Origin of the sequence: Drancourtella sp. An12, from assembly GCF_002160935.1 — a bacterium.
Classification (GTDB): domain Bacteria; phylum Bacillota; class Clostridia; order Lachnospirales; family Lachnospiraceae; genus Sellimonas; species Sellimonas catena.
The window spans coordinates 57,672-114,630 of record NZ_NFLO01000001.1; the positions used below are offsets into that span (position 1 = coordinate 57,672).

General features: G+C 45.6%; 59 protein-coding genes and 1 pseudogene (1 of these 60 running past the window's edge). 49 read left to right on the top strand and 11 right to left on the bottom strand.

Annotated elements, in window-relative coordinates; all coding sequences use genetic code 11:
- The first annotated feature begins 125 nt into the window (after positions 1-125).
- From ileS to B5E64_RS00305, 4 genes are all read left to right on the top strand, one after another.
- Positions 126-3,281, top strand: coding sequence for an isoleucine--tRNA ligase (gene ileS / locus B5E64_RS00290; protein WP_087166536.1), 3,156 nt, complete (start codon positions 126-128; stop codon positions 3,279-3,281).
- Positions 3,282-3,319: 38 nt separating this feature from the next.
- Positions 3,320-5,782 (top strand): glycogen/starch/alpha-glucan phosphorylase, encoded by a 2,463-nt coding sequence (locus B5E64_RS00295; protein WP_087166537.1) that lies wholly within the window; start codon positions 3,320-3,322, stop codon positions 5,780-5,782.
- A 66-nt stretch (positions 5,783-5,848) separates the two neighbouring features.
- Positions 5,849-6,745: a SpoIID/LytB domain-containing protein gene (locus B5E64_RS00300; RefSeq protein ID WP_087166538.1), complete on the top strand. Its 897-nt coding sequence runs from the start codon at positions 5,849-5,851 to the stop codon at positions 6,743-6,745.
- 42 nt (positions 6,746-6,787) lie between these two features.
- A complete protein-coding gene (locus B5E64_RS00305; RefSeq protein ID WP_087166539.1) occupies positions 6,788-7,648 on the top strand; it encodes a M23 family metallopeptidase in 861 nt (286 codons plus the stop codon).
- A 56-nt stretch (positions 7,649-7,704) separates the two neighbouring features.
- On the opposite strand, the gene B5E64_RS00310 is transcribed toward B5E64_RS00305, so the two are convergent.
- Positions 7,705-7,947 (bottom strand): type II toxin-antitoxin system Phd/YefM family antitoxin, encoded by a 243-nt coding sequence (locus B5E64_RS00310; protein ID WP_087166540.1) that lies wholly within the window; start codon positions 7,945-7,947, stop codon positions 7,705-7,707.
- Between the two features lie 207 nt (positions 7,948-8,154).
- Between B5E64_RS00310 and B5E64_RS00315 the strand changes: the two genes are divergently transcribed.
- From B5E64_RS00315 to B5E64_RS00325, 3 genes are all read left to right on the top strand, one after another.
- Entirely contained in the window at positions 8,155-8,934 is a 780-nt protein-coding gene (locus B5E64_RS00315; protein ID WP_087166541.1) for a class I SAM-dependent methyltransferase, read from the top strand.
- 197 nt (positions 8,935-9,131) lie between these two features.
- Positions 9,132-10,481, top strand: a complete 1,350-nt coding sequence (locus B5E64_RS00320) for an MATE family efflux transporter (RefSeq protein WP_087166542.1) — start codon at positions 9,132-9,134, stop codon at positions 10,479-10,481.
- An 8-nt stretch (positions 10,482-10,489) separates the two neighbouring features.
- Complete coding sequence (locus B5E64_RS00325; RefSeq protein WP_087166543.1) at positions 10,490-10,774, top strand: GIY-YIG nuclease family protein; 285 nt, start codon at positions 10,490-10,492, stop codon at positions 10,772-10,774.
- An 80-nt stretch (positions 10,775-10,854) separates the two neighbouring features.
- Here B5E64_RS00325 and B5E64_RS00330 read toward each other — a convergent pair whose 3' ends face one another.
- Complete coding sequence (locus tag B5E64_RS00330; RefSeq protein WP_087166544.1) at positions 10,855-11,514, bottom strand: hemolysin III family protein; 660 nt, start codon at positions 11,512-11,514, stop codon at positions 10,855-10,857.
- Between the two features lie 249 nt (positions 11,515-11,763).
- Here B5E64_RS00330 and B5E64_RS00335 point away from each other — a divergent pair, with 249 nt between their 5' ends.
- Positions 11,764-12,375 carry an ECF transporter S component gene (locus B5E64_RS00335; RefSeq protein WP_087166545.1) on the top strand — a complete coding sequence of 204 codons (612 nt, stop codon included), beginning with the start codon at positions 11,764-11,766 and terminating at the stop codon, positions 12,373-12,375.
- A gap of 3 nt (positions 12,376-12,378) precedes the next feature.
- Complete coding sequence (locus B5E64_RS00340) at positions 12,379-12,936, top strand: ECF transporter S component (RefSeq protein ID WP_087166546.1); 558 nt, start codon at positions 12,379-12,381, stop codon at positions 12,934-12,936.
- 74 nt (positions 12,937-13,010) lie between these two features.
- On the opposite strand, the gene rbr is transcribed toward B5E64_RS00340, so the two are convergent.
- The 3 genes from rbr to B5E64_RS00355 all read right to left on the bottom strand — a co-directional run bounded on the left by rbr (position 13,011) and on the right by B5E64_RS00355 (position 14,781).
- Positions 13,011-13,547 (bottom strand): rubrerythrin, encoded by a 537-nt coding sequence (gene rbr, locus B5E64_RS00345; RefSeq protein WP_087166547.1) that lies wholly within the window; start codon positions 13,545-13,547, stop codon positions 13,011-13,013.
- A gap of 157 nt (positions 13,548-13,704) precedes the next feature.
- Positions 13,705-14,247, bottom strand: a complete 543-nt coding sequence (locus B5E64_RS00350; RefSeq protein ID WP_087166548.1) for an NADH peroxidase — start codon at positions 14,245-14,247, stop codon at positions 13,705-13,707.
- Between the two features lie 126 nt (positions 14,248-14,373).
- Positions 14,374-14,781 carry a transcriptional repressor gene (locus tag B5E64_RS00355; RefSeq protein WP_087166549.1) on the bottom strand — a complete coding sequence of 136 codons (408 nt, stop codon included), beginning with the start codon at positions 14,779-14,781 and terminating at the stop codon, positions 14,374-14,376.
- A 223-nt stretch (positions 14,782-15,004) separates the two neighbouring features.
- Between B5E64_RS00355 and B5E64_RS00360 the strand changes: the two genes are divergently transcribed.
- Complete coding sequence (locus tag B5E64_RS00360) at positions 15,005-15,931, top strand: NlpC/P60 family protein (RefSeq protein ID WP_087166550.1); 927 nt, start codon at positions 15,005-15,007, stop codon at positions 15,929-15,931.
- 424 nt (positions 15,932-16,355) lie between these two features.
- The gene (locus B5E64_RS00365) at positions 16,356-16,565 is read left to right on the top strand and encodes a DUF1858 domain-containing protein (protein WP_087166551.1); all 210 of its coding nucleotides are present in this window, start codon (positions 16,356-16,358) and stop codon (positions 16,563-16,565) included.
- Positions 16,566-16,640: 75 nt separating this feature from the next.
- On the opposite strand, the gene B5E64_RS00370 is transcribed toward B5E64_RS00365, so the two are convergent.
- A complete protein-coding gene (locus tag B5E64_RS00370) occupies positions 16,641-17,366 on the bottom strand; it encodes an adaptor protein MecA (protein ID WP_087166552.1) in 726 nt (241 codons plus the stop codon).
- A 535-nt stretch (positions 17,367-17,901) separates the two neighbouring features.
- Here B5E64_RS00370 and B5E64_RS00375 point away from each other — a divergent pair.
- From B5E64_RS00375 to B5E64_RS00400, 6 genes are all read left to right on the top strand, one after another.
- Positions 17,902-18,132: a hypothetical protein gene (locus B5E64_RS00375; protein WP_087166553.1), complete on the top strand. Its 231-nt coding sequence runs from the start codon at positions 17,902-17,904 to the stop codon at positions 18,130-18,132.
- A gap of 119 nt (positions 18,133-18,251) precedes the next feature.
- A complete protein-coding gene (locus tag B5E64_RS00380) occupies positions 18,252-20,072 on the top strand; it encodes a glycosyl hydrolase family 18 protein (protein WP_242960048.1) in 1,821 nt (606 codons plus the stop codon).
- 301 nt (positions 20,073-20,373) lie between these two features.
- Entirely contained in the window at positions 20,374-21,051 is a 678-nt protein-coding gene (locus B5E64_RS00385; protein WP_087166555.1) for an N-acetylmuramoyl-L-alanine amidase, read from the top strand.
- A gap of 40 nt (positions 21,052-21,091) precedes the next feature.
- Positions 21,092-22,651 (top strand): L-threonylcarbamoyladenylate synthase, encoded by a 1,560-nt coding sequence (locus B5E64_RS00390; protein WP_087166910.1) that lies wholly within the window; start codon positions 21,092-21,094, stop codon positions 22,649-22,651.
- On the top strand, positions 22,633-23,262 hold the full coding sequence (upp, locus tag B5E64_RS00395; RefSeq protein WP_087166556.1) for a uracil phosphoribosyltransferase: 630 nt from the start codon (positions 22,633-22,635) through the stop codon (positions 23,260-23,262). The genes B5E64_RS00390 and upp overlap by 19 nt, the downstream gene beginning before the upstream one ends.
- 15 nt (positions 23,263-23,277) lie before the next feature.
- Positions 23,278-23,766, top strand: coding sequence for a dCMP deaminase family protein (locus B5E64_RS00400; RefSeq protein WP_087166557.1), 489 nt, complete (start codon positions 23,278-23,280; stop codon positions 23,764-23,766).
- Between the two features lie 112 nt (positions 23,767-23,878).
- Here B5E64_RS00400 and B5E64_RS00405 read toward each other — a convergent pair whose 3' ends face one another.
- Positions 23,879-24,778: a LysR family transcriptional regulator gene (locus B5E64_RS00405; protein ID WP_087166558.1), complete on the bottom strand. Its 900-nt coding sequence runs from the start codon at positions 24,776-24,778 to the stop codon at positions 23,879-23,881.
- 166 nt (positions 24,779-24,944) lie between these two features.
- On the opposite strand from B5E64_RS00405, the pseudogene B5E64_RS00410 reads away from it, so the two are divergent.
- Positions 24,945-25,622 (top strand): annotated as a pseudogene (locus tag B5E64_RS00410) (DUF6198 family protein).
- Positions 25,623-25,689: 67 nt separating this feature from the next.
- Here B5E64_RS00410 and B5E64_RS00415 read toward each other — a convergent pair.
- The gene (locus B5E64_RS00415) at positions 25,690-25,923 is read right to left on the bottom strand and encodes a YaaL family protein (protein ID WP_087166559.1); all 234 of its coding nucleotides are present in this window, start codon (positions 25,921-25,923) and stop codon (positions 25,690-25,692) included.
- 104 nt (positions 25,924-26,027) lie between these two features.
- On the opposite strand from B5E64_RS00415, the gene B5E64_RS00420 reads away from it, so the two are divergent.
- From B5E64_RS00420 to B5E64_RS00465, 11 genes are all read left to right on the top strand, one after another.
- Positions 26,028-26,237 (top strand): pro-sigmaK processing inhibitor BofA family protein, encoded by a 210-nt coding sequence (locus tag B5E64_RS00420; RefSeq protein WP_087166560.1) that lies wholly within the window; start codon positions 26,028-26,030, stop codon positions 26,235-26,237.
- A gap of 176 nt (positions 26,238-26,413) precedes the next feature.
- On the top strand, positions 26,414-27,520 hold the full coding sequence (locus tag B5E64_RS18260; RefSeq protein WP_242958839.1) for a hypothetical protein: 1,107 nt from the start codon (positions 26,414-26,416) through the stop codon (positions 27,518-27,520).
- Entirely contained in the window at positions 27,423-28,565 is a 1,143-nt protein-coding gene (locus B5E64_RS00425) for a CpaF family protein (RefSeq protein WP_242960062.1), read from the top strand. Before B5E64_RS18260 ends, B5E64_RS00425 begins: the two co-directional genes overlap by 98 nt.
- Positions 28,510-29,280, top strand: coding sequence for a type II secretion system F family protein (locus tag B5E64_RS00430; protein ID WP_087166562.1), 771 nt, complete (start codon positions 28,510-28,512; stop codon positions 29,278-29,280). The genes B5E64_RS00425 and B5E64_RS00430 overlap by 56 nt, the downstream gene beginning before the upstream one ends.
- A 4-nt stretch (positions 29,281-29,284) precedes the next feature.
- Positions 29,285-30,610, top strand: coding sequence for a hypothetical protein (locus tag B5E64_RS00435; protein WP_087166563.1), 1,326 nt, complete (start codon positions 29,285-29,287; stop codon positions 30,608-30,610).
- 36 nt (positions 30,611-30,646) lie between these two features.
- Positions 30,647-30,847, top strand: coding sequence for a Flp1 family type IVb pilin (locus B5E64_RS00440; protein ID WP_330616860.1), 201 nt, complete (start codon positions 30,647-30,649; stop codon positions 30,845-30,847).
- 4 nt (positions 30,848-30,851) lie between these two features.
- A complete protein-coding gene (locus B5E64_RS00445; RefSeq protein ID WP_087166564.1) occupies positions 30,852-32,252 on the top strand; it encodes a DUF5702 domain-containing protein in 1,401 nt (466 codons plus the stop codon).
- Positions 32,253-32,510: 258 nt separating this feature from the next.
- A complete protein-coding gene (locus tag B5E64_RS00450; RefSeq protein ID WP_087166565.1) occupies positions 32,511-33,236 on the top strand; it encodes a hypothetical protein in 726 nt (241 codons plus the stop codon).
- The gene (locus B5E64_RS00455) at positions 33,224-33,652 is read left to right on the top strand and encodes an A24 family peptidase (protein WP_162610109.1); all 429 of its coding nucleotides are present in this window, start codon (positions 33,224-33,226) and stop codon (positions 33,650-33,652) included. Before B5E64_RS00450 ends, B5E64_RS00455 begins: the two co-directional genes overlap by 13 nt.
- Positions 33,646-34,062, top strand: coding sequence for a TadE family protein (locus tag B5E64_RS00460; protein ID WP_087166567.1), 417 nt, complete (start codon positions 33,646-33,648; stop codon positions 34,060-34,062). Before B5E64_RS00455 ends, B5E64_RS00460 begins: the two co-directional genes overlap by 7 nt.
- A 20-nt stretch (positions 34,063-34,082) precedes the next feature.
- Complete coding sequence (locus B5E64_RS00465) at positions 34,083-34,853, top strand: DUF6382 domain-containing protein (RefSeq protein WP_243272961.1); 771 nt, start codon at positions 34,083-34,085, stop codon at positions 34,851-34,853.
- Between the two features lie 127 nt (positions 34,854-34,980).
- On the opposite strand, the gene B5E64_RS00470 is transcribed toward B5E64_RS00465, so the two are convergent.
- The gene (locus tag B5E64_RS00470; RefSeq protein WP_087166569.1) at positions 34,981-35,733 is read right to left on the bottom strand and encodes a HAMP domain-containing sensor histidine kinase; all 753 of its coding nucleotides are present in this window, start codon (positions 35,731-35,733) and stop codon (positions 34,981-34,983) included.
- A 92-nt stretch (positions 35,734-35,825) separates the two neighbouring features.
- Here B5E64_RS00470 and B5E64_RS00475 point away from each other — a divergent pair, with 92 nt between their 5' ends.
- Complete coding sequence (locus tag B5E64_RS00475) at positions 35,826-36,239, top strand: HIT family protein (RefSeq protein ID WP_087166570.1); 414 nt, start codon at positions 35,826-35,828, stop codon at positions 36,237-36,239.
- Between the two features lie 39 nt (positions 36,240-36,278).
- Positions 36,279-36,815 carry a sigma-70 family RNA polymerase sigma factor gene (locus tag B5E64_RS00480; protein WP_087166571.1) on the top strand — a complete coding sequence of 179 codons (537 nt, stop codon included), beginning with the start codon at positions 36,279-36,281 and terminating at the stop codon, positions 36,813-36,815.
- A 59-nt stretch (positions 36,816-36,874) separates the two neighbouring features.
- On the opposite strand, the gene B5E64_RS00485 is transcribed toward B5E64_RS00480, so the two are convergent.
- Positions 36,875-37,942, bottom strand: coding sequence for an undecaprenyldiphospho-muramoylpentapeptide beta-N-acetylglucosaminyltransferase (locus tag B5E64_RS00485; protein ID WP_087166572.1), 1,068 nt, complete (start codon positions 37,940-37,942; stop codon positions 36,875-36,877).
- 98 nt (positions 37,943-38,040) lie between these two features.
- Here B5E64_RS00485 and B5E64_RS17795 point away from each other — a divergent pair, with 98 nt between their 5' ends.
- Both B5E64_RS17795 and B5E64_RS00495 read left to right on the top strand, forming a co-directional pair.
- Complete coding sequence (locus B5E64_RS17795) at positions 38,041-39,015, top strand: DUF4367 domain-containing protein (protein WP_140398800.1); 975 nt, start codon at positions 38,041-38,043, stop codon at positions 39,013-39,015.
- A 55-nt stretch (positions 39,016-39,070) separates the two neighbouring features.
- Positions 39,071-39,511 (top strand): DUF6147 family protein, encoded by a 441-nt coding sequence (locus B5E64_RS00495; protein WP_087166573.1) that lies wholly within the window; start codon positions 39,071-39,073, stop codon positions 39,509-39,511.
- 399 nt (positions 39,512-39,910) lie between these two features.
- Here the strand turns inward: B5E64_RS00495 and B5E64_RS00500 are convergent, their stop codons facing one another.
- On the bottom strand, positions 39,911-40,159 hold the full coding sequence (locus B5E64_RS00500; RefSeq protein WP_087166574.1) for a TIGR03905 family TSCPD domain-containing protein: 249 nt from the start codon (positions 40,157-40,159) through the stop codon (positions 39,911-39,913).
- 116 nt (positions 40,160-40,275) lie between these two features.
- Here B5E64_RS00500 and B5E64_RS00505 point away from each other — a divergent pair, with 116 nt between their 5' ends.
- From B5E64_RS00505 to B5E64_RS00580, 16 genes are all read left to right on the top strand, one after another.
- Positions 40,276-40,974: a 5'-methylthioadenosine/adenosylhomocysteine nucleosidase gene (locus B5E64_RS00505; protein WP_087166575.1), complete on the top strand. Its 699-nt coding sequence runs from the start codon at positions 40,276-40,278 to the stop codon at positions 40,972-40,974.
- Between the two features lie 133 nt (positions 40,975-41,107).
- The gene (locus B5E64_RS00510) at positions 41,108-41,947 is read left to right on the top strand and encodes a hypothetical protein (RefSeq protein WP_087166576.1); all 840 of its coding nucleotides are present in this window, start codon (positions 41,108-41,110) and stop codon (positions 41,945-41,947) included.
- A gap of 64 nt (positions 41,948-42,011) precedes the next feature.
- Entirely contained in the window at positions 42,012-43,370 is a 1,359-nt protein-coding gene (locus tag B5E64_RS00515; RefSeq protein ID WP_087166577.1) for a glucose-6-phosphate isomerase, read from the top strand.
- Positions 43,371-43,810: 440 nt separating this feature from the next.
- Positions 43,811-44,473: a F0F1 ATP synthase subunit A gene (locus B5E64_RS00520; protein WP_087166578.1), complete on the top strand. Its 663-nt coding sequence runs from the start codon at positions 43,811-43,813 to the stop codon at positions 44,471-44,473.
- A 44-nt stretch (positions 44,474-44,517) separates the two neighbouring features.
- Positions 44,518-44,742 carry an ATP synthase F0 subunit C gene (gene atpE, locus B5E64_RS00525; protein WP_087166579.1) on the top strand — a complete coding sequence of 75 codons (225 nt, stop codon included), beginning with the start codon at positions 44,518-44,520 and terminating at the stop codon, positions 44,740-44,742.
- Positions 44,743-44,763: 21 nt separating this feature from the next.
- Entirely contained in the window at positions 44,764-45,264 is a 501-nt protein-coding gene (atpF, locus tag B5E64_RS00530; protein WP_087166580.1) for a F0F1 ATP synthase subunit B, read from the top strand.
- Positions 45,248-45,748 carry an ATP synthase F1 subunit delta gene (gene atpH / locus B5E64_RS00535; protein WP_087166581.1) on the top strand — a complete coding sequence of 167 codons (501 nt, stop codon included), beginning with the start codon at positions 45,248-45,250 and terminating at the stop codon, positions 45,746-45,748. The genes atpF and atpH overlap by 17 nt, the downstream gene beginning before the upstream one ends.
- 17 nt (positions 45,749-45,765) lie before the next feature.
- On the top strand, positions 45,766-47,277 hold the full coding sequence (atpA, locus tag B5E64_RS00540; RefSeq protein ID WP_087166582.1) for a F0F1 ATP synthase subunit alpha: 1,512 nt from the start codon (positions 45,766-45,768) through the stop codon (positions 47,275-47,277).
- A 1-nt stretch (position 47,278) separates the two neighbouring features.
- The gene (gene atpG, locus B5E64_RS00545; protein ID WP_087166583.1) at positions 47,279-48,163 is read left to right on the top strand and encodes an ATP synthase F1 subunit gamma; all 885 of its coding nucleotides are present in this window, start codon (positions 47,279-47,281) and stop codon (positions 48,161-48,163) included.
- Positions 48,164-48,168: 5 nt separating this feature from the next.
- Positions 48,169-49,569, top strand: a complete 1,401-nt coding sequence (atpD, locus tag B5E64_RS00550) for a F0F1 ATP synthase subunit beta (protein ID WP_087166584.1) — start codon at positions 48,169-48,171, stop codon at positions 49,567-49,569.
- A gap of 12 nt (positions 49,570-49,581) precedes the next feature.
- Positions 49,582-50,001: an ATP synthase F1 subunit epsilon gene (atpC, locus tag B5E64_RS00555; protein ID WP_087166585.1), complete on the top strand. Its 420-nt coding sequence runs from the start codon at positions 49,582-49,584 to the stop codon at positions 49,999-50,001.
- A gap of 133 nt (positions 50,002-50,134) precedes the next feature.
- A complete protein-coding gene (locus B5E64_RS00560; RefSeq protein WP_087166586.1) occupies positions 50,135-51,484 on the top strand; it encodes an MATE family efflux transporter in 1,350 nt (449 codons plus the stop codon).
- A 221-nt stretch (positions 51,485-51,705) separates the two neighbouring features.
- Positions 51,706-54,963: a M14 family metallopeptidase gene (locus B5E64_RS00565; protein WP_242960049.1), complete on the top strand. Its 3,258-nt coding sequence runs from the start codon at positions 51,706-51,708 to the stop codon at positions 54,961-54,963.
- Positions 54,964-54,993: 30 nt separating this feature from the next.
- The gene (locus tag B5E64_RS00570; RefSeq protein WP_087166587.1) at positions 54,994-55,695 is read left to right on the top strand and encodes a DUF969 domain-containing protein; all 702 of its coding nucleotides are present in this window, start codon (positions 54,994-54,996) and stop codon (positions 55,693-55,695) included.
- Positions 55,696-55,710: 15 nt separating this feature from the next.
- Positions 55,711-56,658 carry a DUF979 domain-containing protein gene (locus tag B5E64_RS00575; protein ID WP_087166588.1) on the top strand — a complete coding sequence of 316 codons (948 nt, stop codon included), beginning with the start codon at positions 55,711-55,713 and terminating at the stop codon, positions 56,656-56,658.
- A gap of 24 nt (positions 56,659-56,682) precedes the next feature.
- Positions 56,683-56,959, top strand: the 5' end (the start) of a protein-coding gene (locus tag B5E64_RS00580; protein WP_087166589.1) for a peptidase. It continues 710 nt past the right edge of the window; the window shows 277 of its 987 coding nt (coding positions 1-277); the start codon lies at positions 56,683-56,685; its stop codon lies off the right edge, out of view.

Below are 56,959 nucleotides of genomic sequence, written 5' to 3' on the forward strand. Positions count from 1 at the left end.
TCTGCCGTTACCAAGAGCGCATATGAACGTATGCAGTAACAGGTGGTACAGCGAAAGATTATACTCTCGTCCTATTACGGACGGGAGTTTTTTTTCTTAGAAAAATTCTAAAAGGAGAGAAGAGCATGTATCAGAAAGTTTCAACCGATTTGAAATTTGTTGACAGAGAAAAAGAAGTAGAAAAATTCTGGGAAGAAAACCATATTTTTGAGAAGAGCATGGAAAACAGAAAAGAAGGCGAGACATACACGTTCTATGACGGACCTCCGACGGCCAACGGAAAACCGCACATCGGACATGTCCTCACCCGTGTTATCAAAGATATGATTCCGAGATATCAGACGATGAAAGGAAAGATGGTTCCGAGAAAAGCAGGATGGGATACCCACGGACTGCCGGTAGAACTTGAAGTGGAGAAACTGCTTGGACTGGATGGAAAAGATCAGATCGAAGAATATGGTCTTGAGCCCTTCATCGGTAAATGTAAAGAGAGTGTATGGAAATATAAAGGTATGTGGGAGGACTTTTCTGCTACAGTTGGTTTCTGGGCGGACATGGAGCATCCGTATGTTACCTATGACAATGATTTTATCGAGTCCGAGTGGTGGGCATTAAAGCAGATCTGGGAGAAAGGACTTCTTTATAAAGGATTTAAGATCGTTCCTTACTGCCCGCGCTGCGGAACACCGCTTTCCGCGCAGGAAGTAGCGCAGGGATACAAGGACGTAAAAGAGCGTTCCGCAATCGTGCGTTTCAAGGTAAAAGATGAAGACGCTTATATTCTTGCATGGACAACAACGCCTTGGACACTGCCGTCCAACGTGGCTCTCTGTGTAAATCCGGACGAGTCCTATGTGAAAGTAAATGCAGCTGACGGACGTGTATATTATATGGCAGAGGCACTTCTTGATCAGGTGCTCGGCGGACTTGCAAAAGAAAAAGGCGAAAAGGCCTATGAAATTGTAGAGCGCTATACAGGAAAAGAGCTGGAAGGCAAAGAATACATTCCACTCTATGAAGGAGCTGCAAAGGCAGCAGAAAAGCAGAATAAGAAAGCATTTTACGTGTTGTGCGACACCTATGTTACACTGACAGACGGAACCGGAGTCGTTCACATTGCACCGGCATTCGGTGAAGACGATGCCAAGGTGGGACGCCGCTATGATATGCCGTTTGTACAGTTTGTAAACGGAAAGGGAGAACTGACAGAGGAGACACCGTTTGCAGGTATCTTCTGTAAAAAAGCAGACCCGATGGTTCTTGAGGATCTGGACAAGAGAGGACTTCTCTTCTCAGCTCCGAAATTTGAGCACAGCTACCCGCACTGCTGGAGATGCGACACTCCGCTGATCTACTACGCAAGAGAATCCTGGTTTATCCGCATGACAGAAGTCAAAGATGACCTGATCCGCAACAATAATACGATCAACTGGATTCCGGAAAGCATCGGTAAAGGACGTTTCGGCGACTGGCTGGAAAACGTTCAGGACTGGGGCATCAGCCGGAACCGTTACTGGGGAACTCCGCTGAATATCTGGGAATGTGAATGTGGACATCAGCATTCCATTGGAAGTATCGAAGAGCTGAAATCAATGTCCGACAACTGTCCGGACGATATCGAGCTTCACCGTCCATATATCGATGACGTGACGATTAAATGTCCAAAATGTGGAAAAGAAATGCACCGTGTGCCGGAAGTAATCGACTGCTGGTTTGACAGCGGATCCATGCCGTTTGCGCAGCATCACTATCCGTTTGAGAATAAAGAACTGTTTGAGCAGCAGTTCCCGGCAGATTTCATCTCCGAAGCGGTAGACCAGACAAGAGGATGGTTTTACTCTCTGCTTGCGATTTCCACACTGCTCTTCAACAAGGCGCCGTATAAGAACGTCATTGTTCTTGGACATGTACAGGATGAAAACGGCCAGAAGATGAGTAAATCCAAAGGAAACGCGGTTGATCCGTTCGAGGCTCTTGAAACTTACGGAGCTGACGCGATCCGCTGGTACTTCTATGTCAACAGCGCACCGTGGCTTCCGAACCGGTTCCATGGAAAGGCAGTTCAGGAAGGACAGCGTAAATTCATGGGAACACTGTGGAATACGTACGCATTTTTCGTACTGTATGCGAATATTGATGAGTTTGACGCTACAAAATATAAACTGGAATATGAAAAACTGTCCGTCATGGACAAATGGCTTCTTTCCAAACTCAATACGCTTGTAAAGACGGTAGATGACAATCTTGCCAATTACCGGATTCCGGAGACTGCAAGAGCACTGCAGGAATTCGTAGATGATATGAGTAACTGGTATGTCAGAAGATGCCGCGAGCGTTTCTGGGCAAAAGGAATGGAACAGGATAAAATCAATGCGTATATGACACTGTATACAGCGCTTGTGACAGTATCAAAAGCGGCGGCTCCGATGATTCCGTTCATGACAGAAGAGATCTATCAGAATCTCGTAAGAAGTCTTGATCAGAGTGCGCCGGAAAGCATTCATCTGTGCGACTTCCCGGAGGTAAATGAGGCGTACATCGACGAGGAACTGGAGCGCTACATGGACGAAGTTCTGAAGATCGTTGTAATGGGCCGTGCATGCAGAAATGCGGCTAATATCAAGAACCGTCAGCCTATCGGCAAGATGTTTGTCAAAGGTGTGGAGGAACTTCCGGAATATTACAGAGAGATTATTACAGAAGAGCTCAATGTAAAAGAAATGGAGCAGACAGAGGATGTCCGGGCATTTACAACCTACACATTCAAACCACAGTTAAAGACAGTCGGACCAAAATACGGAAAGCTGCTTGGCGGTATTAAGAAAGAGCTCGAGACTCTGGACGGCAATCAGGCAATGGATGATCTTGAGAGCAATTCCGAACTGAAATTCACAGTTGATGGAAATGAAGTAGTTCTTACAAAAGAGGATCTGCTCATTGACATGACACAGACAGAAGGATATGTATCTGAAAGCGATTATGGAATTACAGTTGTTCTGGATACCAATCTGACACCGGAACTTCTGGAAGAAGGATTTGTGCGTGAAATCATCAGTAAGATCCAGACGATGAGAAAAGAAGCCGGTTTCGAAGTGACAGACAAGATCCATGTAACATATACTGGAAGTGAGAAAGCAGAAACTGTTTTCGCAGAGAACCGACAGGAAATTTCAGAAGATGTTCTTGCTGTATCCATGGAAAAAACAGAGCCGGCAGGCTATGTAAAAGAGTGGAAAATTAACGGCGAGGCTGTTACGATTGGAGTGGCAAAAGAAAACTAATCATCAGACATTCAAAATGTTCAGGAAGGAAAAGGAAGATGTACAGTAAAAGATTTGAGAAAGAAGCTTTTAAAGAGGAAGTAAAGAATAATATTAAAAACCTTTATAGAAAAACAATCGAAGAAGCAACCGGACGGCAGATTTTTCAGGCAGTTTCCCTTGCCGTAAAAGAGACGATCATTGATTACTGGCTTGCGACGCAGGCAGAAATGGAAAAAGAAGATCCAAAGACAGTATATTACATGTCCATGGAGTTCCTGATGGGAAGGGCTCTGGGCAACAACCTGATCAATATGACTGCTTATAAAGAAGTCAAAGAAGCGCTGGATGAGATGGGAATCGATCTGAATGCGGTAGAGGATGAGGAACCGGATCCGGCTCTTGGAAATGGTGGTCTCGGAAGACTTGCAGCCTGCTTTCTTGATTCCCTTGCGACACTGGGGTATCCGGCCTACGGCTGCGGAATCCGTTACCGTTACGGCATGTTCAAGCAGAAAATCGAGAACGGATATCAGGTGGAAGTACCGGACAACTGGCTCAAGGACGGCAACCCGTTTGAGATTCGCCGTGATGAGTACGCAAAAGAAGTCCGTTTCGGAGGAGATGTACGAATCGAATACGACCCTGTGACGAAACGGAACAATTTCATTCAGGAAAACTACAGCTCTGTTCTTGCTGTACCGTATGATATGCCGATTATCGGATACGGAAATCATGTAGTCAATACACTGAGAATCTGGGATGCGGAAGCAATTACGGACTTCCATCTGGACGCGTTTAACCGCGGTGATTACAGACATGCGGTGGAACAGGAAAATCTGGCAAAGATGATTGTAGATGTGCTTTATCCTTGTGATGACCACTATGCAGGAAAAGAATTACGTCTGAAACAGCAGTATTTCTTCATCTCTGCCAGCCTTCAGGCGCTGCTGGTACGGTATAAGAAGAAGCATGACGATGTCCGCAAACTTCATGAGAAAGTAACCATTCAGATGAATGATACCCATCCGACACTGGCAGTTGCAGAACTGATGCATCTCCTGATTGACCAGGAAGGACTGGAGTGGGATGAAGCATGGGATGTGACGACAAAGACAGTTGCCTATACGAATCATACAATTATGGCGGAGGCCCTGGAAAAATGGCCGGTTGATCTGTTCTCCAGACTCCTTCCGCGTATTTATCAGATTATTCAGGAAATCGACCGCAGATTTATTGAACAGGTCCGCTCCAGATATCCGGGGGATGAAGGAAGAGTTGCCAGAATGGCTATCATCCGCGACGGTCAGGTGAAGATGGCACATCTTGCCATTGTAGCGGGATATTCTGTAAACGGTGTGGCAAGACTTCACACAGAGATTCTCAAACATGAGGAGCTGAAAGATTTCTACGACATGATGCCGGAGAAATTCAATAATAAAACAAACGGAATTACCCAGAGAAGATTCCTCATGCATGGAAATCCACTCCTTGCAGACTGGGTGACAAAGCGCATCGGAGATGGGTGGATTACCGACTTGTCTCAGATGAGCAGGCTGAAAAAATATGTGGATGATCCAAAAGCGCTTGCGGAATTCCGTGAGATTAAATACCAGAACAAGCTGCGCCTGGCAGAATATATTAAGAAATATAATGGAATTGAAGTGGATCCGAGATCGATTTTTGATGTGCAGGTAAAACGTCTCCATGAATACAAACGTCAGTTTTTGAATATTCTTCATGTGATGTACCTGTACAATCAGATCAAAGATCACCCGGAGATGTACTTCTATCCGAGAACGTTTATCTTCGGCGCAAAGGCAGCGGCAGGATATGTCCGTGCCAAGGAGACAATCAAGCTGATCAATTCTGTTGCGGATGTCATCAACAATGACAAGAGCATCAACGGAAAGATCAAAGTTGTATTTATCGAAGATTATCGTGTATCCAATGCAGAGATCATCTTTGCGGCAGCAGATGTCAGCGAACAGATTTCCACAGCATCCAAAGAGGCATCCGGTACCGGAAACATGAAATTTATGCTTAATGGTGCTCCGACTCTTGGAACCATGGATGGTGCCAATGTAGAGATCGTTGAAGAAGTTGGAATTGAAAATGCATTTATCTTCGGACTTTCATCCGATGAGGTTATCAACTTTGAGAACAACGGCGGATACAATCCGGCAGATATTTACTTTAATGACTGGGACATCAAACGAGTCGTTGATCAGCTGATCGACGGAACGTACTCCAATGGAGACAGGGAGATGTACAGAGATCTCTACGATTCACTTGTCAACACACACGGTCAGGAACGTGCGGACAGATACTTCATTCTGAAAGACTTCCGTTCTTATGCAGACGCACAGAAACGTGTGGAAGAAGCATATAAAGACAGAGAAGGATGGGCTAAGAAAGCGCTCATGAATGTTGCATGCTGCGGCAAATTCTCTTCTGACAGAACGATTCAGGAATACGTAGATGACATCTGGCATCTGGACCACATTAAGGTTGATGCATAATTCGCCTGCAAAAAGGACAGGAATAAGAATAAAAATCCTCTCATACGTTGTATGGGAGGGTTTTTTATGCTTCGGAAATGGAAAAAATATGGCTGTATTTTGTTTCTTCTGATTGCGCTGCCATATGTAATCACGATTTTTATCAACGGGCCGATGCGCCTGGCGCCTCCACGGCAGGAGGAAACAGAAGTAATGGTGCAAAGCGGGGAAGATGACAGGTTTTTGACCATGTCTCTGGACGCGTATGGAATGGGCATGCTGGCAAAAGAGATCTCGATGGAGATGGATATAGAGACGATCAAAGCGCAGGCGGTCATTGTGCGGACCGGGATCTACAAAAAGATGACAGAGCAAAAAGAAGGAGAAGAACTTGTTTTTACCGATCATTTTTATACAGTGGACGAAATGGAAAAAGAGTGGAAGAGCCATATGCAGGAATATTATGAGAAGCTTTCAAAAGCGTGGAATGAGACGAAAGAAAGAATTCTTGTCTATGAGGATCATCCGGCATATACACCGTACTGCCGTCTGACAAATGGAAAGACAAGAGATGCGAAAGAAGCACTCGGAACGGATCAGTATCCGTACCTGAAAAGTGTAGACTGTGCGGAAGACAAGGATGCGGAGGATGCGTTTCAGTCAAAAGAAATCGATGGAACCGGGTATGAAATCACAAAGCAGGACAGCGCCGGATATGTGCTGGAGATCAGGCAGGGAGAAGAGACAATGGATGGAGATACGTTCCGGGACCGGTGGGAGCTTGCTTCGTCCTGCTATACATTGAAAGAAGAAAATAAAAAAACGACCGCCATCACTCAGGGTATCGGCCATGGACTTGGAATGAGCCAGAATATGGCCGAATCCATGGCGAAAGAGGGAAAAGACTACAAAGAGATTCTGAATTATTTTTTTGAAGGAACTGTCTTAAAAGAAGTTGCGGAAATTTTGAAAGACACAGAATAAGCTTCCTGGTTTCTGGCAAAGATAATGCCAGAGGTGATGAAGATGAACAACAATAAGCGCGCTCCTAAAAAACGTCGGGGAGCAAAAATCGGGCTGGCAGTCTGCATGGCGGCAGCAGTAGTTCTGACGGGTGTCTATACATTTCAGCAATACAAAAGCAATGTTAAAAATGAGATGGCAAAGATTGAGGAGGAAAGCCGTCAGGAGCTGGAAGAATACCAGAGCGCAGATGCGGGGGATGTAATCAATGATTCTACAGACGATGTGACAGAAGAAGGAGTCTCTGATTTTTCCGGCAGCGGTATTTCTGAAGCGGCAGAGGATCCTGCATCCTCCGGCACAGATGCGGCAGATAACGGTACTGCGTCCGGCGGCCTGTCGTCTCAGAACAACGGTACAGCAACCGATCAGAGTGCGGATGTCACAGTTCCGGATACTGCTTCTATTGACTCTGCAGAAACGGCAGGGGGCGGAAGTGAGATCAATTTCAGTGAAGAGGACAAGCTGATCTGGCCGGTCAGCGGAGCAGTGCTGATGAACTACAGTATGGATAAGACTGTATACTTCGCAACACTGGAAGAATATAAATACAATCCGGCTTTGATTATTGGAGGCGCAGTCAATGATCAGGTTATTTCCGCAGGAAAAGGAATTGTCAAATCCATCGACAAGACTCCGCAGGAAGGAACGACGGTTACAGTAGACATGGGAAACGGATATGAGGCGATCTACGGACAGCTCCAGAACGTTCAGGTAAAGACCGGAGACAGTGTAGAAGCCAAAACCGTACTTGGTTATCTGGCAGAACCGACCAGATATTACAGCGTAGAAGGCTGTAATCTTTACTTCGAATTCCGTAAAGACGGACAGCCGGTTGATCCGTTACAGTATTTAAGCGAATAACATCCAGGGGCGGCTCTGACGGAGAGAGTGCCCCTGGATTTTTTATAGGAGCTGTATCATTTGGCAAGCACCTCATAAGCCTGACGATTCTTTTCAATCAAGCGCCGGGAAATGGACATGACATCCTCATCAGCAGCAAGCTGCTCCTGTTCAGCTGACGAAAACTCCATAACCAGATAACGGGGAACATTGTTTTTCAGGATGACTACTGCGCCGCTCTCATCTACAAGGCGGGCTACTTTAGAGAAATTCTGGTTTGCCTCTGTAATGGAGACCAGATTGTTTGTATTGATATTCATAGGGAAACCTCCTTTGCTTTCGTTACTTTTATTATATCCAAAAATAGGAGAAATTCAACCTATTCCCTGTGAATTTTTGTAGCTAAGGGGAGGTCAGAATCTCTACAATCTTCTCCCGTGGGAACTCTGAAAACGTATGTGACTAAGAGAAATAAATATGCTAAAATCAACTTATAATGCCAGGGGAAAGGAGTCGGAGAGACGGCAATGAGTAATTGGAATGATGCAGAAGTCGTAAAGCAGCAATATGCAACTGAAACAAATTTGAATATAAGAATCGCTATTCACGAAAAATATTCAACGAATAAAATGGGATTTGGAAACTGGATCTTTTCTAATTATGAAATTTCTGATGGGATGAAAGTGTTAGAATTGGGATGCGGAACAGGAGATATGTGGAAAGACAAAGAAGCAATGATTGCTTCCTGCTCAAAATTGGTACTTTCTGATTTTTCTGCTGGTATGGTCAAGGTTTCCAAAGAAACTGTCGGCATCCATGATAATGTTGAATACCAGGTTATTGATATTCAGGATATACCGTTTGGGGACGAAACATTTGACATCGTAATTGCCAATATGATGCTGTATCATGTGCCGGATTTACATAGAGCGTTGACAGAGGTAAGGCGCGTGTTAAAAAAGGGTGGAAAATTTTATTGTGCTACTTATGGAGAACATGGTATTACAGAATATCTCACGACATTATTTTCTGAATATGGGGTTGAAGACAGCATAAATAAAAATTTCACACTTCAAAATGGGTACGAAATACTAGGAAAAGTTTTCTCAAAAGTTGAGAAATTAGAATATGTGGATTCGCTGCAAGTAAGGGAAGTGGACGATATGGTCGAATATATTTATTCGTTATCCAGCATGATGCCGTTGCGGAATGTGCCTAAGCAGGATGTTAAGAATATGTTACTTCAACATACTTCCAATGGCATATTACATGTGCCGAAAGAATACGGGATGTTTCGAGCGGAGTAGAAATGATTGCAAACAGCGGAATCATTTGATAACTATTGTCAAATTCTGTCGGAGAAAATATGTTTGACAGTTCTGCCCTGGTGTGATAACATAAATTGGTCAAAATTGAAAAGCAAAGCAAAGATCATATGGTTTTCCTGTTTCAGAATTAAACAGGCATATGGTCTTTTTTATTCTGTGGAAGAAGGAGAGAGAAAATGGAAAAGACGAATGAGTTTATGAAGACCGGAAAGGTATTTCCGCTTCTGATGTCCATGTCGGTCCCTATGATGCTTTCCATGTTGATTCAGTCGCTGTATAATATTGTCGACAGTATTTATGTATCAAGGCTTGGAACGGACGCTTTGACGGCGGTTTCTCTTGCGTATCCGCTGCAGAACGTGGTGACATCGGTAGCGGTTGGAATCGGAGTCGGAATCAGTTCGGCCATTGCGATCCATCTTGGGGCCGGAAGGCAGGAGAAAGCGAATAGGGCTGCGACTATTGGAATTGCGCTGACGGTGATTCACTGTATTTTATTTGTGATTCTTGGACTGCTTGTCACAAAACCGTTTCTTGCGATGTTCACAAAAAATAAAGTGATTGTGGATCTGGCGTGCGATTATACTTATATTGTACTATGTCTGTCCTTTGGGTGCCTTTTGCAGATTGCCTTTGAGAAGATTTTTCAGGGAATCGGTGAGATGAAGATTACGATGATTCTTCTTGCGACCGGGGCGGTCATCAATATCATTCTGGATCCGATTATGATTTTCGGACTTCTCGGCTGTCCGGCCATGGGAGTAAAAGGCGCGGCATACGCTACGGTTATCGGCCAGATTACGGCGTTTCTGCTCTATATTGTCGTATATAAGAGATGGCGGTTTGCCGTTCAGATCCATCCGAAGTATCTGAAGCTGGATAAGGCAATGATCCGGCAGATTTACAGTGTAGGAATTCCATCCAGTATTATGCTGACGCTGCCATCGGTTCTGGTCAGTGTGCTTAACCGGATTCTGGGAGGATTTTCGGATGTGTATGTGGCGGTTCTGGGAGTTTACTATAAGCTTCAGACTTTCATTTATATGCCGGCGAATGGAATTGTGCAGGGAATGAGGCCGCTGATCGGCTATAATTATGGAGCGGGAGAAAAAGAGCGGGTGAGAAGCATTATCCGGTACAGCCTGTTATCCGCAGGATGTATTATGCTGATCGGTACGGTGCTGTCGCTTACTGTTCCGGGACAGATTTTCGCGCTGTTTGATGCGGAAGAGTCTCTTCTGCAGGCGGGAATTACGGCGCTTCGGATTATCTGCCTTGGATTTCTGGTTTCCACTATCGGTGTGATTTATTCCGGAGTTTTTGAGTCGATAGGAGAGGGAAAGCATTCTCTTGTAATTTCACTCTTGCGGCAGTTTGTCATCACGATTCCGTGTGCATTTTTGCTGTCCCGCGTTTTCGGACCTGCAGGGGTGTGGATATCTTTTCCGGCCGGAGAAGTCATCGCTGCAGTGGCGGCGGTTATTCTTTTGAAGCGGTTTAAAGAGGGAGCATATTCACCTTTTTAGGAGGAAACATGGAGGAGAAGAAAGAAACGATCCAGAAAAATTATACTTATATTCTGAAGTGCAGTGACGGGACACTTTATACCGGATGGACCAATGATCTGACAAAGCGCCTGAAGGCCCACAACGACGGCAGAGGCGCCAGATATACGAAGACGAGACGTCCGGTTGCGCTTGCCTACTATGAGAGCTTCTGTTCAAAAGAAGAGGCGATGAGGCGGGAATATGAGATCAAACATCTAACACGGAAAGAAAAGGAAAAGCTGATTGAAAATCAAAAAGAAAACCCGGCCTGATGTCAGATCAGAGCCGGGTGAGAAGACTGTGCGTCATGCATGGTCTTTTATTTTGTAATCAGGTTATTACAGTAAGGTTCTTACAGTACGAAAGCGTACATCACGATAAAGTGGCACATGCTTCCGCCCATCACGAAGAGATGGAAAATCTCATGGGAACCGAAATTTTTGTGGCGGTTGTTGAAGATCGGAAGCTTCAGTGCGTAGATGACACCGCCGATTGTATAAATGATACCGCCTGCAAGAAGCCATCCGAATGCTGCCGGAGAAAGGGCATTTAAAATCTGGGTGAAAGCAAGGACGCAGGTCCAGCCCATTCCAATATAGAGAACGGAAGAAACCCATTTCGGACAGAATACCCAGAAGGCTTTCAGGATAATTCCCACAATGGCAATACCCCACACGAGAGCAAGAAGGATGGTTCCTGTCCGCCCTTTTAACGTAATCAGGCAGATCGGGGTGTAGCTTCCGGCAATCAGGACGAATATCATCATGTGGTCAATTTTTTTGAGAATCGTATTTGCCCTCTCAGAGAGATCAAACGTATGGTAGGTGGTGCTCGCCGCATACAATAAGATCAGGCTGAGTGCGTAAATACTCAGGGAAATCAGATAAATATGATCCGGCTCCCTTGCGGCCTTGATCAACAGAGGAACTGCAGCAAAAATAGCCATCAGCATTCCGATAAAATGTGTAATGGCGCTTCCTGGATCTTTTAAATGTCTGCTATGTCTATTCATAAAACTACCTCCTGTCTGAACATGCTGAAAAAACAACATGTAGTTTTCAATACTACGTAATCTATATGCTAATATTATATCCGATATTCCAAAAAATCAATAGTAAAATTGCGAAAGAAAAATAAAGATTTGAACAGAAAATATTTAAAACCCACAACTGGACTGGTTAAAAATAATAAAACTGGATGTTTTAAAGAATCCAGTTTGGTGATAATATGAGGCAAGAAACAGAGGAAAGAGGGCAGAATTATGAATCAGAGACATCAGACAACAACTAAACTTGCGCAGACCGCGATTTTCGCGGCATTGTGTTATGTAGCATTTGCGTTTTTGCAGATAAAAATTCCGGTTCCGGGCGGCGATGCGACGTCGATCCATGCAGGAAATGCATTTTGCGCGCTGGCGGCGCTGATCCTTGGGGGCGGTTACGGAGGGCTGGCCGGAGCAGTCGGCATGACAATCGGAGACCTCCTGGATCCGATTTATATTGTAGGAGCACCGAAGACATTCGTGCTGAAATTCATGATTGGTCTGATTGTCGGGCTTGTTGCGCACAGATTCGCAAAGATCAATGAAAGCACTGATAAAAAGTATGTGATGAAATGGAGTGTTCTGGCATGCGTGGCGGGACTTGGATTTAATGTAATCGCAGATCCTGTTGTGGGATATTTTTATAAGCAGTACATTCTCGGACAGCCGCAGCAGATGGCGGAGACACTGGCCAAGATCAGCGGGGCGGCGACACTGATCAATGCGGTCGTATCGATCGTGCTTGCCGGACTGCTTTACAATGCGGTTCGCCCGGTTCTCTTAAAGAGCGGGTTGATTACGAAAGAGATAAGAAGGACAAAGGCGGTATAAGAAATGAACGACCGGAAAATCAAGACGATAGTAAGTATGGCCTTTTTTACGGCGATTACATTCCTTGGAATTCAGGCGTTCCGGATTCCGGTTCCGGCGGTGGTCGGAACACCGTTTATCCACTTTGGACACGTATTTGTGGTACTGGGGATGCTTCTTCAGGGCGGCAGGAAAGGGGCCGTCACCGGAACAGCAGGGCTTGTCATTTTTGACCTCCTCAATGGATATGTACAGTCCATCCCGCAGGTATTTGTGGAGACGATTGTGAAATGTCTTCTGGTGGGAGCGCTGTTCGCATGGTTCCGAAAAAGAGCAGACGGTGATCAGAAAAAGGAGTACCAGGGCGCTGTGATCTGCAGTATTGTCTACGCAGTTTTAAATATTTTCATTGAGTGGGGAATGGGAATCCTTGGACTGGTTCTCACAGGAAGCGGTATCGGCGCGGCAGTGGCAGCATCCACCGCTTCGATTCCGGCAACTGTATTCAATGCAGTCTTTATGGCTGTGGCGGTCAGCATCCTGTATCTGCCGGTGAAACGGATTTATCAGAGAGTGATGTAAAAAAGAAGAGGGACGCTGCTCTACAGATGTATGGTCTGTGGAGCAGCGTCCTTCCTTTTTCCGATCAGTAAATTTTAGTAGTTTTCTACTTTTCTTTCAAAATAAGCCTTCGGATGAGCACATACCGGGCAGACTTCCGGAGCTTCTTCGCCTTCGTAGATATATCCGCAGTTGTTGCATTTCCATCCAAGAGGAGCGTCTCCTTTGAAAGTATTTCCTGCTTCGAATGTAGCAAGAATCTTATTGTAACGTTTCTCGTGAGCGGCCTCTACCTGTGCAACAAGTTCGAATTTTGCAGCAAGCTCATCGAATCCTTCTGCTCTTGCTTCTTCAGCCATGGTTTTGTACATTTCTGTCCACTCATAGTTTTCGCCGGCAGCAGCGTCTTTTAAGTTTTCCGCTACATCACCGATGCCGTGGAACTCTTTGAACCACATTTTTGCGTGTTCTTTTTCCTGATTTGCTGTCTCCTCAAAGATATTTGCAATCTGAACGTATCCGGCTTTTCTTGCCTGAGAAGAATAAAATGTGTATTTGTTTCTTGCCTGAGACTCACCGGAAAATGCAGCCATCAGGTTCTGTTCTGTTTTGGTTCCTTCGTATTTTGACATCTTTTTTTCCTCCTTTTAATGACAAATTACTTGTTATCCCTACTATAGCACAGTTAATCTGAAAGAACAATCTTTCCGCTGTGAAGCGGGGAAGGCTTTGAAAAAAGGAGACGATTCATAAGAACCGTCTCCTAAATTCCTGAATATTGGGTGTATCTTAGCTGAAGTATCTCTTGAGAAGTCCTTCGAATGCTTTTCCGTGACGAGCTTCGTCTCTTGCCATCTCATGAACTGTGTCATGGATTGCGTCAAGGTTAGCAGCTTTTGCACGTTTAGCAAGGTCAAATTTACCAGCTGTAGCGCCGTTTTCAGCTTCTACTCTCATCTCAAGGTTTTTCTTTGTGCTGTCTGTAACGACTTCACCTAATAATTCTGCGAATTTAGCAGCGTGTTCTGCTTCTTCCCATGCTGCTTTCTCCCAGTATAATCCGATCTCCGGATATCCTTCTCTATGAGCAACTCTTGCCATTGCAAGGTACATACCTACTTCGGAGCATTCTCCCTCGAAGTTTGCTCTTAAATCAGCGATGATGTCTTCGCTGACACCCTGAGCAACACCTACTACGTGCTCAGCAGCCCATGTTCTTTCTCCTGCCATTTCCTGGAATTTATCTGCAGGAACATGGCACTGAGGACATTCTGCCGGCGGATTTTCTCCTTCATAAACATAACCACATACTGTACATACCCATTTTTTCATAACACATATCTCCTTTTCGTTTTTTTTGTTTCCTTAGTTAAAAATCAGTAATAATTACTGATATCAATATAGCACTTTTCCGTGTGCTTGTCAATTCCTATTTTGGAATTCATGAATTATTTACAATTATATGGCAGCAGCTTCTGAATGCTTTTGAAGACACCGGCTGCATTTCCCATAAAATGTAATGGTGTGTGATTCCACGGTGCCGTCAAATGCTTCGTTGGCAAGCTGGTCAATCTGTTTCATGCATGCCATGTTCATATCTTCCATACAACCGCATTCAGTACAGAAAAAGTGATAGTGAGGAACAGTGCGTCCGTCAAACCGGTCTGCTCCGTCCGGAGTCGATATCTTGATGATCTCTCCCATGTCAGAAAGAAGATTCAGATTCCGGTATACCGTTCCAAGACTGATATTAGGAAACTGTTCTTTGACATGGAGGTAAACCATATCCGCAGTCGGGTGCGCATTTGTATGCATCAGGTAGTCCTTAATCGATTCTCGCTGCCTGCTGTATTTCAATGCTGTCAACAAAAACCCTCCCTTCGATTAATAATGATAATAATTATTATATTTATAATAAAAAATTTCACGGATTTTGTCAAGAAAAAATATAACTGAAAGTGAATATAGAAAGGAAAGTGCCTTGACAAAAAAACGAAATATGTTAGAATACAAAACGTAATATTTGTAACAAAAATGTAATAAATACGAAAGAAAATATACATAACTATCATAAAAGGAGGATTATGCCATGCATAGTTATTTCAAAAAGGGACTGATACTGGCTGCCTTTGTCGGTATTTTCGGAGCAGGCTCCGGGATCCATGCAAAGGCCGCTGAACTTCCGGTTCAGACAGGAAATCCTGCAGTCAATGCAGATGGACTGCTCAGAAAGATACAAAAGACAGAGGATCAGGCATCTTCTATTATAATAGAAGAAACAGAAAAAAACGGAGAATTTGTTGTAAGGGAACAGAACGGGAAATACGAAGATACAGGCTTTGTTAATATTTCTTCTGATTATATTTATGTCAGAAGCGCCACATCTGATGACAGTGACTGGACCGGAAAGCTTTATCCGGGAAATGCAGTAACATTGAAGGGACCGGTTGGAGAGTGGACGGCAGTTCAGTCAGGAAATATTACAGGGTTTATCCGGTCGGAATATCTGATGGATGCAGGACAGGCGCAGCAGAAAGTGCGTCAGATGGAAGCGGAGGCGCTGAAGAACGGAACAGAGGTTACATTTTCCTACGGAGAGACAAAAGAAGAGGAGGCGGCAAGGCTTCAGGCAGAAGCAGAGCAGAGGGCAAGAGAAGAAGCCGAAAGAAAACAGGCGCAGAGGCAGGCTGTTGTGGATTATGCCTGCCAGTTTATCGGGAATCCCTATGTGTGGGGAGGGACAAGCCTGACAAACGGAGCGGACTGTTCCGGTTTTGTCCAGTCAGTCTATGCCCATTTTGGCGTTTCCCTTCCGAGGACATCCTCGGCTCAGAGAAGCGCAGGATACGAGGTCTCCTATTCCGAGGCACAGCCGGGAGATATCATCTGTTATAATGGTCACGTCGGAATCTATGTGGGAGACGGGCAGATTGTCAACGCACAGGATCCTGCACATGGGATTGGAATTTCATCCGCAACATACACGAGTATTTTGACAGTGCGCCGGATTTTCTAAGCAGGCGCGGAGAGAAAAAATTGCGAATCAGCAAAATGCACAAATTTGTAATAAATTGTAAAAAAATGGAAAATAGGGCCAAAATCGTTTTCCACACTTAAATTATGAAAAAAGGGTAAAATAGCGTTGTTTTCAAAAGTTATCCCCACTTTCCACAGAAAAAGTTGTGAATTGTGGGGATAACTTTTGGCTTTTAAAAGAACGGATGTTTTGTAAAGAAATAATAAAATTGAGTTTTTGTCGAAAAAACCGGAAAAAAAGGTTGACTTTTTCATAATCAAACTATGATTCTGAAAGGGCAAAAAATTATAGAAAATTCTGACAATTATTTCCGGAGGAAAGGAAAGCTTTTTGGTTGCGTATTAGGAAAAAAGGTATTATAATAAGGAATACGTAAATCCAAGTAAATAAGGAGGAATTCAAAATGGCTTTTCAGGTAGAAAAAACTACGACGATTGGCGAGATTGTAAATACACATCCAGAAGTTGCTCCGATCCTTATGGAAGTAGGAATGCACTGCCTTGGATGACCGGCGTCTCAGATGGAGTCTCTGGAAGAGGCCGCGATGGTTCATGGCATGGATGCAGAGTTATTGACAGAAAAGATCAATGCTTTTTTAAAGGCCAATGAATAAACCGTAAGGTATAGAAAAAAGCACCGTCTGCAGGTGAGTAAATTCTGCAGACGGTGCTTTTTTCGGTGCTTTATTTTACAGACTTGCAAGACGCTGAACAGCTTCGCGGGAAATGAGCATCTCGCAGTGCTCTTCCAGATATGCAAGAGACGCCGGAGTACTCTTTTCAAGAATACCGTATTCGGTCAGCATATTGCAGATTTTACTGAAATCACTTTTTGAATGTCCTGACTGTGTGACGGCCAGAATAAAGAATCCGTCGGACGGATCCTTATAGAGCGTATTGACGCCCTGATACATTGGAGAGAGAAGATGCGCCGCTTCAATCACCCGTTCAAGAGAGCCAAACGAGAACAGCCGGACAGCCGGGCGGATGGACGCTTCGGGCTTTCCATTCTTTCCGGGCATCTCTGCGACCGCCTCTTTGACTTTGTTGAGAAGCTGCAGAAACTCTTCCGCACCCTCAAGCTTGTCTGGGACAGCCTTTTTGGATGTATCTGTATCATCGAACGGAGAAGGAGCAAATTTGGAAAAACGAGTATCCAGCTCTTCCGGATCTTCTACCTTTGTAATGATGAGCACGATGGAATCCGATGATGATGGAATCGCTTCGATCATGAGCGGAATATCGTCAGCCTCAAAACCGAATTCAAAGGCTGCCTGCTGCATCATGTCATGGAAAAGTGATTTCGCTTTTTCGGTACCGTAGGCAAGCTCGCTGATCTTTAAGTGTCTGTCCTCGAGATCGGCACGTGTCAGGGTACAACGGATTTGATTTTCATTGATCTTTTCAATTTTCATATAATCACTTCCTAGCTGTAAATAATCTTATACTTACTCAATAGTAGTATAAACAAAAAATAAAATTCTGTAAATAAAATTTAGAAAAAATACTTGCATTCGCAGAAAACAGGAGTATAATATCTGGACAGAGGTAGTATTCCCGGATGACTGTGTACAGTAATAAAGGAGGGGATATTTACGAATCTATTTTCCGGTCAGCATTTCTGCATATAGTTTATGCAAAGCAGTCCTTGATTTATCTCACTAAAAGCATTTCTGCAATCAGTTCGATAGAATCAAAATAGAGCATATCACAATTATTCTCAGTTTATATTCATTTAATCACAAAAGAACCCACTAAATAAATTCAGACGATTCATGATTTTGAAAAATAACGGGAACGGTGCTACCTTTTTCAGCATACGGGGTATCATAAATAATATATCACGATAAGAAACCTGTGCACTTCACAAGGGGATACTCCGGGCCGCAGTCATAGAAAAAGGTTTTTCAAAATTCTGTTTCAGATTATCAGAAAGAAAAGGGAAACAGTATGGAGAGCGATATTATAGAGGACGAGCAATACAGGAATCTGTTTGTAGAACTCTCGGAGTATGAGCGGATGGGAGTACGGATGAAAATGAACGGACATCCGGCCAGTCCGCTGCAGATTGCGTCCGCACATGCAGTGAAGGAAGAACTTTCCTATATGAGAGACTATGTGGCGGATGAGAACGGTAAAGTTAAAGAAGTCAGATTTGTGAAACTGTCAAACATAAAGTAAAAAGCGATAATCCCCCTTTACGCAGAAACAGGTAGTGAACAGAGCCGAAAATGTCAAAATTATTAATGACGTGCAGAAGAAATCTTGATATAATGTGAGCGTATACAGGAGGTATGGACATGGATGAAAGACGAGGCAAAAGGAGACCGGATGGACGGCCGGCCAGAAAAAGACAAAGGCCGGTACAGCAGCAGGATCCAAGACGCCGGAATCAGGAAAGCAGACGCCAGAAAGAGCTTGAGATGCGCCGCCAGATCCGAAGACGGAAAAAGAGAAGAAAACGCATCCTGATTCTTCTTCTGCTCTTACTTATCGCAGTGATCGCAGCAGGAATAGTATTATGGATCAGATATGGCCCGTCGAGGGAAGAAGCAGATAAAAATGAGTATTTTGGTATTACAGACACCAGCCAGGTGGGACTTGCGATCGACAATCAGATTCCAGATGTAAAGAGCATGAAAGAAGGAAGCGAAGTCTATCTGGATTTCGATTCTGTACACGATTACGTAAATCAGAGATTTTACTGGGACTCTAATGAAAACCGGCTGCTTTATACTTTACCGGACAGGACGCTCAGCATTCCGGCTGGCGCGACAGAATTTGAATCCGAAGATGGAACACAGACGAGAGACTATGAAATTGTAAAAGTGGAAAATGATACCGTTTATCTCGCGCTGGATTTTGTAAAAGAATATACGGACATGTCACTGGATGTCTATGAAAATCCGGACAGAGCAGTGATTGTAACCAACAAGGAAGAAAACCACGCCAGGGTGAGCAAAGATACCGAGGTCCGGATCCTGGGAGGTGTAAAGAGCCCGATCCTGACTGAAATCAGTAAATCAGACGACGTGGTTGTCATCGAAGAAGCCGGATCCTGGATGAAAGTGAGAACCGTGGACGGGTATATCGGTTATGTGAAATCCAATACCCTGGAAAAAGCCGAAAAACAGACACGGAAATCTGAATATGAAGAGCCGGAATATACCAATATTCAGAAAGACTACAAGATCAATCTGGCATGGCATCAGGTTACAAGCCAGGCGGCCAATGAAAATGTGGCCTCCGTCATTGCAGGAACGACAGGACTGACTACAATTTCTCCAACCTGGTTCACAATCCAGGATACAAACGGCAATATTACGTCTCTCGCAAGCAGTGCCTATGTGGATGCCGCACATCAGGCAGGGCTGGAAGTATGGGGGCTGGTTGACAACTTTACCAATCAGGTCGATACACTTGCGGTATTAAGCAACACACAGAGCAGGGCCAATATGATCAGCCAGCTGATTACCGAGGCACAAAACAGCGGACTTGACGGCATCAACGTGGACTTCGAGCAGATCACCGAGGAGATGAGCGACCACTATATTCAGTTTATCCGGGAATTATCTGTTGAGTGCAGGAAGAACCAGATCGTTCTTTCCGTGGATAACTATGTACCTGGATTTACAAGCCATTACAACAGAGAAGAACAGGGCATTGTAGCAGATTACGTGATCATCATGGGATATGACGAACACTTCGCGGGCTCTGAAGAAGCCGGCTCTGTTGCATCGATTGACTTTGTAAGAGAAGGTATCACAGAGACACTCAAAGAAGTACCAAAAGAGAAAGTCATTAACGGACTTCCGTTTTTCACGAGGCTGTGGATCGAATCATCCAGCGGCCTGACAAGCCAGGCGATCGGCATGCAGGAGGCAGAAACGGCCGTAGCCAATGCAGGCGTGACAGCATCCTGGGATGAAGAGACCCAGCAGAACTACGCAGAGTGGACTGCAGACGGAAACACGTACAAAATATGGCTTGAAGACGAACAATCCCTGGAGGCCAAGCTCAAAGTCATGCAGGAATACGATCTTGCAGGAGCAGCCGCATGGAAACTCGGATTCGAAAAATCAGGTATCTGGGAACTGATCTCCAGGTACGTGAACGGATAACAGAATACAAAAAGAAAATAAAAACTGAATAACGAACAAAGAAAGACGGAGCCGCTTGCCTCGAAGCGGCTCCGTTATTTTTGTGGAGGCTGTAGGGGACGTGTTCCGGTGCACAGGTACACGACGTAAACGGCAAAAAAACGCTCGGAACCCGCATAAAATAAGGCAAAACTCGAATTTTCAGATTTTTTTCATCGGGGACAGGTTCCTTTTCATCGGAACACGTCCCCGATGAAAAGTCTATCGTACAGTCTTTATTCATATATTTGTTTTAAAGACGGGAACGTAAAGGGATTATGGTATGGCGGATAAAGTGAAGTGGGTGCTGGCACTTCTGATTCTTGTTTTTGTGTTGTACGGGATACAGAAGGTGGAGAGTATAGTGACGCAGGGAGAAGTACAGGCGCAGAAGGCGGATGTAGTGATTGATGCCGGACACGGAGGGAAGGATCCGGGGAAGGTCGGTGTTAATGACGCGCTTGAAAAGGATATTAATCTTCAAATTGCAGGGAAGCTGAAGGAGGAACTGGAGGCAAGGGGGATTTCGGTTCTGATGACACGGGAAGAGGATCAGGGGCTGTATGATGAAAATGCTGATAATAAGCAGGTGCAGGATTTAAAGCGGCGGGTAGAATTGATTAATGAGACGGCCCCGGCACTTGCGGTCAGTATTCACCAGAACAGTTATCCTTCGCCGGATGTGAGCGGTGTTCAGGTTTTTTATTATGAGCATTCGAAAGAGGGGGAAGAGATGGCCTCGGTCGTGCAGAAGCAGATGGAAAACTTGGAGGGGACAAAAAACCGGCCGGTAAAGGGCAATACGACTTACTATCTTCTGAAACGTACAGAAGTCCCGACATTGATTATTGAATGCGGATTTCTGAGTAATCAAAGCGAAGCTCAGAAACTGACGGAGGAGGATTATCAAAATTCCCTGGCCAGAGTGATTGCCGATGGTATCGAGGAATGTCTGCAGTGAAGGGTTCCGAAAAGAGGATGAGTGTGTTATAATAAAATTTATGGAAACAAGAATAGAAAAAATTGACAGAATGCAGATCGATGAAACGATCATGGAAACAGCGGGAGAAATCATAAAGCAGGGAGGCCTGGTCGCATTTCCAACGGAGACCGTTTACGGCCTGGGGGCGAATGCGCTTGATGAGGAGGCGGCGAGAAAAACATATGCGGCAAAAGGCAGACCTTCTGATAATCCACTGATTGTACATATTGCAGAGAAAGATGCACTGGATGGAATTGTGGAAGAAATTCCGGCAGGAACAAGAACGCTTGTTGATAAGTTCTGGCCGGGCCCGCTTACCTTGATTTTGAAGAAAAACGAAAGAGTACCGTACGGAACGACGGGAGGACTTGACACGGTTGCGGTGCGTATGCCGGACGACGAGATTGCGCTGCAGCTGATCCGGAAAGGCGGAGGTTATGTTTCTGCACCGAGCGCAAATACATCGGGGCGCCCGAGTCCTACGACTGCACAGCATGTTGCGGAGGATCTGGACGGAAAGATCGATATGATTCTGGATGGAGGCAGTGTCAATATTGGAGTGGAATCCACCATTCTGGATATGACCTGTGTGCCGCCGATGATTCTAAGACCGGGTGCAGTCACGAAAGAAATGCTGGAAGAGGTGATTGGTGAGGTCAGGATGGATCAGACCCTGATTTCGGAGAACAGCAGCCAGGCTCCAAAGGCTCCTGGTATGAAATACCGTCATTATGCACCGAAAGCGCAGATGATTCTGATCGAGGGGAAGCCTTCAGATACAGTTCTTGCGATCAAACAGCTCGCATATGATAAGGCGATGTTTGGGAAAAAAGAAAATGGAGAAGGATACCGGATCGGTATTATTGCTACTGCAGAGACGATGAGTCAGTATACATACGGAACCGTGAAAAGTATCGGAAGCAGGGAAAACCGTCGGACAATCACGAAAAATCTGTATGGAATTCTCAGGGAATTTGACGAAGAAGGCGTGGATATTATCTACAGTGAAGGTTTTTTCGGAGAAGCAATCGACACCGCCATTATGAATCGTCTATTAAAAGCGGCAGGCCACAAGCGGATTCCTGCCTCCGAGATTATCAAGCTGCAGGAATACCGGAAGATCATTTTTGTGAGCAAGGATGATAACTGTCGAGGCCCGATGGCAGAGCGCCTTCTGCAGAGGCAGATTCTTCTGCAGGAATATGACATTCAGTCCAGGGGCATGATCGTACTGTTTCCGGAGCCGTTAAATCCGAAAGCAGAGGAAATCATGCGGAGAAATGGTGTGGACACGACAGAGCATGAGGCCCTGCCTTTTGAGGAGAAAGATATTACTCCGGATACCCTGATTCTGACAATGGAGAAAGCGCAGAAGAGAAAAATTATTACAGAGTATGGATTCCACAGCAACATTTTCACTTTGGGTGAATATATCGGAGAAGAAAAGGAAGTGGAGTCCATGTACGGAAAGTCTCTGGAGGAATATGAGGAATCCTATATGGAGTTGGAAAATTATATGAGAAAACTGGCTAGAAAGCTGAATATGGAGGCAAAGGAAAAATGGGAAGAGTACATATAATGGACCATCCGCTGGTTCACCATAAAATTGATTATATCCGCCGCAAAGAGGTTGGAACAAAAGAATTCCGTGAGATCATTGAGGAGATCTCCATGCTGATGTGCTATGAAGCGACAAGAGGGCTGAAACTTGCGGATGTGGAGATTGAAACGCCGATTTGCAAGATGACAGGAAAAGAGCTGGCGGGCAGAAAGCTTGCTGTTGTCCCGATACTTCGTGCCGGCCTTGGAATGGTGGAAGGAATTCTGAAGATGATTCCGGCGGCAAAGATCGGCCACATCGGTCTTTACAGAGATCCGGAGACATTGCAGCCGGTAGAATATTACTGCAAGCTGCCGTCAGACTGCGATAAAAGAGAGGTCTTCGTGGTAGATCCGATGCTTGCTACAGGCGGATCCAGTTCCGAGGCGCTCACCATGCTGAAGGAAAAAGGGGTAAAAAATATGACATTCCTCTGTATCCTTGCAGCACCGGAAGGACTGGAAAAGCTTCGGGAAGATCATCCGGATGTGGACATTTATGTTGGGGCGCTTGATGAAAAGCTGAATGAACATGGATATATTGTACCGGGGCTTGGAGATGCAGGAGACCGTATCTTCGGAACCAAATAGCAGGAAGGTGATAAAATGAACGCCAAGAGAAAAGATTATCTGTCCTGGGACGAATATTTTATGGGAATTGCCATGCTGTCCGGCATGCGTTCCAAAGATCCGAATACCCAGGTAGGATGCTGCATTGTGAGCCAGGATAATAAAATCCTTTCTATGGGTTATAACGGGCTGCCGAATGGTTGCTCCGATGATGAGTACCCGTGGGCCAGGGAGGGGGATGATCCGCTGGAGACCAAATATGTGTATGCGGTCCACAGCGAGTTGAATGCCATTCTGAATTATGGAGGAGGCAGCTTGAAGGGAGCCAAGATTTATGTTTCCCTGTTTCCGTGTAATGAATGTGCAAAAGCCATTATCCAGGCAGGCATTAAAGAAGTAATTTATGACTGTGACAAGTATGAGGACACCGCCTCTGTGATTGCATCAAAACGGATGATGGATTCAGCAGGAGTGAGATACTATCAGTATCACCGGACAGGCCGGGAAGTAAAGATTAAATTATAAATTCTGCTTCCTGATCAGGAAGTATCTATAAAGAGGGACATTCTGAGATTCCAGGGAATCCGGATGCCCCTCTTTATTCATTATGCGAAATACTGATGAAACTATAAAAAAACTAGATGAGTTCCTGCCCGGGGAGGACAGTACTGTCAAGTACAAACTGTCGAAAATGCTGCACGCATGGCGGCAGAAAGATGCGGCTGTCGTGTACCATAAAAAGATTTCGTTCACATGCGGGGGTATTGATCTGCAGAATCTTGAGATCCAGCTTTAAGAGTAAATCCATATAAGGTACGACTGCAATACCAAAGCCTTGTGCAGTCAGCCCGGCAATGACCTGATCCTCTTCTGTCTCGTAGGCGATCTTTGGTTCTGTGTTTATGTCGGAAAACATCTGATCAACCACGGCACGGATACCTGAGCTTTTATCAAAAAAGATCTGTGGGTAGGGAGCTGTCTCGGCCAGGTCAACAGTATGGCGGGAGGCAAGCGGATGTCCTTTTGGGACAATCAGAACAAGATCCTGCTTCTGTACCGGAACCGCTGTGAAGTTCAGTCTGTCCGGCGGCTGAGAACAGAAGACCAGGTCATATTTCCGCTTTGAAAGGCCGTCCAGAAGGCTTTGTGTCACCCCGGTATGAAAGGTAAACTGGAGATCCAGATCGGGGTGTGCTTTTAAAAAGGCAGATGCCAGACGAGGGACAAACTCGACTCCCAGCGTCCGCAGAAGTCCAAGGCGGATCAGCCCTTCGCCCCGTGCACTGCGTCGGATAGATTCCATTCCGGCATCCAGAGTAGATAATGTGTGTTCTGCGCAGTCAAGGAATTCTTCGCCAAAACGGGTGAGTGTTGTATTTCGCCCGCTTTTTTCAAAGAGGGGAACCCCAAGCTCCTGTTCAAGCTGTGCGATTGCATGGCTTAAATTTGGCTGTGAAATACAGAGCTGCGCGGCTGCTTTTGTATAATGCTGTACATGCGCCAGGGTGACAAAGTAACGTAGATAAAATAAGTTCATACAGGCACGTCCTTCCCTTCCATAACGGTATCATCTAAATCATAAAAAATTTTATAACTTTATGTAAATTATTCATTTGCGAACCATTTATCTCCATACTAAACTGAATGGATGGAAAGTGTAAGGATATCTTATGGGGAGGAAAGAAAAAATGAGGGAGAAACAGATGGAAGCTGAGAAACCGGTGTGGAGAGGAGAAGCGGCACTTGTGGCGGCTGTTATTATGAATACGTTTGGAGTAGTACTGATGTTGTATTCCGGATCCGGAATATCTGCCATCTCCAGTGTGCCGTTTGCTTTTTCGGAGGTCTTTCCGCATCTTTCACTTGGGACATGAACCTATCTGTTTCAAGGGCTTCTGATACTGAGCCTTATGATTTTGAGGAAACGCTTTGTCCCGGAATATCTTTTCAGCTTTGTGGTGGGATTCGTGTTCGGAGAATTACTGGACGTTCATGAATTATGGATTCATATTCTGCCGGAGACAACCGGTTGGCGTGTCATCTATTTTGTTGTCAGTTATCTTCTGATCAGTTTCGGAATCGCGTTGTCAAACCGATGCCGTCTTCCGATTGTGCCGACGGACCTTTTCCCGCGGGAGATGGAGCAGATTACAGGAATCACGTATTCAAAAATAAAAATTTCTTTTGATGTTATCTGTCTGGCTGTGACTGCCGGAATGACAGGAATTTTTCTGGGACATCTGGATGGATTGGGAGCCGGAACGATTCTGGCGGCATTTACAATGGGGAAAAGTGTAGGGGTAATGGGCAGCTGGATGGACCGGCATGTGCGATTTACATCATTTTTGTCAGGAGAAAAGCTCTGCCGGTATGCAGGATGATAACCGGATGAATAGAAATAATTATGCGAAAAGGGACGTTGTTTTTGACGTCCCTTTTTCGGTGGACCTATGTTAATGCAGGGGTTCGTTTGGCCTGCTTGATAAGAAAACTGTATCGTTTACGGGCGGCATTCCCCTGAAAAATATAGCTGTCAATCAAATCCGGATCAGAGGCGTTTTGAAAGAGATTGTCGGCAGCTTCGATCTCCTTCCTGACAAGTGCAATCTCCGTTATAAGATCAGAATAAGAACTTCTGAGATAAACATCGGCTTCATAATGGTGATTCGTGTTTGTTGGCATGATATCCCTTCCTTCCTAAAGTTATAGTTATAGTATGTACAAAAACAGGAATAAAATACCAGTTTGGAAGAATAGAATGTACTAAAAGAAGCGGGGAGTATGAGATGAAAGAAAAGGGAATCGAGATCATCATCAACTTTATTGTCCGGGCTGTTCTTGGGGCGGCTGTTATCTTTTTTGTGAATCAGTTTCTGGATTCTCAGAAAATACCGGTTGCCGTAGGATTAAATCCGTTTACTGTTTTGACAGGCGGAATCCTTGGACTTCCTGGGGTTGCGCTCCTTTATGGCATTGTATGCTGGGAAATTTTGTGAGAGTTTCACAAAGATCAGGGAAATGAAAAAAACCGGTGGACAAAACTCTTAAACCGGTCTATAATGCATATCACAAAACAAAATTCTTTTGTTTTATCCGGATCACCCGGAGTCTTATTTGAAAAGCGTCGGGAAAGCGCTTATCTATATCAGAGCCGAATCGGCTGTAATGATTCATGAACAGACAAATGATTATATGCGGAGAAGAGGAGTTGTATGTACTGCGGCTTGCAGATATGATTGCCGACAGGGAAGAGCTGGATCTTCAGGTACAGGTCTGCACCTCTTTTGAGCAGGAAGAAAGACTGGAGGAGTTTCAGGAAGCAGAACTTCTGCTGATCGGGGATGAGATTCCCTACGAGAAGAGGCAGACAAGCAGAGCTGCCAGAAGATTTGTGCTGACAAGTCAGGAAGGAGCAGAGGTGGGGGAAGAGGAGGTCCCGGTCTATAAATACCAGTCCGTCCATAAGATTTTTGCCAGGATCATGGAAGTATGCCTGGATCACGACCGTGCAGGCCTGTTTCAGGTGCCGCGCAGAGATAATCAGCGTCTGATTGTCGTTTATTCTCCTATTCACAGAATCGGGAAAACACGTTTTGCGAGGGCGCTCGGATATGAGCTGTCCAGAGATGAAGAGACACTTTATATTAATATGCAGGAATATCCCGGATGGGGAATGCACAGGGAAGAAAAGAGCGCATCTCTGGCGGATCTTCTCTATTATTCCCGCCAGGAGCAGAATCATCTGGGGCTGCGTCTGACATCTATGGTGCAGGATCAGGAAGGACTGGCTGTTCTGGATCCGATACCGGTGAGCCGGGATTTGAAAGAGGTGGCATGGGAGGACTGGAATTCTCTGATTCTTCAGATCCTGAAGAAAGGTCCGTATCAAAATATGATCCTCGATCTCAGTGAAAGTGTTCAGGGCCTGTTTGAAATTCTGAAGATGTGTGATGAGTGGTACCTTCCCTATATCGAAGACGAGGACGAAGAGCGGAAACTGGAGCAGTTTTTTGACACACTGGAACTGATGGGATGCAGGAAGCTGCGGCAGAAGGCGCGGATGACAGAGATGAAGGGGGAGCCGGAAATATGTGTAAAGAAGGCATTACAGTATGATAAGAACACTGCATATGGAAAAGCTGCAGGAGCAGGTCATGGCGAAGCTGGATCTGTCGAGAGAAATCGAAGATGGCGAACTGGTCGAATTGATTTATCAGGTGCTGGAAGAGTATACCAAAGACAAGTACATTCCGCTCCGGATGAAGATGGAATTTGGTAGAGATCTGTTTAATGCATTCAGAAAGCTGGATATTCTCCAGGAACTTCTGGAGGACGAGTCGATCACTGAGATCATGATTAATGGACTGGAAAATATTTTTGTGGAAAAGGGAGGAGAGATTTATCAGTATGAAAAAAGATTTGTATCCCGGAAAAAGCTGGAAGATATCGCGCAGCAGATTGCCTCCGGCTGCAACCGGACAGTCAATGAGGCGGAACCGATCGTGGACGCAAGGCTTCCGGACGGCTCCAGGGTCAACCTGGTGCTTCCACCGGTGGCGCTCAACGGTCCGATTATTACAATCCGGAAGTTCCCGAAAGAAGGAATTACGATGAAACGGCTGATTGCCTGGGGAAGTATCTCCAAAGAAGCTGCGGAATTTCTGGAAAAGCTTGTAAAGGCAAAGTACAACATGTTTATCAGCGGCGGCACCGGTTCCGGAAAGACGACATTTCTCAATGCCCTTTCCCAGTTTATACCGGAGGACGAGAGGATTATTACTATCGAGGACAACGCGGAACTGAAATTACAGTCTCTACCCAATCTCGTAAGGCTGGAAGCCCGGAATGCCAACATGGAAGGAGAAGGAGAAATTGATATCCGTGAGTTGATCCGGACGGCACTTCGGATGCGTCCGGACCGCGTGATTGTAGGTGAGGTGCGAAGCGCAGAGACGATCGATATGCTGCAGGCTATGAATACGGGGCATGACGGTTCCTTAAGTACCGGTCATGGAAACAGTCCGAAGGATATGATAGGAAGGCTGGAAACCATGGTGCTCATGGGGATGGAGATTCCGATCGAAGCGGTACAAAGACAGATAGCATCCGGGATTGATATTATCATCCATCTTGGAAGGATGCGGGACAAGACCCGGAAGGTCCTTGAGATTCTTGAAATTACTGGATATGAGGAAGGCAGAATACAGATGCATACACTGTATGAGTTTCAGGAGAAAGGAAGCAGCCACGGGAAAGTGAGGGGAAGTCTTGTTAAAAAAGAGGAATTACAGAAAAAAGAAAAACTGCTGGCGGCAGGATATTAGAAAGGGAGAATATCTGACAGGATGCCTTGGAGCCGTGGGAGCGGCCGGGCTGACAGCGCTTTTATTCTACCGGTCCACAGTGGCGGCACTGGTACTTCTGCTCCCGGTGGGAGGAACATTTCTGTATGTCTGGGAAAAGGAAAAATTAAGAAGAAAAGAAAGAGAATTTACAAGACAGTTTCTGGATGCGCTTCAGTCGGTATCCGCCGCCTTAAATGTGGGATATTCTCTGGAAAATTCTCTGCTGGAAGCGGGAAAGGAAATGCGGATCATGTACCGGGAGCAGGACCGGATCTTAAAGGAATGGAATTATATGATCCGGCAGATGAAGATGAATATTGGAGTAGAGCGGATCCTGGAGGAGTTTTCCGAACGGATAGATCAGGAGGATGTCAGAAATTTTGTTACGGTCACTGCGACTGTAAAAAAGAGCGGGGGAAATATGGCAAGAGTGATCCGGCAGACAATTTCTCAGATTCAGGAGAAGGAGGAGCTGAATCAGGAAATCGAAACTGTAATCTCCGCCAAAAAGATGGAGTTTCTTGTCATGGCAGTAATTCCATTTGGAATGATCGCCTATATGATGCTCAGCTTTCCGGAATTTATGGAAGTTCTTTATCAGGGAGTCCCGGGCAGGGCGGTCATGACAGGATGTCTCGTTTTATATCTGGCAGCGTTTGGAACCGGGTTTCGTATGATACAGATTGAGGTGTGAGAGGATGGACATAAAAGCAATAGCAGTGACCGGAGCAGCATATTTAATTTTGCTGGTCCTGCTTTGGAAAACAGGAAAAGGGAAGATAAGAAACAGGGAAAAAAGAAAGCGGATCAGAAAGGGAATCTGGTTTTTCTTTCTTGTCAACACAATCAGCGTGGCCGTTTTTATATGGACGGGACAGGACAGGCCGGTGAAAGACGGGAAGATTGGAAGAAATCAGAAAGGCGGCGGAAGCCGGAATGAAACGGTGTTTGCGACGGTCGAGGGAGTGGATGAAGATATCCCGATTCAGATCCGGGTGGATGAGCAGGGATATACGAAAGAGGAGGCAGAAAAAATCCTTACGGACGAGGCAGAGAAGCTGGAAAAGAGAATTCTGGGAGAGAATCAGGATCTGGGGCATGTTACGTCAGATTTGAATCTGTTGACTTCTCTTCCGGATTATCCGGTATCCGTTCAATGGACGCTGGACGATTATCAGTACATAAGTATAGACGGAAGTCTTAAGGAGGAAATCCCGAAAGAAGGAATCGGGGTTCAGCTGACAGCTGTTTTAAGCTTTGATCAGGGAGCGGATGAAGCAGTAGAGCGGACGAGGGATATAACAGTGACGCTGTATCCGCCGAAGCTTCGGAATCCGGATGAGATCATAGAAGCTCTGGAGCAGTTGGTGGATTCAGAGAACGAAATCAGCAGGGAGGACGAAGCGCTGTATCTTCCGGATGAAATTGCGGGAAGAAAGGTTTCCTGGGGATACCGGTCAACCGTCAACGGGTATCAGGTGATGGGAATGGGAGTGCTGGTCTTTGTGGCGGCCGCTGCATGGAGAAGGCAGAAGGTAAATGATGCGGCAAGAGCCAGAAAAGAGCAGCTTCTCAGAGATTATCCGGAGATTCTGGAACAGTTTTCCCTGCTGATCGGTGCAGGGATGACTGTGAAAGGAGCATGGTACAAGATTGTGGAAAACTATCAGGAAAGACGGGAGACCGGGGGAAAACGGCCGGCTTATGAGGAGATGATGCGGACATGTTTTGAAATGCAGGGAGGTGTACCGGAAGGAGAAGGATATGAGAATTTCGGAAAACGGTGTCAGATACAGGAATATATGCGACTTGGACTTCTTCTTTCCCAGAATCTGAGAAAAGGAACGAGAGGCATTACAGAACTGCTCGGTCTGGAAGCAGTTCATGCCTTTGAGGACCGGAAAGCGCGGGCAAAGAGAAAGGGCGAGGAGACAGGAACGAAACTTCTCGTGCCGATGATCATGATGCTGGCAGTGGTACTGGTCATTGTTATTGTACCGGCCTTCTGGAGCATGGGAATTTGAAGGAATCCAAAGACAGGAAACAAAGGAGGTTGCAAAATGTTGTGGTTACAGATGAATGCAAGACGAATTTGGAACAGGATAGAAGAATGTCTGAAAGATGAAAGTGGAATTGGAGTGGTGGAAATCATATTGATTCTCGTTGTACTGATCGGACTTGTCATTATCTTCAAGACCCAGCTGACAGAGCTCGTTCAGACGATTTTCAATAAAATTACAAGTGAAAGCGGAAAGATTTAGAAACATGATTCCGGCCGGAAAAAAGAAAGAAGATGCACAGCTGACAGTGATGATGAGCCTTTTGATCCTGATTCTGCTGACGTTTACAGCCGGGATTTTAGAGAGTGCGTCCATTCAGACATCAAAGAATATCAGGCGGGCGGACACGGAGCGGGCGGTGGAATCATTGTTTGCGGAGTATCAGAAGGAACTTCTGGAAGAGTATGATCTTTTCGGACTGGACGGTACGTACGAGACAGGAAATTATTCGGAAGAAAGAGTATTGAACCGTATAACCGTATATGGAGCGGTTGCAGGAGAGAGTCAGGTGGAAGCCGTCCGCTTTTTGAGTGACGGAGAAGGCCGGGAGTTCGCGGATCAGGTCTGCAGATATATGGAGAACAGGTTCGGAATCGATATTATCAAGGATCTGACCGGGAAAGAAGATGAGGCGAAAAAACAGGAAGAAGAGGCCGAAAAGTATCAGCAGCAGGAAGAGGAGACAGAAAAGAAGATGGATGAGATTCTGGCATCTCACGGGACATCGGAAGGCTCTTCCGAAGGAAGCGGGGAGGAGACGGAAAATCCACTGGGGATTTTGCAGAAGCTGAAAAGGAAAGTACTGACGGAGATTGTTCTGCCGAAAGACCGGACCATTTCACAGAAAAGTGTGGAAGGAACTCCGGGAATTTCCGGGCGGGAGAGACGGGAAGGCAAGGGAGATGTACCTGCCACAGAGGAAACGGGAAACGAAAAGTTGTATTTTATTGCCTATATTCCAGAGCATTTTGGAAGCTATATCAGTCCGGGAGAAAATCGTCCGCTGGAATACGAACAGGAATACCTGATCGGCGGAAATACAGATGACATGGAAAATCTGCAGGAAGTACTGGATAAAATCCGAAATCTCCGAATGGCACCGAATTATTTCTATCTTCAGACAGACGAGACGAAGAAGGCGGAAGCAAAAGTGCTGGCCGGTGTAGTAAGTACCCTGATGGGAAATCCGGAATTGACGGATGTAGTATGCCAGATCATCCTGATGGCCTGGGCATACGGGGAGAGCGTGATGGATCTTCGGACACTGACTGCCGGGGGAAAGGTGCCGGCGGCCAAGAGTAAAGAGACATGGAAGCTGAGTCTCTCAGGCCTGCTAAAGCTTGGGACAAAAGAAGACTCCGGAGCAAGTGAAGCCGGAGAAAGCGGATTCGGGTACGATGACTACATGAAGATGCTGTTTCTTCTGGAATCCAAAGAAACGCTGCGGCTCCGGATGCTGGATCTGATTGAATGGAATATGAAGATGCGGCTGGACTGTCCGTTTTTTCAGGCCGATGCCTGTATTACAAAACTCAGGATTCAAAGTACATGCAGACTCAGAAGAGGAATTACGTACCAATTTTCGACATATTATGCATATCAATAACAAATCTGTGAAAACAGTTCTTATTTCATATCTGACAGATCAGTCTGATATACAGAAAGGAGGTAAAGCGAGGTGCCTTTTTGTGACAACTCAGGTGATTTAAACTACATACAAACCATGGTCAACGAATTTTCAGACCCTAAAATATATAGAAAGGAGACAGATTCTGATTCGCTTCATAGATGGAAGCAGCTTTCCCCACGAAATAAGAAGTGTACCTTAAAGGCACCTGTCTTTACCTCCTTTTCTGGAGGAAGTATGACTGTGGAAGCAGCCTTTGTGGTTCCTCTTTTCCTGTTTGCGGTACTGGCCTTTTTATACTTGTTTGAGGTGATGGCAGTACAGACAAATATCCGGGCGGGGATGCAGTATGCGGGCAGAAAATATGCGGAACAGGCTTATCTGAATCCATTTGTCAGTACAGAAGAACTGGAGGAGGATATCCGGGAGGAAGTCAGCACAGAACGGCTGGAGCGTAGCATGGTAAAAGGAGGTGCTTCCGGGATTGACTGCAGCAGTTCCTACGTGGATCTTATGAATCAGATTTTGTATCTGAACACATCGTATACGGTGGAGATCCCTGTTCCGGTATTTGGAATCTTCAATGTAGAAAAAGAAGAGAGCATCCGGATAAAAGGGTGGTGCGGCTATGAATCGTCTATCCCTGTCCAGGCGGAGCAGAAGATTGTGTATGTGACAGAAAACGGGGTAGTGTATCATCAGGACTACCACTGCTCCTATCTGGATCTGTCGATCCATATGGTTCCGTCCTCCGGGCTGGAGGAATTGCGAAATGCGTCGGGCGGGAAGTATTATCCTTGTGAAAGATGCGGACAAAATGTGGCAGGAATGGGAGTATATGTCACGGACTACGGAAGTAAATATCACACGTCCATGTCCTGCAGCGGTCTGAAGCGAAAGATTTACGCGGTTCCGGTTTCGGAGACAGCAGGGAAAGGAGCGTGCTCAAAGTGTGGGAAATAAAAATCTGCAATGCCTTGTTTTTAATTTTTCAGGCAGTTTGTTCGGCATATGATATCCGCATCCGTGCGGTTCCGAGATGGCTTCTGCTTTGCGGAAGCGCGCTGGCAGCGCTGACACGGCTTATAGGAATCGGAAGCGGAACCTGGATTTATGTCTGGGGTGCTCTGGCCGGCAGTGCATTTCTGATCGTCAGCAAATGTACAGATGAAGCGCTCGGGTTTGCAGACAGCTGGATGATTTTTGTACTGGGTGTGTATATGGGAATCTGGAAACTGGCAGCCGCTTTGAGCATTGCCTTTTTTGCGGCAGGGATTTGGAGTCTGGGAAAAGTAGTACTGCAAAATGGCGGATATAAAGATACATTCCCGTTTCTCCCCTTTTTGACAGCCGGATATTTGGGAGTGATCGGATGGTAGAAGAAAAATGGAGTGGCAGTTTTACTGTGGAAGCAGCAGTTCTCGTCTCGGCGGTTCTGCTTTTGACTTATGGGGTCATCATGGCGGTTTTCTACTACCATGATAAAAATATTTTAACAGGAACCGCTTATGAGACCGCGGTGATTGCGGGAAGAAAGCAGAAAAAAGAACCGCCTTTTCAGAAAGAAGAAATACAACAATTATGGAAAGAAAGAATTTCCGGAAAGATGATTCTTTTTCGGAAAGCAGAGGTAGAAGTAGAATGTCAGAAGGAGTATGTGTGGATTTCAGCTCAAGCATCGAGGAAAAGAATGAAGATTACAGTCGAAGCAAAAGTAGCACTTGTCGAGCCGGAGAGAAAGATCCGGGATATGAGGAAACTAAAAAAGGCAGCAGAAACAGGAACCTGAAAATCGGATACCGGAGAGACCTGAATACATCCTATTTTATTGTCGAATCAGACAGATTTTATCAATCGGACTATCAGCTGAAAATGCTGGCAAATAATGAAATCTGCGGACTTCTGCAGGTGAAAGGGCGTGGAGTAAACGGAAGAAGCCGGTATGAGTATGAAATCCAGGGAAAACATTCACTGGAATTTCTGACGCAGAAAGGACCGGTTACCTACGAAATGATTATAGCGATTATCGAAGATCTGCTGGCGGTTATGGAAGAAATGAGAGACTATCTGTTAAGCCCGAATCAGTTGCTGCTGGACCCGAGAAGTATTTTCTGTGAGAAAGGCCGGTATTATTTTTGCTATTATCCGGCCAATGAACAGGGAATCGCGGAAAGTTTTCATGAACTGACAGAATTTTTTGTCAGAGAGACCGATTATCAGGATCGTTCCGGGATTTATATTTCCTATGCCCTCCATAAAATGACGCTCGCGGAAAATTATCAGATCTGCCAGGTGATTGAGGAAATTTTAAATAATCAGGAAGAAGAATACGAGGATCAAGAAGCGGAAGAGGAAGATTATGAAGAAGATCTTTATGAATATGGAGATGAATATGAAGATGATGAAGAAGAGGAGCAGTATGATGACTGGGGACTGGAGGAGAAACCGGTCGGGGATGTAATAAAGGAGAAAATAGGAGGCTGGGGGTTTGTGAAACGTCTATTCGGACGTGGCATGGAAGCACCTCAGGATGATATATTGAGAGAGCAACGGAATGTTGACTGCAGAAAAAAGTATTGAAAGAGCCGGCAGGTTGCGCTAGACTTAATGTATATAACAAAAAACTGCCGACAACAGGTATGTGTTACGGGAATAAGAGAGTCGGTATACGGGACATGGATCAATGCCATGTCCCGTATCGGCACAATCACTTTGGATCTCCGGAAAGCCCGGGATGTACCGGGAGAGTGATCTCAAAAGTCGTTCCAAATCCGGGGCGGGAATCCACGGATACTGTTCCGTGATGTGCGAGAATGATATTCTGAACGACAGGAAGCCCCAGACCGGTTCCGGAAGATTTGGAAGTGAAAAACGGTGTAAAGATTTCCTTTAGCTGTTCTTCGGATATGCCGCAGCCGGTATCCTGAATCCGGATATGGATCCGGCTGTCATGGAACCAGGCTTTCAGATTGACGGACCCGGAACCGTGGATTGATTCCACGGCGTTTTTTAAAAGATTTAAAAGTGCCTGACGGAGTTTGACAGGATCTCCGGTGATGACAGGAAGATCTTCCAGCAGGGAAGTAAATTCAATCTCCGTATTGGCGCAGGACGCGGCGAAGGAGAGGACCAGTTTTTCCATAAAGCTCCGGAATGAAAAAGTTTCCGGATGAAGAGAGCTGCTGTTGTTAAACAGTGAAAACTCTTCCAGAAGATGCATCATGTATTCCAGATCCTGGCAAAGGGAGTCCCAGTACTCGAAGGAGCGGACCTCGGGATGCCGGGATTCGATCAGCTGCAGCGTGCCGGAAAGAAGAGTCAGGGGATTGCGGATTTCGTGGCAGATTTTGTGACGTTCCATATCCTGAGAATGGAGCAGTTTCTGAAACAGAGCAGACGCTTCAGCATCCTGATTTACATAGGATTGAAGACGCTGCATCTCATCGGATGTAAAAGACATAGGAATTTCCCACCTTTCTAAACAGTTCGATGCTTTCTAGTTTAGCACTGGTGGAGGCAATATTCAAATATCAATGTAAAGGAGTATGAGATATGAGAGACGATAATTGTATTTTCTGTAAACTTGCAAACGGAGATATTCCGACTGCGACGCTTTATGAAGATGAAGATTTCCGCGTGATTTTAGATGCAAGTCCGGCATCGAAAGGACATGCCCTGATTCTTCCGAAACAGCACTATGCAGACCTTTATGAGCTGGATGATGAGATTGCTGCAAAAGCACTTGTGCTTGCTAAAAAGATGGTGAAAAAGCTTACGCCGATTCTTGGATGCGATGGTTATAATATCGTACAGAACAATAAAGAGGCGGCAGGACAGACCGTATTCCATTTCCACATGCACCTGATTCCAAGATACAAAGGAGATAAAGTAGGTCTTGGCTGGAAAATGGGACAGCTTGATGAGGAACAGAAGAATGAGATACTTTCCAGAATCAGCGAAGAGTAAAACAGGGAATAACAAGAGGGTAAGGCGTAAGAAGCTCATATGGATGAAATACTATTTAATGATATCTATGATAAATATGTAAATATTGTCTGGAGAACAGCAAAGTATTACTCGGAAAATGAGACGGATGCCGATGAGATTACCCAACTCACTTTTGTGAATTTACTGATCAGTTATGAAAAGATCAGAAACAAGAACGCGATTGAGTCATGGCTTCGCACAACCGCTTATCGTCTGGCCTGCAGCCAGATGAGAAGGCGGAAACTGGAGATGCTGTTGGATGATGAGGGATTGGTGGCACAGATGGGCGAGGAAGTACCAGGTCCGGATGAGCTGATTTTCATGCGGGAACGCCGCAGAAAAGAAACAGAATTGACGAGTACGATGCTGGAAGAGCTGTATCAGCACAATCCAAGATGGTATGATGCAGTTGTCCGCGCGTTTGTGCTGGAAATTCCACAGAAAGAAATCGCAGAAGAGATGGGTATCCGTCTGGAGGCATTCCAGTCAATGCTGTTCAGAGCAAAGAAGTGGATGAAAACAAAATATGAGGCAGATTACAGAGAAATGAAATAATATAAAAAACAGGTGCCGATTCGACACCTATTTTTTGATTTCAGAGTTTTTATGGAACACTATTTTTGCGAAGCCCGGACAATGAGATCAATAATTGTCTCGATCGAATTCTGCATGCCGGAATCGCTCATTGCCTTTGTATATGTATCACGATCCTGATACAGGCGGTGGACAGTATCCAGAAGAATTTCGTCTGTAAGTGATTCTTCTTCCAGGACAATGCTGAATCCCTGACGCTCAAAGGAACGGGCATTGAGGATCTGATCTCCGCGGCTGGCGTTTGCAGGAAGCGGGATCAGGATATTTGGTTTACGCAGAGCCAGAAGTTCACAGATTGCATTGGCACCGGCACGGGAAATGACAATGTCGGCCAGCGCAAAAAGATCTTTCAGTTCTTTTTGAATGTATTCAAACTGTGCATAACCTTCCACCCGGGTCAAAGACTCATCCAGCTTTCCTTTTCCACAGAGATGGATCACCTGAAAGCTTTCCAGAAGTTTTGGAAGAATGTTCCGCACAGCCTGATTAACTGCAGCAGCGCCGAGGCTTCCGCCGATCACGAGAATAACAGGCTTTTGGGAAGTGAAATGGCAGAATTTCCTTGCTGCCTCCTTATCGCCTGTAAGCAGTTCCTGCCGGATCGGTGAGCCTGTGAGCACCGCTTTGTCTGCCGGAAGATTCTTTAATGTCTCCGGGAAATTGCAGCAGATCTTTGTCGCCGACGGCATGGAAAGCTTGTTGGCGAGACCAGGCGTGATGTCTGACTCATGAATGATAGTCGGGACATGATTCCGCTTGCCGGCCATGACAACCGGTACGCTGACAAAACCGCCCTTGGAAAAGATCACATCCGGCTTCAATGTCTTGATTAACTTATTTGCCTCATAAAATCCTTTTAATACACGGAACGGATCCGTAAAATTTTTCATGCTGAAATAACGGCGCAACTTGCCGGAAGAAATCCCGTGGTATGGAATATGAAAAGGTTCGATCAGATCTTTTTCAATTCCATTATAAGACCCGATATAGTGAATGTCATATTGAAGTTCTTTCAGGCGGGGAAGAAGGGCGATGTTTGGTGTAACATGCCCGGCAGTACCGCCGCCGGTTAAAATGATACGTTTCATGGCATGCCTCCGAAAATGCTTTTATGATTATTTATATTAAACAGAATTGAAATAAAGGTCAAGTCGGAGGAAAGAAAACGCAAAAAAAGGGGGACGAAATGAAAAAAGAAGATGAACTCATGAAAGAGTTCCTGCAGGAAGAGCTGGAGAAAGAGTCAGCACGGATAAAAGAAGAAGTAGAGCAGGATCCACCTCTGACAGAATCAGGGCCGGATCCGGAACTAAAAAATAAAATATGGAAACAGGCAGAAGAAATCCGGCGGCAGAGAGAAGCATATGAAAATCTGTCAGAAGCAGATAAGGAGGCCCTGCGTCTCGGAAAAGAACTGCAGCTCCGCCGGGAAGAGAAGGCGCGGGAAGAATTCTCCGAAGAACTCGCCCCGGAGTCACTGGAACTGGCGGCAGGCGCAGAAGAAAGGCAGCCTGAAAGTCACTCCGAAATACAAACGGCACAGGGAAGCCAGACCCCAAAAGTACGCGTGAGAAAACGAAGGAAAAAGACGATCGTTGCCCTGGCCGTGGCACTTGTCGCAGTGCTTGGGGTAGGGATAACGAGTTTTGGTGACGGGGGATTTGTGGCTGAGACGGTGGACAGAATACTGGGAGGAAGAAAAACAACAAATATAACTGCTGAAGATGATAATTCTGACATTACTCAGCAGGAGGAAATTGCAGAGGAAAAAGTTTTTCAACAAATTAAAGATGATTTCCAATTTGATCCAGTCCGAATGGATTATAAACCTCTTGACATGGAGATGGTGGATTATATTTTAGAGCCAGAGTTTTTATCGGCAAGTATTTACTATCAGTATGGAGAGAATGTATTAACTTATTATATAACACCAGTGTATCAAGGGCTTTCTTTTGGTTATGATATTGAAGATCCAGTTGTAGATAAATATATAAAAAAGGTGGAAGATACAGAAATTCATGTAACAGAATATCTGATAGAAGCTTCAAATCAGCAGGAATTTTCGGCAGAATTTGAATACAAGGACATTACTTATATCTTAACCGGAATCATCGAAAAAGACGAATTTGAAAAAATTTTGGAAAATCTCCACTTTTTTTGAAAAAAAGCGAAAGATTTTGGAAGTTCGTGCGTCTATATAGTAGAGGAGCAAAAATATGAAAAGAAAAAAGTTGTTATCAAAGGCAGCGGCAATGATGACAGCGGCAATGCTGGTATTCGGAGTATCCGGTCAGATGGTCAGCGCAACAGAGGAGAGTGTTGAGCAGATTGGATATATCATGGTACAGCCGAGAGGAGTCTATCTCCAAGGTGGATTTTCCAAGATCAGCAAAGTTGGTGATGGAAAAATCACAGCAGGAGGAAACACTTCTGCACAGAAAGTTGTTTCAGAAGTCAGCATTAATGTGAATGTGGAGAGGAAAGTGAATGGTTCATGGAAGCATTATACATCCTGGACAGCCACAAAAAATAACGCTATTGGAATTACATCCTACAAAACGCTGACAGTGCCGAAGGGTTATTATTACCGTGTCAGAAGCGTACATTACGCAAACTCAGATGTAAGCAGTTCTGCTACAGGCGGATATTACATCTAACAGGAAGAAGAAAATTGAATATGGAATGATTTGTTTACAGGCAGAAAAGATTAAATGGTCATCGGGAGAGTTATTGAGGTTACTGCTCCATACAAAAAAATGAAAAAAGGAAGCCCTACGGCTTTACTATCTTTTAGTCCTTACATTGAGAAAACCCAAACTACTGCCCGAAAGGGCAGGAAACACCAATGGAGCAGTAGCCCCAATAGCTCTTCCGTGTCATTTCTTAACCGGCTTTCTTCGGTTAGTGCTTATGATATAGGGAACCATGGGTTTCCTATATCATAGATCTTTTCGAAAATGAACAGTAATGTTTCTATGTAGGCAAAAGAAAAGATTCCGCATGACGGGAGTGTATCCCGAACAGCGGAATCTTTTTTTGCCCTTATTTATTATTTATTATTTATTAGCTAGTCCGGCCTGAAGTGCGTGAGCAAGCTGATCCGGGCAGGAGGTGCTTTTAAAGCCGCATTTAATGCCCGAGAGGCGGCGGATCGCTTCGTCCGCTTCCATGCCTTCAACAAGGCTTGCGATTCCCTGCAGATTGCCGTTGCAGCCGCCGGTGAAAACAACGTTGTGAATACGATGCTGATCGTCAAGATCAAATTCAATTTCTTTTGAACATACGCCAGTTGGCCTGTACTTCATATTGATTCCTCCGTTTCTGTTTCCCTTCCGAAAAAGAATTATAACAAAGAAAGAAAAAATATGCTAGGTATACATACAAAAATTTGTTATACTGTGAGGAAAAGGAGGTCGAAAGCATGATTGGAATTATCGGAGCAATGGAAGATGAAGTTGCAGAATTAAAGAAAAGCATGGAAATAGAAGAGGTTGTTTCGGCGGCGTCTCTTTCTTTTTGCAGAGGAAAACTTTCGGGGAAAGAAGTTGTCGTAGTAAGGAGCGGGATTGGCAAGGTCAATGCCGCAGTGTGTGCGCAGATTCTTGTGGACCGGTTTGGAGTGGATGTGATTATCAATACAGGAATCGCGGGATCTCTGGATGCGGCGATTGATATCGGAGATATTGTGATTTCAACAGACGCAGTAGAGCATGACATGGATGCAAGCACATTTGGAGATCTGGTGGGTCAGATCCCGCAGATGGATACTTTCTCGTTTCCGGCAGATGAAAAGCTGGTGAAACTGGCAAAAGAGGTCAATGAAAAGGCGAATCCGGATATCCGTACATGGACAGGAAGGATTGTAAGCGGAGACCAGTTTGTTTCTTCAAGTGAGAAGAAAGAGCAGCTGATCAGTCTTTTTGACGCAAAATGCACGGAGATGGAGGGGGCTGCGATCGCGCATACGGCTTACCTTAACAAAATTTCGTGCGTCATCATTCGGGCAATTTCGGATAAAGCTGACAACAGTGCATCGGTAGACTATCCGGCCTTTGAAGCGGCGGCAATCCGCCATAGTGTAAGGCTGATTGAGGCGCTGGTGCCGGAAATCAAGAAATAATAGAGCGAAAAAACGTCAAAAACCGCCCGGTTTTGCAGGACGGCATAAAAAATATGTAGAACGGTTACAGAGCCTTTTTCCGTAGTTTTCAGTTATACTTGGGATAAACAAAAAAACGGAGGAGGCTCTTTTTATGTTGGAAGCAGTATGGAAACATGGGGTGTTATTTTACGCAGTCGGAGTGATGTGTATACTGGGAATCTTCAGCAAGATCATTGTCAGTCTGACACTCAGGCGACTGGTGCGGGAGGCGGGAAGGATGGGAAAAAGCCTGCACCCGCTGATGAAGCTTGTCCGGGCCAAATTTGAACATGCATGTATGGTGAGTGATAAGGTGCAGAATATCCGGGCGTTTGTGGATAAATATATGTATGAATACAAAGTACTGTGGATAAAACTGCACAGCTGGCGGCAGATGGAAAAAGCGGCGGCATGGGGATGCCTGGTATTTGGAGCGGCAGGGGCAGCGGCAGCATACACCCAGGATGCACCTTTGGAAAATGTGGGGCAGTATGCGGCAGCCGGTATTGCGGGAGCGCTGCTTTTGTTTGCGCTCAGGATGGTCACAGATGAAAGCTACCAGCTGGAAGCGGCAAAAAACTATATGATAGAGTTCCTGGAAAATACATATGCACGTAAATATGAAAAGATAACCCGGATGGAGGAAACAGAGGAAAATTTCCGGACGGAAGAGGAAGAAAGCGTGATGGAGGAAGAAAAGTCAGAAGAAAATGCTGTTGTGTTTTCTGCAAAAGAAGAGGAAGAGAAAGTGCCGTTAGAGGAAAATCTGATGGAATTTGCTCCAGAGGAAACGGAAGTCGGGGAGGAAGGCAAAGGCGAGGAAATAGAGTCGGAGCTTGTTACTTTGATGAAGGAAGAGCAGGAGAAAGCGAAAGAGGAGGAGGAACGGAAAGAAAAGCGGCGGCAGGATGAGGAAATGATACGCCAGATCCTTGCCGAGTTTTTAACTTGATTAATAGAATGCCTTTTGCTAAAATATACCTAGTAATTTATACCTATATATAATGATAGAAAGGATGGGTAAAGTGATGGCAAAGGTAACATTTGACTATTCAAAAGCAGATCTGTTTATCAAGGAACATGAAATGGAGTCTATGAAAGACATTGCACTGGCGGCGAAGGACAAGCTGCTTGCGCGCACAGGAGCAGGAAATGACTTCCTTGGATGGATCGACCTTCCGGTAGATTATGATAAAGAAGAGTTTGACAGAATTTTGAAAGCGGCTGAGAAGATCAAAGGAGATTCCGATGTGCTTCTTGTAATCGGAATCGGCGGTTCCTATCTGGGAGCAAGAGCTGCGATCGAATTTTTAAGACATAGTTTCTATAATAATATTTCCAAAGAGGCACGTAAGACGCCTGAGATCTACTTTGTAGGAAACAGCATCAGCAGCACCTATCTTCATGATCTGATTGAAGTGATCGGAGACAGAGATTTTTCTGTAAATATTATTTCTAAATCCGGTACGACTACTGAGCCGGCGATCGCGTTCCGCATTTTCAAAGAGATGCTGGAAAAGAAATACGGAAAAGAGGAAGCAGCAAAGCGTATCTACGCTACGACAGACAAGGCAAGAGGAGCACTGAAAAATCTTGCTACAGAAGAAGGATATGAGTCCTTTGTAGTTCCGGATGATGTGGGAGGACGTTTCTCTGTTCTGACAGCGGTAGGACTTCTGCCGATCGCAGCAAGCGGAGCTGACATTACAAAGCTTATGGAAGGAGCTGCATCCGGAAGAAAGGCAGCACTGGAGCTTCCATTTGAGGAAAACGATGCACTTCAGTATGCAGCAGTAAGAAATATTCTTCATGCAAAAGGAAAAGCAGTGGAAGTGCTTGCAAACTATGAGCCAAGTCTCCATTATGTTTCCGAGTGGTGGAAACAGCTTTATGGAGAAAGCGAAGGAAAAGACCAGAAAGGTATCTTCCCGGCGTCTGTGGATCTGACAACAGATCTTCACTCCATGGGACAGTTCATCCAGGACGGAAGCCGCATCATGTACGAGACTGTACTGAATGTAGAGAAATCCAGAGAAGAAGTGATCATCGGAGAAGAACCGGTTGATCTTGACGGCCTGAACTACCTTGCAGGAAAGACCGTTGACTTTGTAAACAAGAGCGCAATGAACGGAACAGTACTTGCTCACACAGACGGTAATGTACCGAACCTGATGGTAAATATTCCGGAGCAGAATGAATTCTACCTCGGAGAGCTGTTCTACTTCTTTGAATTTGCCTGCGGCGTCAGCGGATATATTCTTGGCGTAAATCCATTTAATCAGCCGGGCGTAGAGGCATACAAGAAAAATATGTTTGCCCTTCTCGGAAAACCGGGATACGAAAAAGAACGCGAAGAACTGATGAAGAGATTATAAGAATTAAAGACAGCCAGAACGGAGATGGAGTAAAAGCCTTCCGTTCTGGCTTTTCTTATTGGATTTTTCGTAACAGTTGTACCATTGGAATATTCATGTCAGGGACTCTGGCGATTTGTAAAATATATCACTCCTTATATGCTTATGCAGATGGTGTCAACGTCATTCCGGCTGGGGAATTGGAACCGGAACCGGTTTTTCTGGCATGATCTACGCTTTGATTGGACTTTTTGCGGCATATTGGAGATATATGAGAAAAGATATCTGCTAAATAGCAGTAAAAATTAACAAAAACCATAGTAAAAATATACAAAAAACTAACTTTTTATTATGGATTATTGTTGGATCGGATATTGACTTTTCAAATATGGAGGAGTAAAGTAAGCACGATATGAAAAAGAAAAGGAGGGAGCAAAACGGGTAGTTTATCAGAGAAATTAATGGAAGAACTGAACTGTAAAATTATGTTCACGATACCGGTCGGAGATGGGCTTCCGATCTATGAATCCGTCGTTGTGACATGGATTGTTATGGCGGTTCTTGTATTACTTTCTATTATTTTAGTGCGGAACTTAAAAGTGGAAAATCCGGGGAAAAAGCAGCTTGCTCTTGAGGCCGGATATTTATTTTTCCGCAATTTCTTTTATAATCTGCTGGGAGAGCACGGAGCACGCTATATTCCTTACATGATTACGATTGTCCTTTATATCGGACTTGCCAATATCATGGGGGTATTCGGGTTCGTCCCGCCGACAAAGGATATGGGCGTGACGATTGCGCTGGCACTTATGAGTATTATCCTGATCGAATATTCCGGGATTCACCAGAAAGGGACAAAGGGGTGGCTGAAAAGTTTTGCTGAGCCGATTCCCATTATGCTTCCAATCAATATACTGGAGATTGGTATCCGGCCGCTTTCGCTTTGTATGCGGCTTTTCGGAAATGTATTAGGATCTTATGTGGTCATGAAGCTGGTCGAGATTATCTGTCCGATTTTGCTTCCGGTACCATTTAATCTGTATTTTGATTTTTTTGACGGATTCATTCAGGCATATGTATTTGTATTTTTAACATCCCTGTTTATCAGCGAAGCAGTTGAATAGGCAGACAGGGAACTGAGAAGAGAGAACAAGGAGGAAACAAAACGATGTCATCTTTAATTGCAATTGGAGCAGCAGTAGCAGTGTTTACAGGTATTGGTGCAGGTATCGGTATCGGCCTTGCAACAGGAAAGGCAGCTGAGTCTATCGCAAGACAGCCGGAGGCAGAGAGCAAAATCAGAAGTACACTTCTTTTAGGATGTGCGCTTGCCGAGGCAACAGCGATCTACGGTTTCGTAATCGGTCTGTTAATCATCATCTTATTAGGATAAGAGAAAGGCAGGTAGAGGCAGATGCTGACATTAAGTCCGGTTACAATCATCGGTACAATCATAAATCTGCTTGTTCTGTATTTCCTGCTGCAGCATTTCTTATTTAAGCCGATTCAGAAGATCATGGATCAAAGAGACGAGCTGATCCGCGGACAGTTAAAGGATGCGCAGGATCAGAAGGAGTCTGCCGGAAAGCTGAAAGCGCAGTATGAAGAAGCGCTTGCTTCAGCGAAAGAGGAATCCGGGCAGATCGTAGAAAGGGCCAAAACAGAGGCGGCGCTTCAGGCTGACGCAATCGTGAAGAATGCAAATGAAGAAGCGGGCCAGATTGTGGATAAGGCGAGAAAGACAATGGAAGTGGAAAGAGAGCAGGCTATGCGGGAGATGAAGTCCCAGATAGCCGATATTGCTTTGACAGCCGCTTCTAAAATTATGGGCGAGAAAAACAGCAGTGAAAGAGATTTGGCACTTTATGACCAGTTTTTAGAAGAAGCAGGTGATTCTGATGACACAGACAGCTAAAAATTATGCACAGGCATTATACGAACTTCATGTGGATGCAGAATCTGTAAAAACGGCAGAGACGATTTTAAAGGAAGTCCCTGAGGTGGGAGAAAGCCTTACAAATCCGACGATTGCTTTTCATGTAAAAGAGAAAATCATTGACCGTATTTTCCCGGAAGGGATCAGAAATTTTATCAAGGTCGTATGCAGAAATCAGAAATCGGGACTGCTTCTGGAAATGTTCGAGGCGTACCGGGAAATTGAAAGAAAAGCAAACGAGGGCCTTGAGGCCGTCTTGTTTTATGTGACGGCTCCGACAGTGGGGCAGCAGGAAAAGATGAAAACATTCCTGCGCCGGAAATTTCATGTAAAGGAAGTTGCGCTTTCTTTAAAAGAAGAGAAAAGCCTGATCGGAGGATTCATCCTTCAGGCAGGCGGACGGGAGTTCGACTGGAGTTTCAGAGGAAGATTCCGGGCGCTTTCCCGTGCTTTACAACATTAAAAGCGGAGGTGAAGTAATTGAGCACAATCAATTCAGACGAAATAATCTCCATATTGAAAGAAGAAATTCAGAATTATGATGAAATCAGCAAAGATAAGGAAGTCGGACAGGTAGTCAGTGTCGGAGACGGGATTGCCACGATTTACGGGATTGACCATGCGGCTTACGGTGAGATCGTTACATTTGAAAACGGACTGAAAGGGATGGTACAGGATATCCGTCAGAACAGCATCGGCTGTATTCTTTTCGGAGATGACCGTGAGATCGGTGAAGGAACGAAAGTATTCCGTACCGGGAAAAATGCAGGTGTTCCGGCCGGAGAAGGCTATATCGGACGTGTTGTCAACGCGCTGGGCGCGCCGATCGACGGCAAAGGGGACATTGAGGCCGGTGAATACAGACCGATCGAATATCCGGCACCGTCAATTGTTGACAGGAAATCGGTTACCGTACCGCTTGAGACAGGAATCCTTTCAATCGATTCCATGTTCCCGATCGGCCGGGGACAGCGTGAGCTGATCATCGGAGACCGTCAGACCGGAAAAACATCGATTGCGACAGACACGATTCTGAACCAGAAGGGAAAAGATGTGATCTGTATCTATGTCGCGATCGGACAGAAAGCGTCTACGATCGCAAAGCTGGTTTCCACTTTTGAGAAATATGGAGCCATGGACTATACAATGGTGGTTGCAGCGACAGCCAGTGACTGTGCGCCGCTCCAGTATATTGCGCCATATGCGGGCACAGCTCTTGCAGAATATTTTATGTATAAAGGAAAGGATGTGCTGATCGTATACGATGATCTGTCCAAGCACGCGGTAGCTTACCGTGCACTGTCACTCCTTCTGGAGAGACCGCCTGGACGTGAGGCATATCCGGGTGATGTCTTCTATTTACATTCCAGACTTCTGGAACGTTCCAGCCGTCTGAGCGATGAGGCTGGAGGCGGATCTATCACAGCGCTTCCAATCGTAGAGACACAGGCCGGAGATGTATCGGCATATATTCCGACCAATATCATTTCCATCACGGATGGACAGATTTTCCTGGAGAGCGACCTGTTCTTCTCCGGTATGCGTCCGGCTGTCAATGTCGGTCTTTCTGTATCCCGTGTTGGTGGTGCGGCACAGACGAAGGCGATGAAGAAGGCTGCCGGAAGTGTCCGTATTGATCTGGCACAGTACAGAGAGATGCAGGTATTCACCCAGTTCTCTTCTGATCTGGATGAATCTACAAAGGCACAGCTTGAATACGGAGCATGTCTGATGGAACTTTTAAAACAGCCGCTTTGCAGTCCGCTGTCCATGCAGGATCAGGTAATCACACTGTGCGCGGCTACGCATAAGAAGCTGATCGGAATTCCGCTGAAGGATTTGAAGAATTATCAGAAAGAGCTTCTTGAGTATATTGACAATGTCTATCCGGAAATCGGCCGCGAGCTTGCCGAAAAGAAGGTACTGACAGAGGAACTTGAAGAAAAGATTGTAAAAGCAGCAGAAGAATTCAGAGACAAGAGCAGGTGTTAGTATGGCAAATGCAAAAGAAATACAGGCACGTATGAAAAGTATCCAGGATACGATGAAGATCACGAATGCGATGTATATGATTTCTTCTTCCAAGATGAAGCGTGCAAAGCAGGTGCTTGCGGATACGGAGCCGTACTTTTATAATCTGCAGAACGCGGTTTCCAGAATTCTCCGCCACATGCCGGATGTGGAGCATGTGTTTTTTGATACGAGACCGGAGATACCGGCTGACGAGAGAAAGATCGGCTGCATTGTCGTGACGGCAGATAAGGGTCTTGCCGGCGCTTATAACCACAATGTCATCAAGATGACAGAAGAGATGGTTCAGGAAGAAGGTCATCACAAGCTGTATGTGCTCGGTATTGTGGGACAGCAGTATTTCCGCAAGAAAAATGTGGATATGGATGAGCAGTTCCATTACACGGTTCAGAAGCCGACCATGCACAGGGCAAGGGTGATCGCCAGAGAAGTCGTGGAAAAGTTTCTGGAGAGAGAGCTCGATGAAGTCGATATTATTTATACGGAGATGGAAAATGCAGTCAGCATGGAGACAAAGCGGGTACAGCTTCTCCCGCTGAAAAAGGCGGCATTCATGCCGAAACTTCCGGTCGATGTACAGCAGGAGATTATCCACATGGTGCCGTCCACCAAAGATGTTCTGGATCAGGTCGTACCGAACTACATTACAGGAAATATATACGGCTGTCTGGTTGAATCTTATGCCAGTGAGAATAATGCCAGAATGACTGCGATGCAGTCTTCCACGGACAATGCAAAGGAGATGCTCCGGGAGTTGTCCATTCAGTATAACCGTGCAAGGCAGGCCGCAATTACTCAGGAAATCACAGAGGTAATCGGCGGTGCGAGGGCACAAAAAAGGAAGTGATAACGATGAATAAAGGAAAGATTGTACAGGTCATGGGACCTGTTGTAGATGTTATTTTTGAAAATGGTGAGCTTCCAGCTATCAAAGATGCACTTGCCGTAGAGAACAATGGAAAGAAAAGTGTGATGGAGGTATCACAGCATATCGGAAATGATACAGTCCGCTGTATCATGCTTTCCGCAAGTGAAGGCCTCTGCCGTGACATGGAAGTGACCGCGACCGGTGCAGGGATCAAGGTTCCGGTCGGCGACAAGACACTTGGACGTCTCTTCAACGTTCTTGGCGATACGATTGACGGAGGTGAATCCCTGGAAGACGAGGAACACTGGGAAATCCACAGAAATCCTCCGACATTTGAAGAACAGAGTCCGGTTGTCGAGATTCTTGAGACCGGAATCAAAGTCATTGATCTTCTTGCACCTTATGCAAAGGGAGGAAAGATCGGTCTGTTCGGAGGAGCCGGTGTCGGAAAAACCGTGCTGATTCAGGAACTGATTCAGAATATCGCTACAGAGCACGGCGGATATTCCATATTTACCGGTGTCGGAGAACGTTCCCGTGAGGGAAATGATCTCTGGACAGAAATGAGAGAATCCGGTGTTTTAAATAAGACAGCCCTTGTGTTCGGACAGATGAACGAGCCGCCTGGATCCCGTATGCGTGTGGCGGAGACAGGTCTTACGATGGCTGAGTATTTCCGTGACAGAGAGCATCAGAACGTGCTTCTGTTTATTGATAATATTTTCCGTTTTGTGCAGGCCGGTTCTGAAGTATCCGCACTGCTTGGCCGTATGCCGTCAGCCGTAGGATATCAGCCGACACTTGCAAACGAGATGGGTGCGCTTCAGGAACGGATCGCTTCCACAAAGAACGGTTCTGTTACATCCGTACAGGCGGTTTACGTGCCGGCGGACGACCTGACAGACCCGGCTCCGGCGACGACATTCGCCCATCTGGATGCCCAGACTGTTCTTTCCAGAAAGATTGTAGAGCAGGGAATTTATCCGGCGGTAGATCCGCTGGAATCCAGCTCCCGTATTCTGGAGGCAGATGTAGTGGGAGAGGAACATTATGAAGTGGCAAGAAAAGTTCAGGAGATCCTTCAGAAATACAAAGAACTTCAGGACATTATTGCCATCCTCGGTATGGAAGAACTCTCGGAAGAAGATAAAAAGACCGTTTTCCGCGCAAGAAAGATCCAGAGATTCCTTTCTCAGCCATTCCATGTAGCGGAAAACTTTACCGGTATTCCGGGTAAATACGTTCCGTTAAAAGAGACAATCCGCGGATTTAAGATGATTGTCAACGGCGAGATGGATGATTATCCGGAAAACGCGTTTTTCAATGTAGGTACGATCGATGATGTGATCGAGAAGGCAAAAAAGGAAGCATCCTCAGAAGAGTAAAGGAGTGGGCATATGGGCCAGCATAATACATTCGGACTGGAAATCTATGCAAGTAACCGTCAGTTTTATGTCGGAAGAGGTCAGAGCATTACCTTTCCGGTGGAAGACGGAGAAATGCAGGTATTGCCGCACCATGAGGACATGATCGCGGCAATTGTGCCGGGAGAGATGGTATTTGTAGACCCGGAGGGCAATAAGACAACTGTTGCAGTGAGCGCCGGATTTATTGAAGTGTTCAACAACCGTGTCAAGGTATTCGCCCTGACCGTAGAGCGCCCGGAGGAGATCGATATCCGCCGTGCCGAAGAGGCGAAAGAACGGGCAGAAGAGCAGCTCCGCCAGAAGAAAAGCCTGGAAGAATATAACGCCAACCAGATGGCGCTTGCAAGGGCCATGTCCAGACTTAGGGTTACATCCAGAAAGAAAATATAAGAAAGACAAAAAAAGCATGCCGGGAGAGATTCTGCGGCATGCTTTTTTGTCTGCCGGAGAAAAAGGGTTTCTTGCCCGGAATGCTTTCTTGTGATAAACTGGTAAAAGAAAAGAGCGGGGGCTGCTTATTATTATGAAGGAACAGAGAAAAAAGCATTTATTTACAAACAGACAGCTGGCGGCGCTTTTGATTCCGCTTGCGCTGGATCAGCTGCTGAATTCGTTTATGGGAACTGTTGATACGCTTATTGTCAGCAACATCGGATCCGCGGCCATATCAGCGGTATCCCTTGTGGACGCGATCAACATACTGATTGTGGAAGCCTTTTTTGCCCTTGCGGCCGGAGGTACCGTGATCTGTTCGCAGTATCTTGGGAGCAAAGACGTGGAAAAGGCAAATGAGGCGGCAGGCCAGCTTGTGTTCGTCACCTTCTTCCTTTCGCTGATTATGGCTGTAGTCTGCATTATTTTTCATGAACCGGTTCTTCAGCTGATTTTCGGGGAAGTCGAAAAAGAGGTTATGGATAACGCCAAAATCTATTTCCTGTTTTCGGCGGTGGCGTTCCCGTTTATTGCTCTTTATGATGACGGTGCGTCCATTCTGAGGGCGCAGGAAAACAGCCGGCTTCCGATGCAGATATCTGTCCTTGCCAATGTTTTAAATGTTGTTTTAAATCTGCTGTTCGTCTGGGGCTTTCACCTGGGAGTAGGGGGTTCCGCCTGCGCAACGATGCTTGCAAGAGCGTTTGCCATGATTGCCGTTCTTTATGAGCTGCGGAAGCCGGTCTGGGAGATTCACCTGAAACGGTACTTTTCGATCCGGCCGGACTGGGGACAGATTAAAAGAATTCTGAAGATCGGCATACCCTCCGGGATTGAAAACAGCATGTTCCAGTTCGGAAAGCTTGCCATCCAGTCCACCGTCTCCATGATGGGAACAGCCGCGATTGCGGCACAGGGAATGACCAACACGATTGAAAATCTGAACGGGATTATGGCAATCGGAGTCGGGATCGGACTGATGACTGTGGTAGGAGAGTGCATGGGAGCCGGACGCAAGGATGAGGCGGTTTATTATGTGAAAAAACTTTCCGTGATAGGAGAAGTTGTTGTCGTAATCTCCTGCCTGCTTTTATTTGCGCTTGTGCATCCGATTACTTATTTCGGCGGGATGGAGCCTGCCAGTGCATCGATGTGTATTTTTATGGTGACCTGCATTACAATTGTCAAACCGGTGGTATGGACGCTGGCGTTTATCCCTGCATACGGGTTCCGGGCGGCGGGAGACGTCCGTTTTTCCATGGTGGTCTCCATTCTTTCCATGTGGGTTTTCAGGGTATCCCTTGTCATGGTTCTGGCAAGAGTCTTTGGAATGGGACCGATTGCGGTATGGATTGGAATGTTTACGGACTGGACGGTGCGGGCCATTGTCTTTACCGTACGTCTGAGAAGCCGAAAATGGCTGGAACACAGGGTGATCTGATGGAATTACAACAGTAATATAAAGTAGAGTGAAAAGTGAGTATTTTTGGTAATACTCACTTTTTTCTGTAAAAAAATAAACAAATTTTATGAAAAATTACATAGAAAATGATGGAAATTTTAAAAATATTTGTGTGAATGTTGACTTTCACATTTTACTGTGATAAATTCTTAATATAATTTTTATAATTTGAATTCCAAAGGATTTGGGAGGTGACATCTGTGGAGAAACTAGAGATACGAAATCAAATGACAACTGAAGAGAGAAAGCTTGCTTTGGAAGCGGCCCTTCTGTTAGGATTTCAGACAGAAGCGGCAGCTTTTCCGGTTGCGGGAGTGAAAGGAGAAATTCCTGCTCCGAAAACGGAAGAGGAACTGCAGGCATTGTATCAGCTGTCAGAGCCGGAAGTCCCGGATGGCTATAAAACGGCAGAAGGGCATCCGGAACCAATGTTTGACCTGGATTTCCGAAAGGAAAAAGGACTGGAAACAATATTTGGAAAAGGACCGTTTCTGAAGGATGAAGATTATGATTTTCTTCCGGACAGACTCGATGTGAAAATTAAGCTGCCTGAAGACGCGGATGCATCCATGATGATTGCAGCCTGCAACATTGCTTTCCGTCTCGGTATGGAGACAACGGGGTATGAAGGCGGCATCACGGCAGAAGAAGGTTACGGCGGAAATGCCATCATTCTGGAAGAAGCAGACCAGGCGGAAATGACGATGGAAGAGTCCGATGGGGTTATGAAGGTTTACCTCAGGGGAAGAGGGAAAGAGCTGGAGGAGCTTTCTTCGTTGATTTGTGAGAATTTTCCGGGAACAGGCGGATGGAAAACATTCCGTGATGTTCTGATGGATATGTGCGATGACGCGGTTCTGCGGAATGGGGATGGACAGATCGCGGCGCTTCAGATGCTGAAGCAGAAAGAGAGCGGCAGCTGCACGGTATACGGTTCGCCGGAACTTCGTGAAGATCAGAAGGCACTGTTTACAGATGTTACTTTTGAAAATTATAAAGCAGGAAAGAAAGCATATGAAAAGGTCTATGAGCTTCCATGGGAAGTAGAGACGTTTGAGGAAATACTGGAAAAAGAGGTTTATCCGTTGATTAAAAACGGAGACAGTATCCGGATAGAGGGTGCGGTCAGTGAAGATCAGACTGTCCGCAGCCGGATGAGAACACGGATGGAAGAAAAAGCAAAAAGCTTTGGAGCAGCGGAAGTCCGGACAGAGCTGATCTGTGCATACAAGCAGGGATTTTCCTGGATCGATGAGATCGTAATTCCTGCAGTAAAGGAAAAGAAACCGGACAAAATCGAGATTTATTTCAAGCCGTTTCTGCCGGAAGGGGAAACAGAATGGCTGGATGAAAACGGGGCGACACCATCCTACCACAATCTTCAGGCGGACAACCCGGACAAATGGTATGATCTGCCGATCCGGTATCTGCAGGAGCTGTATCCGATTGAAGATGTACTTGTAAGAGAACTGGGAGTGGAAAGAGATGCGGTTGTATTTCTTCCATATGAAGGTGCGGAAGATCTTACCTACCTTTGCAAAGTATATCAGGATGAGACGCTCTGCTATGAAAATACATATAAAGCACAGTGTTCGGAACGCCCGTATCTGGATGAATATCCGCAGATGGGCAAGGTACATCCGGCAACCGGATATATCCGCGTGTGGATCAATGAGCAGGAGATGCTTTTCAGGAAGATCCGGACTGATCTGGAGGAAGTATGGGATACGTTCCAGGCAAAAGTCCTTCCGGAGTGTAAGCAGTATATTGAGGAAAAGACCGGCGGAACAGTCACAGCGGAGCAGCAGCCGTTTTTCCAGGAGCTTCTTCTGGATGTGACAGTCAGCGAACCGGATTACCGTGTAGGATGCAGAGAAGACCTGATTTCGTCGCTGGATGCTCTGCATGAGGATATGTATTTTACCGGAAGCGACTATTTTAAGAACTACGGAGTTCAGAATATCGGCGTCATGCTGGACGCGCCGGGACTGATTCTTCCATCTATTCATCAGAAAGAAGGAAGACCGGTATTCAAGGTAACCGTATTTGAAAAAGCGAAAGAAAAGCCGTGTATTGAAAAAGACGGCAAGGCAGTTGTAAGCCAGAGGATGCGTGAGGAAGTTTCCTTCAAAGTAACCGGACTTTCCGCAAAAGACGGAAAACTTTGTGTGGACATCCGGACGGCAGGTGTTTCGGATGAATTCCTGAAAGCCTACGCAGATCTTATGGAGAAGGGTGTGCTGGAAATTACCGAAGGCTGGTATAATATTTCAGCTGTCCGTTTCCTTACAGAAAGCGGCAGCGTGATTGAGGCGGCAGTTCCGGCACAGGAGCCGCCGGTCAAGGATAAATGTATTATGGACATCGATCTCCATGAGAAAGAGCTGATCGGATATGAACAGTGTATGGCGATCATAGAAGAACTGAAACATGTTCCTGGAATCGAGGTATTCAGAACCGCAAGGTCCTACACAGGAAGAGAGCTCTATGCGATCTGGCTGAAACCGGAGCGGGAAGGATATCTTTCCATGACGAAACGTCTGACAAAGTGTCCGTCTGAAATTATCAACGCAAGGCACCATGCAAATGAGGTATCCAGCACGAACGCATCGTTCATTCTGTTAAAGAAGCTACTGACCGATGAGACATACAGGGATCTTCCGGAGAAGCTGAATCTGATCCTTGTCCCGATGGAAAATGTAGACGGAGCGGCAATTCATTATGAGCTTCAGAAAGAGCATCCGTACTGGAAGTTCCATGTGGCAAGATTCAACGCCCTTGGTAAGGAATTCTTCCACGAACACTTCCATCAGGATACGATACATTCCGAAGCGATGGGACTGAGCAGGCTGTATGAACGGTACGCGCCGGATATGATTGTGGACAATCACGGAGTGCCAAGCCATGAATGGGAGCAGCAGTTCTCGGGATATACATCCCCTTCCTACAAAGGATTCTGGCTTCCAAGATCACTTCTTTACGGATATTTCTGGTATGTGACGGATGAGGCGTACAAAGATAACTATCCGGTCAACAAGAAAATGGAAGATGTGATTGCGGACAAGATCGCAGAGGACGAGGAGATGACGGCACTCAACAAAGAGTGGAGCGCTCAGTTTGAGAAATATGCACATGCATGGATGCCGAAGCTTTTCCCGGCCAACTACTATAAAAATATGATTAACTACTGGATTCCATATGCGGCAGATCCGGCACATAAATATCCGTCGATCCGCTTCCCGTGGATTACAACCGTATCATATACAAGTGAAGTAGCTGATGAGACTGCGCAGGGTGAATATCTGAATCTGTGCGCAAGAGCTCATGTGGCACATGATGAGGTGACGATTCAGATGCTGATGGAAGCAGAACTTCTTCATGAATGCAGCATGAGATGTGAAGACGGCAGTATATCTGCACGATATCGGAGACGTCGGCCGATGATCGTATACAAGTAAAAGACTCAAAAGAAAGAAGGAGGAAAATCTATGGAGTATATTAAACTGATTGGTGTCCTGATTGTAGTGCTCGGATTTGCGCTGAAACTGGATTCCATCCTTATTATCTTTTTAGCGGCAGTGACGACCGCTCTTGCAGGAGGTCTTGGAATTGACGGACTTCTTGAAACACTTGGAACAAACTTTGTAGCGAACCGAAGCATGGCAATTTTTATTATGATCCTGCTTGTAACAGGTGTACTGGAGGCGAACGGTCTGCGTGAAGCGGCTGCGGATCTGATGAGAAAAGTAAAAAGCGCTACGGCCGGAAGGCTCGTATGCGCGTATGGTATCCTCAGAGGATTCTTTGGTGCGTTTAACGTAGGATTCGGCGGTGTTGCCGGATTTATCCGTCCGGTACTTCTTCCGATGACAGAAGGTGCCATCGAGAGCCACGGACATGAGCCGAATGAGGAACATATGGAAGATATCAAAGGAATGGCATCCGGTATGGAAAATATTACATGGTTCTTCTTCCAGGTACTCTTCGTTGGAGGTGCCGGCGGTATCCTTGTACAGACGACACTGGCGTCTCTTGGATACGAGGTAGAACTTGTGGAACTGGCAATCGCGGAACTTCCGATTGCGATCATCGCACTTGTTGTGGCAAGTATCTACTACATCACAAAAGACAAGAAACTGATGAAAAAATACTATGGTTCCAGTGCGGCGAAACCGGAGAAGAAGAAATAAAGGGGGTACAGATACATGGATCTTAAGTTTATACAGATAGGTGCCGGCCCTGCCAATGTTCTTGGCGAAGCGGTGTGGATCATCATTGGTCTGATTACAATTTTTGCAGGTATCAAAAATCTGCTCGACAAAGAAAATCCGTCCAGAATCGGTACTGCGGTATTCTGGTGTTCATTTGGTATTGTTTGTGCATTCGGAACATGGCTTCCGGCGAAGGTATCCGGAGCGCTTGTTATCGTAATGTGTATGCCGCCGATTTTCAAACGTGTAAAAGTCGGAAAGACAAATGCCCCGACAAAAGAATACACAAAAGGACAGTACCAGAAGATCGGTATGAAGATCTTCATCCCTGCCCTTACTGTAGCGGTATGTTCTCTCTTATTCGCGTTATTTACAAACATCAGCTCCATGGTAGGTGTTACGGTAGGTGTTATCATCTCCATGATTATTCTGAGAGCCTACTCTTCGGATAATAAACCGAAAGTATTCCTGGAAGGATCTGAACGTTTTCTGTCCATGATGGGACCTCTGTGTATGCTTCCTCAGCTCCTTGGAGCTCTGGGCGGTATCTTCACGGAGGCCGGAGTCGGCGAAGTAATCGCCGGTATCGTAGAAAATGTAGTACCAAAAGGAAATGTCAACCTTGGTATCATCATTTTCGCAATCGGAATGGTGCTCTTCACCATGATCATGGGAAATGCTTTCGCGGCTATCACGGTTATTACCGTTGGTATCGGCGGACCATTCGTACTTGCGTACGGTGCGGATCCGGTTATCATCGGAATGCTTGCTCTGACATGCGGTTACTGTGGTACACTCTGTACACCAATGGCTGCGAACTTCAACATCGTTCCGGTGGCTATTCTGAATATGAAAGACCGCTGGGGTGTTATTAAGAATCAGGTTGTTGTGGCAGCAATCATGCTTGTAGTACAGATCTGCTACATGATTATGTTTAAATAGGTAATATAAGGACGGCACAGGGGGATGCGTGACATTGAGCGGGGAGCCCGTATTATTATTGAAAACTGGGTAAGAATAAAACCCTGGGACAAACTTTTGATTGTGACAAGCAAAGAGTACAGGGCAGAAGCGCAGGAACTCAGAAAGCAGGCAGTCAAAAGGGCCAGATCGGTGAATACACTTCTGGTAGAGAATAAAGGACGGTATGTAGGGGTGTTTTTTGACGAAAATGAAGAAATTTTTGATCCTTACACTGCGATCATCGCGGCAACGGAATATTCGCTTGTGACAACCAAAGCTG

What these genes read in the sequence shown, in the direction of transcription:
- B5E64_RS00310 (WP_087166540.1), bottom strand. Translation starts at nt 7,947, where the DNA reads ATGAATATCAATACAAACAATCTGGTCTCCATTACAGAGGCAAACCAG.
- B5E64_RS18260 (WP_242958839.1), top strand. Translation starts at nt 26,414, where the DNA reads ATGAACAGACAAATGATTATATGCGGAGAAGAGGAGTTGTATGTACTG.
- atpE (WP_087166579.1), top strand. Translation starts at nt 44,518, where the DNA reads ATGTCATCTTTAATTGCAATTGGAGCAGCAGTAGCAGTGTTTACAGGT.
- B5E64_RS00485 (WP_087166572.1), bottom strand. Translation starts at nt 37,942, where the DNA reads ATGAAACGTATCATTTTAACCGGCGGCGGTACTGCCGGGCATGTTACA.
- B5E64_RS00450 (WP_087166565.1), top strand. Translation starts at nt 32,511, where the DNA reads ATGACTGTGGAAGCAGCCTTTGTGGTTCCTCTTTTCCTGTTTGCGGTA.
- B5E64_RS00360 (WP_087166550.1), top strand. Translation starts at nt 15,005, where the DNA reads ATGCATAGTTATTTCAAAAAGGGACTGATACTGGCTGCCTTTGTCGGT.
- rbr (WP_087166547.1), bottom strand. Translation starts at nt 13,547, where the DNA reads ATGTCAAAATACGAAGGAACCAAAACAGAACAGAACCTGATGGCTGCA.
- B5E64_RS00515 (WP_087166577.1), top strand. Translation starts at nt 42,012, where the DNA reads ATGGGTAAAGTGATGGCAAAGGTAACATTTGACTATTCAAAAGCAGAT.
- B5E64_RS00505 (WP_087166575.1), top strand. Translation starts at nt 40,276, where the DNA reads ATGATTGGAATTATCGGAGCAATGGAAGATGAAGTTGCAGAATTAAAG.
- B5E64_RS00375 (WP_087166553.1), top strand. Translation starts at nt 17,902, where the DNA reads ATGGAGAGCGATATTATAGAGGACGAGCAATACAGGAATCTGTTTGTA.
- B5E64_RS00420 (WP_087166560.1), top strand. Translation starts at nt 26,028, where the DNA reads ATGAAAGAAAAGGGAATCGAGATCATCATCAACTTTATTGTCCGGGCT.
- ileS (WP_087166536.1), top strand. Translation starts at nt 126, where the DNA reads ATGTATCAGAAAGTTTCAACCGATTTGAAATTTGTTGACAGAGAAAAA.
- atpF (WP_087166580.1), top strand. Translation starts at nt 44,764, where the DNA reads ATGCTGACATTAAGTCCGGTTACAATCATCGGTACAATCATAAATCTG.
- B5E64_RS00470 (WP_087166569.1), bottom strand. Translation starts at nt 35,733, where the DNA reads ATGTCTTTTACATCCGATGAGATGCAGCGTCTTCAATCCTATGTAAAT.
- B5E64_RS00295 (WP_087166537.1), top strand. Translation starts at nt 3,320, where the DNA reads ATGTACAGTAAAAGATTTGAGAAAGAAGCTTTTAAAGAGGAAGTAAAG.
- B5E64_RS00370 (WP_087166552.1), bottom strand. Translation starts at nt 17,366, where the DNA reads ATGAAAATTGAAAAGATCAATGAAAATCAAATCCGTTGTACCCTGACA.
- B5E64_RS00415 (WP_087166559.1), bottom strand. Translation starts at nt 25,923, where the DNA reads ATGCCAACAAACACGAATCACCATTATGAAGCCGATGTTTATCTCAGA.
- B5E64_RS00385 (WP_087166555.1), top strand. Translation starts at nt 20,374, where the DNA reads ATGGCGGATAAAGTGAAGTGGGTGCTGGCACTTCTGATTCTTGTTTTT.
- B5E64_RS00575 (WP_087166588.1), top strand. Translation starts at nt 55,711, where the DNA reads ATGGATCTTAAGTTTATACAGATAGGTGCCGGCCCTGCCAATGTTCTT.
- B5E64_RS00460 (WP_087166567.1), top strand. Translation starts at nt 33,646, where the DNA reads ATGGTAGAAGAAAAATGGAGTGGCAGTTTTACTGTGGAAGCAGCAGTT.
- B5E64_RS00350 (WP_087166548.1), bottom strand. Translation starts at nt 14,247, where the DNA reads ATGAAAAAATGGGTATGTACAGTATGTGGTTATGTTTATGAAGGAGAA.
- B5E64_RS17795 (WP_140398800.1), top strand. Translation starts at nt 38,041, where the DNA reads ATGAAAAAAGAAGATGAACTCATGAAAGAGTTCCTGCAGGAAGAGCTG.
- B5E64_RS00475 (WP_087166570.1), top strand. Translation starts at nt 35,826, where the DNA reads ATGAGAGACGATAATTGTATTTTCTGTAAACTTGCAAACGGAGATATT.
- upp (WP_087166556.1), top strand. Translation starts at nt 22,633, where the DNA reads ATGGGAAGAGTACATATAATGGACCATCCGCTGGTTCACCATAAAATT.
- B5E64_RS00570 (WP_087166587.1), top strand. Translation starts at nt 54,994, where the DNA reads ATGGAGTATATTAAACTGATTGGTGTCCTGATTGTAGTGCTCGGATTT.
- atpH (WP_087166581.1), top strand. Translation starts at nt 45,248, where the DNA reads ATGACACAGACAGCTAAAAATTATGCACAGGCATTATACGAACTTCAT.
- atpC (WP_087166585.1), top strand. Translation starts at nt 49,582, where the DNA reads ATGGGCCAGCATAATACATTCGGACTGGAAATCTATGCAAGTAACCGT.
- B5E64_RS00305 (WP_087166539.1), top strand. Translation starts at nt 6,788, where the DNA reads ATGAACAACAATAAGCGCGCTCCTAAAAAACGTCGGGGAGCAAAAATC.
- B5E64_RS00335 (WP_087166545.1), top strand. Translation starts at nt 11,764, where the DNA reads ATGAATCAGAGACATCAGACAACAACTAAACTTGCGCAGACCGCGATT.
- B5E64_RS00435 (WP_087166563.1), top strand. Translation starts at nt 29,285, where the DNA reads ATGGACATAAAAGCAATAGCAGTGACCGGAGCAGCATATTTAATTTTG.
- B5E64_RS00300 (WP_087166538.1), top strand. Translation starts at nt 5,849, where the DNA reads ATGCTTCGGAAATGGAAAAAATATGGCTGTATTTTGTTTCTTCTGATT.
- atpD (WP_087166584.1), top strand. Translation starts at nt 48,169, where the DNA reads ATGAATAAAGGAAAGATTGTACAGGTCATGGGACCTGTTGTAGATGTT.
- atpG (WP_087166583.1), top strand. Translation starts at nt 47,279, where the DNA reads ATGGCAAATGCAAAAGAAATACAGGCACGTATGAAAAGTATCCAGGAT.
- B5E64_RS00500 (WP_087166574.1), bottom strand. Translation starts at nt 40,159, where the DNA reads ATGAAGTACAGGCCAACTGGCGTATGTTCAAAAGAAATTGAATTTGAT.
- B5E64_RS00315 (WP_087166541.1), top strand. Translation starts at nt 8,155, where the DNA reads ATGAGTAATTGGAATGATGCAGAAGTCGTAAAGCAGCAATATGCAACT.
- B5E64_RS00325 (WP_087166543.1), top strand. Translation starts at nt 10,490, where the DNA reads ATGGAGGAGAAGAAAGAAACGATCCAGAAAAATTATACTTATATTCTG.
- B5E64_RS00330 (WP_087166544.1), bottom strand. Translation starts at nt 11,514, where the DNA reads ATGAATAGACATAGCAGACATTTAAAAGATCCAGGAAGCGCCATTACA.
- B5E64_RS00440 (WP_330616860.1), top strand. Translation starts at nt 30,647, where the DNA reads ATGTTGTGGTTACAGATGAATGCAAGACGAATTTGGAACAGGATAGAA.
- B5E64_RS00520 (WP_087166578.1), top strand. Translation starts at nt 43,811, where the DNA reads ATGGAAGAACTGAACTGTAAAATTATGTTCACGATACCGGTCGGAGAT.
- B5E64_RS00340 (WP_087166546.1), top strand. Translation starts at nt 12,379, where the DNA reads ATGAACGACCGGAAAATCAAGACGATAGTAAGTATGGCCTTTTTTACG.
- B5E64_RS00380 (WP_242960048.1), top strand. Translation starts at nt 18,252, where the DNA reads ATGGATGAAAGACGAGGCAAAAGGAGACCGGATGGACGGCCGGCCAGA.
- B5E64_RS00480 (WP_087166571.1), top strand. Translation starts at nt 36,279, where the DNA reads ATGGATGAAATACTATTTAATGATATCTATGATAAATATGTAAATATT.
- B5E64_RS00495 (WP_087166573.1), top strand. Translation starts at nt 39,071, where the DNA reads ATGAAAAGAAAAAAGTTGTTATCAAAGGCAGCGGCAATGATGACAGCG.
- B5E64_RS00390 (WP_087166910.1), top strand. Translation starts at nt 21,092, where the DNA reads ATGGAAACAAGAATAGAAAAAATTGACAGAATGCAGATCGATGAAACG.
- B5E64_RS00560 (WP_087166586.1), top strand. Translation starts at nt 50,135, where the DNA reads ATGAAGGAACAGAGAAAAAAGCATTTATTTACAAACAGACAGCTGGCG.
- B5E64_RS00405 (WP_087166558.1), bottom strand. Translation starts at nt 24,778, where the DNA reads ATGAACTTATTTTATCTACGTTACTTTGTCACCCTGGCGCATGTACAG.
- B5E64_RS00320 (WP_087166542.1), top strand. Translation starts at nt 9,132, where the DNA reads ATGGAAAAGACGAATGAGTTTATGAAGACCGGAAAGGTATTTCCGCTT.
- B5E64_RS00445 (WP_087166564.1), top strand. Translation starts at nt 30,852, where the DNA reads ATGATTCCGGCCGGAAAAAAGAAAGAAGATGCACAGCTGACAGTGATG.
- B5E64_RS00510 (WP_087166576.1), top strand. Translation starts at nt 41,108, where the DNA reads ATGTTGGAAGCAGTATGGAAACATGGGGTGTTATTTTACGCAGTCGGA.
- B5E64_RS00400 (WP_087166557.1), top strand. Translation starts at nt 23,278, where the DNA reads ATGAACGCCAAGAGAAAAGATTATCTGTCCTGGGACGAATATTTTATG.